The following is a 57,671-nucleotide window of genomic DNA, read 5'->3' as shown; positions in this document are numbered from 1 at the left end:
ATTTTTTATTCCCGCATATTTGCCTTAACATAGACAGCTTAACCGATTCCTTTACAAGTGACCTCTATTCACCAAAAAAAGCCATCCAATTCATCGCCTCATCCAAATAGCGTGTAACATCAGTCACAACAGCAAAATACGTTCCTTTTATTTATGGCTTAAAAATATAGATTTTATTTACTTTTTTGTCTATGATCCCAAAACTAAAGTATTTTCAGCATCAGCCTTTCCGTTGCCGTTGCTCAACATACTTTTGGATATTCTTATCTTAATTTATTCCTTTGACCTCGATAAGTCCCGTGCATTTTCAGCCATACGGATAAATTCAGCACGATAACCTTCTTCATCTTTTCCTTTGGAAGCTTTTGCACGCAAGATCAGCTGCTCAAAATTGGCCTTTTGCTTAAAATCAGAGTCCCGAAGTAGTAAACCAAGTTCCGCTACCGCTGTTACAAAACGAAAATCTTCACTCACCTTATTCAACTCCGTTACCGTAGTTCCTACCACCTTTTGCTGCAACTTACTTTTCTCCCCTTCAGGCTCCTTATACCGAAATTTAACTGTGGCCAGTTCTGCATTTCTCTGTCCAGCTGCCTGATGTGCACGCTGCTGATATTTTAATGGATCTACCGTTCCGACCATTCCCGACTCAACACCAACAGGTACGATTTCATACAAGGCTGTCACCACATGGCCTACCCCCATATCACCGCCCATCTTTTGATCATTATTGAAATCCTCGGCCTCCAGCAAGCGGTTTTCGTATCCCACCAAGCGATAGGCTTGCACATAAGTTGGATTGAATTCGACCTGGATCTTTACATCTTTAGCAACAGTAAACAACGTTCCCCCGAATTCCGTCACCATCGCCTTCCGTGCTTCCGAAATATTATCGATATAAGCGTAATTTCCATGACCTTTGTCCGCAAGGATTTCCATCTTACTGTCCTTAAGATTCCCCATACCATAACCAAGTACCGTAAGGAAAACGCCTGATTTACTTTCTTTGGCAATCAGTTCTTCCATTGATTCGTCACTGCTCTCCCCAACATTGAAATCGCCGTCACTAGCCAAAATAATCCGGTTGTTTCCACCTTTGATAAATTGTTGCTTCGCAATTTCGTAAGCCTTCTTAATTCCTGCAGCACCAGCAGTACTTCCACCGGCTTCGAGCTCTTCAATAGCCGATTTTATTTTCATCTTTTCATCACCGGGCGTACTCTCCAGTTTTACCCCTGCCGATCCGGCATAAGTCACAATAGCTACATGGTCTATGTCACGAAGCTGATCAACCAACATCTTCAACGAAGCTTTCACTAAAGGTAGACGACCCGGTCCCATCATCGACCCGGAAACATCAATCAAAAACACGAGATTAGAAGCTTTAAGCTTTTCCGTAGGCATATCTTTCGCTTTTAACGTTACACGCATCAGCTGATTCGCGGTATTCCAAGGCGCCTTCGTCAATTCGGTGACGATATTTACAGGTTCTCCATTTTTAGGTCCAGCCACCTCATACTGAAAATAATTGATCATCTCTTCAACGCGTACCGCATCTTTTTCAGGCAAACTTCCCGAATTGATAAAACGACGTACATTACTATAAGAGGCGGCATCAACATCTGCCGCAAACGTCGATAAAGGTTCTTTAAGGGGATTGATAAACTTGTTTTCCTTTACCTTCTGATAAGATTCCTGGTTTTGATTAGGCATATACGCCGTTCCTCTGATATACAAACTTGATACTTGCCCCGACAAAGTTGTATTAACATTCATCATCGGTGCCGTCTGGCGCTTTGCTTTTCGCTCATATCCGGTCACCACAACTTCATCCAGTGTATTGTTTTGCTGCACCAAGGCCACATCAACCTTCGACCGATGGTTGACCGCTACCCGTTGCTCGAGATACCCGAGGTAACTAAAAACCAAGGTATTTTTACCATCACGGACCTGGATGCGATAATTTCCTTTGTCATCGGTCAGGCTTCGCGCTTTGGTTACGGCATTGCTTACCTGCACACCAGCTAGAGCAATGCCCGTATTTGCATCCACCACCTGACCGCTGACTTCATATCCCTGCTTGGCATATCCACCTATGGATAGCAACAAGCCCATCACAAAAAGTATTGTTCTCATATTGTTCACATTTTTGCCAAGGGATGCCGTAAATATTAAATTTCCATAAACCAGAAAAAAAAAATATTTTTAACCAATAAATGTTTGCATTCAAGTCGTCAAAAATAGATACACCACAAGACCATGAGCTCTTGTTGCACTATCAGGAGTCCATGAATCTCCAGGTATTGGGCGATCTATTCCAGCGACATACAGAGATGGTATACTACGTTTGCTTACGGTATCTCCAAGATTCCGAACTGAGCAAAGACGCTGTCATGAATATCTTTGAAGAATTAATATATAAGGTCAATAAACAAGAAATCAAGGACTTTCCGAGATGGCTCTATGTATTAAGCAAGAATCATTGCCTGATGTATTTAAGGTCTCAAAAGAACAAATCTCAAATTTCTTTGGATGAATTTGTGAAATTTCCCGGAGACATGCATCAGTATGAACAATATGATGAAAAAGAAGAACAGTTAACGGCTATGGAAGGCTGTCTGGGCAAATTGCCAGAAAAACAGCAACAGTCGGTCAGACTCTTCTTTTTAGAGGAAAAATGTTACAAAGAGATTAGTGAATCTACCGGTTATAGCTTGAACGAAGTAAAGAGTTATATCCAAAATGGGAAACGGAATTTAAAAAATTGCATGGAGGCTTGGAATGAGCAACAGTAATTACGACATAGCATACTTAAAGAAATACGTCAACGGTGAACTATCTCCTACGGAGATGTACGCTCTTGAGCGTGAGGCACAGCGCGACCCCATGTTGGCGGATGTTCTGATGGGTATAGAGATGGATCAAAATAAAACCGTAATTGCCGCAATCAATCAACAGATTAGCCAACGTGCAAAAAGAGATAAGGCTACTACAATTAAAATATTTGACTGGAAAAGACTGGCCATCGCCGCCTCTACAGTAATCGTTTTGGGTGTAGGTCTTGTACTTTTCTGGCAGCAGAAAAAAAATACATCTGAGGCAAAACGTACTGCTGACGTAGACGTTACCCGGGACAAGCCAAAAACAAAGGTTATAGGAAAGGATTCTATCACGACCACAGATGATATCACGTCAAAAATCGAACAGCAAGATCGTTCGCCACAATTGGCAGATAACAACAGCCCCCGTTTTCGTGAACAACATCCACATGAGGAGGTCACGATTTTATCGCAGGAACCCTCCCTACGTGTAAAATCATTGGAAGAAATGGAAGGTCGCCTTAATAGTGATCGTCCTGTATTTGGATTAAGACCTACAGACAGTGCAATTGTTATCGGTTATGCGCCAATGGCAAAGAAAAAAGATGCCCCCCAAACGATTATGATTCGGGGAACCTCGAGTTTCAACAATACTTTGGCAGGTAAAGCTGCAGGCATCTCGGCCATCCAACAATCGGGAACGCCACTACAACTCACCATTCGGGACAAAGAGACAGGCTTACCGATTTCGGGAGTGACAATCATTCAGCCCAATAGCAAGTTGGCAACTAATACCGACGCACAGGGACAAGCGACCGTTCAGCCTAGTACAATGGATTCACTTGTCGACATTATGGCGTTGGGTTATAATCCTATAGCATTAAATATGCGCCGCAGTAAAAACACAACGATCAAACTGCAGCCTTCCAGCAACTCACTTGAAGAAGTCGTCGTCACAACCATGTCTTCACGCAAATCAAAAAGTGCTGAACCTATCTGGGGCTGGAAATCGTTCAATAACTATATCAAGAAAAAAACTGCCAACAGCCGCTACGAAGGTACCGTTCGTCTAAGCTTCTATATCGATAAAGATGGATTGCCAACCCATATCAGTATTCTACAGAGTGCCAATGACTACCTTGACACCAAGGCGAAAGAAATCTTACTTTCAGGTCCAAAATGGAAAGGCGAAGACTACCGTTATGTTACTTTAACGTTCGAATTCACCTTGTAAATTAATTTTTCTCACCATTTTAATTTCTAGGAGTTTTGATTTAAAATTATTTCATACTTTAGTGTTATAATTCTTAACCATACAGTCATTTTTTATGAAAAGTTTTTTCACTGGCCTCCTCCTGCTTAGTGGTATATCCCTACAAGCACAAGATTTTTCGTTCGGTAAACTAAAAAAGGAAGATTTTGCCATTAATGTCGATAAAATAGATACGGCAGCAAATGCCTTTGTCTTACGTGAGTATGGCTCGGCCGAAGTCAGCTATAATAAAAACAAAGGTTTAGTTGTTGAATTTTTTAAACATGTTCGTATTAAAATTTTAAATAAAGAGGCCTACAATTATGCGAACTTCAGCATTCCACTCTATAAAAATGGAAACGATCGGGAAGTTCTTATGGACATCAAGGGAGCATCCTATCACCTCGTGGGTGATAAGGTCGAGGAAACAGAGATGACCAAAGCGAATATTTTTAACGAAAACTCCTCAGAAAACTATGCAATAACGAAAGCGGCCATTCCGCAGGTCCAAGAAGGTACAATTATTGAATACCGTTACCGTACAGAATCTCCATTTATCTTTAACCTAAATGCTTGGGAATTTCAGGAAGATCTTCCGAAACTTTATAGCCAATACGTCACTCGCATTCCCGAGATCTGCCACTATAAAGCCAATTTAAAAGGTGGATTAGCCGTCAGTGATCGGAAAGTAGAAAATTACAACACTGGCTTAAATTCTGAAGTCGGAGAAGTCCTAGGTAGCAAAACCACCTATACCATGGAAAATATACCAGCTTTCCATACCGAAGATTACATGACTTCTTCCAAAAATTTCAGATCAATTATCTTCTTCGAACTCGGCAGGTATAGCGTTCCAATGGGACCGACAAAAGACTTCTCGCTCACGTGGGAAAATGTCAGAGATAAACTCGTACAGGACGAAAGTTTTGGTGGACAAGTAAAGCGAAAAACGGCATTGAAGGAGTTCATTGAACCTGTATTGCAGGATTCAAAAGACGACCTACAAAAAGCGGTCAGGCTCTATACTTATTTTCAGAAACAAATAAAATGGAATAACCGCCATTCGATCTACGCAAAAAATATCAAAGAAGCCATCGAAAAAAGAACCGGCAATAGCGCCGATATTAACCTTGGACTGGTCAATGCCCTACGTTATGCGAAGCTAGATGCCATCCCTGTTATTTTATCGACACGTGAAAATGGCTATGCCGGACTTTATGCACCGGCCATATCCGAATTCAACCATGTGATTGCACGGGTAAAAATAGGTGAAAACTATTATCTGCTGGATGCGACCTCTCCCTATGAGCTGTTCGGAAATATTCCGATGAAATGTGTTAATTATCAGGGAAGATCAATCCCCTTAGAAGGTGAATCCGACTGGGTAAAACTCGATGCGAATCTTCCTTCGACTTATAGTAATTTCTTCTATGGTGAATTATCGGAAAATGGAGAATTAAAAGGAAAATGGATTACCTCGCGTAATGGTTATGGAGCATCCAAAATGCGTGAACGCCTGCAAGGAAGCAACTCTGAAGAAGAATACTACGAAAAAATAGACGAAGAAAACAATCGCATCAAAATCAACAGTTTTAAAGTATCGAATCGGGAATCCCTTGATAAACCACTAACCGAGGAATTTGAAATTGAGATTAAAAATTTTGCAACGCTACAAAATGACCAACTTCTATTCAATCCTTATATTGATACCAAAATGTCCAAAAACCCTTTCAATCTAACAGAAAGGAATTATCCAATCGACTTTGGTTCTTTAGTTCAGGAAGAAAGCTACATGGAAATCAAATTGCCTAAAGGCTATTCCTACCCAACAGAAGGTAAGTTAAAAAATATCAGTATGGCTCTGCCTGAGCGTGCCGCCCGATATATTTTCAAAATCAATAATACGACGCCGGACGTTCTGATTATCGAATCGGCAACACAGTTAAACAAACCCTTATTTATGCCGGAAGAGTATTTTGATTTAAAAGAGTTTTTCAGCAGAATCATCCAAGCAGAAAAATTGGATGTCGTACTCAAAAAAATATAATAATTATCCTTAACACAAACTTCATTTTATATTGATGTTTATCTTAAATAAGGGTGATAACTTTGAATATCAAAAAAAAAGTAAAATGATTAAAGATTCAGATTTATTCGAACTAGAGAATACCTTCCTTGGAGAAGGTTTCGAATTGGATGGTGATGATATTATCACCGATGAAGACTAGGTCTTCACTTTTTAAGCAAGTATTATTCCCCTTATATAATCTCAAAGCCCAGACATTCTTTGCTGGGCTTTTTCTTTGCTATGCTATTTCTCCAATTTCCCCAAAAGTTATTATTCCCATATCTTTATACCAAGTTGACGATCCGATGCTCAGCTACCCCGGCTCAAAAACAAATTGAACCATATCCTACAAAATCAGCTAGTGGAGCCGTCTACCAAGTCGCCATAGGCCGCCCTTAACAAATAAATTGCATCTGCCATACTTTGCTCTTCAAGATGTGCAAAGCCCAATCGTAATGCAGTAACGGTTTTATTTTGATAAAGGCAATTGCTCGGGATCAACAATCCCCTTTCCCGTGCCTTTTCCTGTAAAACAGTCAAGGAAAAAACAGCCTTAAACTGCACCCAAAAGGCCAGTCCAGACCCTGGAACGATGAAAGTAACTTCTTCTTCGAAATAACGTCGTAACAATATGGAAAACAACCCTTTGCGCTCTGCAATTATTTTCTGAAATTTTCGCTGATAGCGAAAGATATCACCCTGATGGATAATTTCACCCAATGTTTTCTCAATCATAAAATTCGGCTTTCCGAAGATATTCAGATATTTCTTACCTTCATCCAGCAGATCCTGAGGCGCGATCAAAAAATTCATTTGGAAGCCGGGGTCTAAGAAACTTCCGAATGCACCTGTATAAATTACCCGGTTACCTGCATTTTTCCGAAAAAGCGATTCCCCTTTTGTTTTAATAAAAGAAGACTCAAAGTCAGCATCATCCTCAATAATGATAAAGTCGTAATGCTCGGCCAGCTGTAACAGTTGCATTTTCCGCTTTTCCGAAAGGTTAACCGTCGTTGGATACTGACATCGGGTGTTGAGATAAACACACCTGATCTCTCCGGGCTTAAATTGATCTCCGATCCGATCTACGATCATCCCATCCGCATCGACCGGAACGGTTTTTAGTTTGGCTCCTGCCTGACTAAATATCATATTGGGTAGAAAATAACTTAAGTCCTCAACCAGCACAATATCGTCACGTCGAATTAATAATCGGGATAAGATTGAAAATATCTGTTCGCGGCTGGCAATTGGCAACAGGAAGTTCCGGGAAAGATGAAATCCCCTAGTTAGGTTCAGATAATAGCTTAACTGGTCCCGAAAAAACAAATTGCCCTCCGTTGTCGTCGGCAAATCATCACTTTTCTTTTTCCTTTTCACCATCGATGCGTAAAAGCGTACAAGCTCTTCAGCCGGAATGACACTATAATCAGGTGTTCCATCCGTAAAATAATACTTTTCTGGAGCTTCTAACATAGGCATATCCAATATCAGCTCCTTCCGGAAAGAATAAGGCGCAAGATGCGGTGGTTGTTTAAATGCCTCAGTCGTCGACATCGAAGTACCATTAGATTCGGGGTTTTTCACAAAAGTCCCTCGATTCGGTAAAATTTCCACCCAGCCCTGCTCTTGCAATTCTGATAAAGCTGCTACGACGGTTTTTCGGTGTACTTTTAATTCATCTGCAATCTTCCGGCTTCCGGGCAACAAATCCCCTTCTTCCAATAAATTACGTTTGACCGCATGGATAAATTGATAAACAATCTGTAAATAGATAGCATCTTCCTTACGGCGATCTATTTTAATCATAGAATGAAAACCTATACCAACCGGACTACTCATTATGTTTATTTCGGACTACCAAAGTTATCATTTAAACTATAATCTTTGCAATCATAAGGAAAATAATGGTATTGAAATGCTAAACCGGAACAGTCATTAGGCAATATCAAGCTAATTTTAGAACGAAAACTTATAAGTAAAATGGAGACAAAACCAAAATGGACACAAGAAGAAGTTGTTGCTTTGTACAACAAACCGATGATGGAACTTCTTTATGAAGCGGCATCGGTCCATAGAAAATACCACGACCCAAATAAAGTACAAGTATCTACATTGATCTCAATTAAAACAGGTGGCTGTCCAGAAGATTGTGCCTACTGCCCACAGGCAGCACGTTACCATACCCATGTCAAAGCCGAAGGATTGATGAGCATAGATCAGGTAAAAGAGCAAGCCTTGGCTGCTAAAGCTGGTGGTAGCTCACGGATCTGCATGGGTGCCGCCTGGCGCAATGTGAAGGATGGTCCAGAGTTTGACCATGTGCTTGATATGGTGCGTACACTGAATAGACTTGACATGGAAGTCTGCTGTACGCTTGGAATGCTGACAGAAAACCAGGCGCAACGTCTTTCAGAGGCCGGATTATACGCCTACAATCATAACCTCGATTCATCTGCCGAATACTATCGGGAAATTATCTCGACCAGAAGCTATGACGATCGTCTGCAGACAATCGAAAACGTACGTAAAACAAACATAACGGTATGCAGTGGTGGCATAATTGGAATGGGCGAAAGTGTTTCGGATCGGGCTGCCATGTTGATTACCCTTGCTTCACTCATCCCACAGCCCGAATCGGTACCGATCAATGCGCTGGTCCCTGTAGCAGGTACGCCAATGGAGACGATGGAAACCGCATCCATCTGGGAAATGGTACGTATGGTCGCTACGGCTAGAATTCTATTACCTTCCACACAAGTCCGTTTATCTGCCGGCCGTACCAACATGAGTACAGAAGGACAAGCTTTGTGCTTTTTTGCAGGGGCCAACTCGATTTTCTCAGGCGATAAACTCCTCACCACACCCAATCCCGATGTCAACGAAGATATGGACATGTTTAAAATATTAGGTCTGGTCGCACAACAGCCTTTTGAGAAAAAAAATCAACCCGAAACCATATCCACTGAGATAGCACATTATCATGATCATGGTGAAAGACCCAAATGGTCAAGACCGGGACATAAAATCCAGCGCAACATCGCCAAGCAGAAGCAAGACAAATAACGACTGTACAATCAGTGCTGACACGAAGTTGTATCCTCGTCATTATATATAAACACGCGATCCGGAGACCTTATTTATTAGGGTGTAAATAAATAAGGTCTCCGGATTCCATTTATATGCATTTACAACAACAGAAGATAACACGTTCAATAATGAGCTTCATAAGAAATGACAATTATTCTTACTGAAACAGCCGTGATTATGCTAATAAGGGATCGGTTGTACTCTCTACCCCTGTTTCCAATCGCCCGGCGAGCTGAATAACTGGGCTGCTGTCTCCCTTAAGCTTTACTGCAATATCATACCAATTTCCTTGTTTCTCAATATCCAGGATCAATATAACTTCCTCGGCAGGGGCGATGTCTCTTGTTGTGTCATATTTTTCATAGTTGAGGCTCTCAACCGATACGGTTACCCGCTGATCACTATTGTTCTTTATTTTCAGCTGTAATTTTCCTGTAGCTGCCTGAGTCAGTGCCCTAAGCTCTGGACCTACCGCGGCTTGTATTGCTGCAGTCCCCTTTTCCCCGGAAAATTTACGATAAAAACCATTCGGCCCATGCAGCTCGAAAGTGTAACGATCTCCTTCAAACTTAGCTAGGTCCCACTGGTATTCCAAACGGTCACCGGCCTTAACCGCAAAATTCCAGTTACGATAGGTTTCGCTTTGTCCTTGTTCATCACGATACGCCAGCGGACTATACACATTGAAAGCCGTGCCGGCAGTTTTTTTTCCAAAAAGCTTGGTATCTACAGTCATTGCTAGATGAAACCGTCCGTCTCGCACATAGCCCACTGCATCATGCGCATAAGGTAACTGCGATGATCTTCGAATCCCCCGTTCCTGTACTCGGTCAAATGCCGCAATCCATACATTTTTCTTCGCAAGCTCAGAATCATTGACCTCGACAAAACCTTGGGGATCATCCTTGAACTGCGCATTGTATATGGTTTCGATATAGGCATCCCGATCTAGGAAGGGAAGTTGTTCTTTTTCCTGTGTAAAAGGAGTAAAAGCTGCTGTCAAATCGCCACAGATTGTCCGACGCCATGCACTGATGTTGTCCAGATGAATATTCTTCTTGAGCTTATTGTTAAAGAAATATTCCAAAAATTGCAATGTAGAAGTATGATCAAATACCTGAGAGCATACCTTGCCACCTCGTGACCAAGGTGATGCAATATACATGGGAACACGGAAACCTAAGCCCACTGCACCCTCACGTGCTTGTTTTTTAGGAATTCCCTGTTTTAGCTCATTTTCCAAACGTACCATTTCCACCTCTGTATCGATCCCCGGCGAGCATGCTCCCGTATCTTTCTTCTTTAAATCGGGAACAAGAAAAGGTTTCACATGGTCGTAATAACCATCGTTTTCATCATAGGTGATGATAAAAATTGTTTTTTTCCAGACCTCAGGGTTTTTCGTTAGGATATCCAAAACTTCGGATACGTACCAAGCGCCATACCAAGGGGCACTCGGATGATCTGAGAAATTTTGCGGACCGGCCAACCAGGATACAGCTGGCAATTTACCGCTGTCTACGTCTTTCCTGAATTGATAAAGAACATCTCCTTTCGGGACCTCAAGTGATCTTTTTTTCCCCTGCTCTTTAAAACGCAAGGTATCCAGTGACCGGTAATTATTGTCGCCCTTATTTACCGTAAATGCCCGTTCATTTATTGATTTAGTAAAATCGCTTAGCTTTTTATAGTTTTCTGGATTGAATTCCTTAAGCTCAGTCTCAGCGCGCTCGAGTACCTCACTTTTTTTACGGATATCGGTGCGTATTTTTTCAGCCTGTTCCTCAGAGGCAGGAGACTTCTCCTCCAGCTTGGAAATCTGTACAGGCAAATCGCGCACCTGTGCTTCCAAATTTTTGATATAGTTATCCTTGAATTTAACCTGATAAGCCTGAAAAAACTCCAATAAGTTACAGCCAAAATTAGACAGCCAAGCGCGCTCTTGTCCGGAAAACCCACCCCCGCAACTTGTTTCATTTTGATAGAAACGCCAGTTTATCCCATTCTTCTCAAGTAGTTCTGGAAAAGTTTCCCAAGTCATTTTACCATAGCCAAAGTCATCGTTCCGAATATTAGCTTTTTGCAACCCCTCTTTCATCTCCGTAATCTTACCGGTCCAGAAAAACGAACGGTTAGGTGTAGTACTTGTCATACCCGAACAGAAATTCTGATCACATACCGTGAAAGCATCCGCTAACGCATAATGAAAAGGTAGATCTTCCCGTGTAAAATACCCCAATGTTAAAGGCATCCCCGCATATTGTTTATTACCTGATTGTTTTGATAACAACCAATGATCATAGCGCCCCTGGTTAAAAGCGTCTACCTGACTTGCGCGGCTATGCGGAAGAGATCCTATCCAGGTTACCTTGCTCTCCTTCAGATTTAATCGAAAAGGAGCGTAAACTCTTCCTTCTTTATCGGTTTGATACCATACAGGCAGGCCGTTCGGTAAACGTACTGCACGCGGATCATTAAAGCCCCGAACACCAGAAAGACTACCTAGCGTATGATCGAAAGATCGGTTCTCCTGCATTAGGATGACGATATGTTCGGCATCCAAAAAACTACTTCCCGGATCAGGATTAATCGCAAAGGCTTTCTGTATTGACGCAGGCATAAAACTGGCAATACCTGCTGCTCCCGAAAATAGTAGGGTCTTTCTTAGGAATTCTCTTCTGCTTTCCATAATGCTTTTTATAATTTCGATTTGAATCTACTTAGATTTCTTTTTGTTTCATATTTCTTCATGTAAATCTTATGTTACTAAATTATGTCCTAAGAAAATATCTCATTGATAGGATGACAAAAATTTGTTTAATTTTACGAAAAGACAATACAAACAACTATGGTGGATATTTTGCTGCTCGAAGACGACAAGGTGCTCTCTAAGGAGATCCGGTCTTTTTTATTAAGCCAGGGATTTTCTTGTGACCAGGCATTTGATGGTATTGAGTTTTTGGCCAAAACACACCAAAAAAAATACAGCTTCTATCTACTGGACATCAATGTACCCAAAATCAATGGACTGGAGATCTGTAAAAAGATAAGAAGTCACGATGCATTTACCCCCATTATTATTCTTTCTGCTTATGATGACATAGACGACAAAAAAGAAGCTTTTCTTCGGGCTGCCGACGATTATCTCGTCAAACCTTTCGTCTTAGATGAATTGCTGATGCGGATCTATTCCTTGTTACGTAGACAACAACATAGTGAAAGTAATGATCCAACAACACTCGTGATTGATGATCTGATCATTTATCCGGAAGAAGCCCGTGTGCTGCGCGCCAATGAAGAAATAAACCTTACTCAAAAAGAATTTCAGTTGCTGCTTATCTTAGCACAGGCTAAAGGACGAACTTTATCCAAACAGCATATTTCAGAGGAAGTATGGCAAAATCAATTTCAAACCACACAGAATACCATTGAAGTTTATATCAACTTTTTGCGAAAGAAAATTGACAAAAACTTTGACAATAAACTTATTCATACCAGGCCCGGATTTGGTTATTATTTATCGGCAGAAAAATGAATTTAAAGAAGAAAATAGCGATTAGCTTTAGCATTGCATTCTCCGTTCTTTTCGGCATTGCGATGTTAATCATCTATTATGCTAGTTTCGATTTTCGCAAAGATCAGTTCCGCCAGCGGCTGATTGATAAATTAGACAATATTTCTCATTATATTGCCAGTAATCCTTATTTCAACCGGCAATCTTACAAGAACTATTTTCATGATGACGAAGATGGCCTTTTCTATGAAGATGTCATCATTCTCGACAAAAATAAGCAGCTAGTCTTCAGTACCGTAAAAGATCAGACCATTACCTGGAATGCAGCGATTGTCAACCGGCTTAATCAGGAAAGACAGATCTTCTACAATCAGGACCAATATGAAACACTCGCTAAATATTACCGCATCAATGGCTCACCTTATTATATTATCGTAAAAGCGCAGGATTATTCTGGAAATGAAAAAATGGACCATCTAGCGCTCGTCCTAACGATATTATTTGTCCTAAGTGCTATTTTGGTCTGGATATTCAGTTATAAACTCATTCAGCGCCTGTTGATCCCACTTGATAAATTAAAAGACAATATCACGCAGATTAATGCCAGCAAACTGACCAAACCGGTTGAATATACGGGTCATACCGACGAAATTGCTGTACTAACGCGCGCATTTAACACCATGTTATTGCGACTTTCGACTGCTTTCGAATCACAGAAGGAATTTAATTCCAGCGCTTCACACGAATTACGGACGCCACTTGCCCGAATGTCCTTCCAATTGGAAAACCTCTATCATCAAAATCAGCTGAGTGAAGAAGTAAAGCAGGTACTCCGTAATATATCCAAGGAAACCTTGCATCTTGCGGAGGTAACCGATTCGCTGATGTTACTATCAAAATTCGACTCAGAACGTTTGAAAATGACTTATAAGGAGGAGAGGATCGATGAAATCATCTTTATGGCTTATGAAAAAGTAGCAAAGGTGTTCCCTGACCTGCAATTGGATTTTTCAATTGGCGGAATCGAAGACCCAAAGCTCAGTATTTTCTGCTCCTCACAACTGATCGAAATCGCTTTTGTAAACTTATTTAAAAATGCGGCACTCTATTCTTATACTAGAGAGGTTAAAGTGATAATCCTGGAATCCGGACGTGAGTTGAAAGTACTGGTCAGCAATTCCGGTCCAGCACTGAGCACAATTGATCAAAAGCGAATTTTCGATGCATTTAGCCGCGGTGAAAATGCAAACGAAACGACAGGATCAGGATTGGGACTACGGATCGTCCAGCGCATCATGCAATCCCATCAAGCAACAATTGAATACCAAGCTGATGTAAAACAATCTACTCATACTTTTGTATTACTATTTAAATTATTTCCAAGCCAGGAAGCATAGTAGCAAAATTGCAACAATCAGTCTCAAATCTCTTTGTGACAATCACATATCGCTAGTAAACCTATCCATCAGATGCATTACCTATTGGCATAACATGCGTTTTTAAGCTTTTTTTAAGCATTTATTAAGGGGCTTTTAATATTCGACCAGTTATTTTGTCATATAAGTTTTGATAGACATGGCAAAGAAACCTTTAATATTTTTATTGCTTTTCAATAGTATGGCTTTTGCGCAACAAAAACCGCCAGAAACAGATTATGCGATTATTCATGAAAGTACACTTGGAAAAAAGCAAAGTGAGATCTCTGGACAGCAGATGACCCTTCAAGAATGCGAAGAAGCATTTATAAAGAGTAACCTCTCTTTACTCGCCCAGCAATATGATATCAGTCAAGTTCAGGCAGATGTGATACAAGCCCGGATCTGGGATCTTCCACAGCTGGAAATGTCTGTCAACGCTTATGATCCACAGAACAAAAAAGCATTTCATGTTGGTCCGTCCAAAGAAGCGAGCATATCCCAATTGATTTATCTCGGTGGAAAAAAGAAAAATGAAGTAGAATTTGCCAAATCAAATGTTGAATTGGCTAAGCTGCAATTTAGCCAGTTGCTTGCAAGTCTTCGTGCGCAGCTCCGTACAACCTTTTACTCCCTTTACTTTGAACAGCATAAGTTGGCCGACATTAAAATTCAGCTGGATTATCTCAACAGTCTCCTGGTGGCTTATAAAGAGCAAGGAAAAAAAGGGAATGTTTCTTTGAAAGATCAGGTCCGTCTGCAGACAATGGCCATCGATCTCAACAATGAAAAAACGACGGCGATCAATAATAGCATCAATCTACAACAGCAATTACGTGTGCTTATTTCCAGCCAGGAAGATGTGCTCCCCAAATTAACGGACCAACAAGCAGATCAGGAACTCGCTATAAAACCGACTATGCCTTTCGACAAAATTTACCAATTGGCCCTGGAAAACAATGCCGATTATCAATTTGCCTTGAAGACCTCAGAAAGCTCGCAGTTATTTACTAAATGGCAACAGTCTTTAAATACACCCGATATTAATCTTGGACTTGCATACAGTCAAAATTCTGGCGCATTCCGAAATGAAATCAACTTGACAGCTGCAATTCCGCTTCCACTATGGAAACAAAACAAAGGAAATGTGATCAAAGCGAAATACGCCGAAGAAGAAGCAAAGAAAAATATTGAAGTGCAGCGGCAGCTGCTTGAATCAAAGTTACGTTCAAACTATCTGTCCTGGGAAAATCAATATAACCAGTATTTTACGATTACACCGGACGACCTACGCGACATTGCCGTGGTCTATGATGGTATTTTCAACAATTTCAAAAAAGGTAATATTTCCTTAGTTGAATTCACCGATTTTATGGACAGCTACCGCATATCTATTCTGAAGCTTTATGATATGAAAAAGGAAATTATTCTCAACGCCGAACAATTAAACTATCTGGCTCAAACTTCTATATTCAATTCAACTTATGCCAACTAAAAAACTTATCATAGCCACTGTGGTAGCAGTTTTACTCTACTCTTGCCAAAATCATAAAGAAGCAGACAATGCAGCTATTGTCAAAGGTTTCGAAATTAGTGAGACGATGCTTAAGTCGACCAGTTTTGCAACGGTAAAAAAAGAAAATGTGACCGAAGAACTCAACTTCTTCGGCAAAATATCTGCCGATCAAAACAATTACATCGATATTTTTCCACTTGTTGGGGGTAATGTCGTATCCGTTAATGTTTCCTTGGGCGACTACGTACATAAAGGTCAAGTATTGGCCACAATCAGGAGTACGGAAGTTGCGGGTATCCAAAAAGATCTTTCGGATGCCAAAACCGATGTATTACTTGCTGAAAAAAACTACCGGGTAGCTGAAGACATGTACAATGGTAAACTGAGCACAGATAAAGACATGCTCGAAGCAAAAGGACAGTTAACCAAAGCCAAAGAACAGCTTCGCCGCTCGGAAGCCGTAAGTCAGATTTACAATGTCCGTACGGGCAATATTTATTCGGTCGTATCTCCAATCGATGGCTACATCGTCCAAAAAAATATCAACAAGGACATGCAGCTGCGCAGCGACCGCAGCGACAACATCTTTGATGTGGCCAATACAAAAGATGTATGGGCGATTCTTAACGTTAACGAAACGGATATTGACAAGATCAGCATGGGCATGCCAGCTGTCGTATCAACGCTAAGCTACCCGGATAAAAAATTCCAGGGCAGTATCGACAAAATCTTTAAGATCATCGATCCGCAGACCAATTCAATGCAGGCCCGTGTGGTGCTCGATAATAAGGATGGTTTGCTCATTCCCGATAGCAAGGCGACCATTAAAGTGTTGCACCAATCCAATACGCAGGCTCTGGCAGTACCTTCGGATGCAGTCATATTCGATCAAAACAAATATTTTGTATTGATCTATAAATCGCAAAATGATATTAAGATCCGCGAAATACAGCCGATCAAGCAAAACGAAGGGACAACCTATATGGCTACGGGACTGCAGGAAGGTGAAAAAGTTGTTGTCAACAATAAGCTTTTGATCTATAGAGCACTGAATAATTAATCCGTCTTAGCATTTACACGAATGAACAAATTCATTAAAAATATCATTGCCTTTTCCATTAAAAATAAAGCATTTACCTTTATTTGGGTCGGTATTTTGGCTATTGTCGGATTCATTAGCTTTAAAAGCATGCCCATTGAGGCATTTCCCGATGTGACCAATACACAAATAACCATCATTACCCAATGGAATGGAAGGAGTGCGGAGGAAGTCGAACGTTTTGTAACGACACCAATCGAACTCGGCATGAGTCCGGTCCAAAAGAGAACGAGTATACGGAGCACCACGATGTTTGGCCTCTCCATTGTCAAAATCATCTTTGATGATGGTGTCGACGATACGTTTGCCCGCAACCAGGTCAATAACCTTTTGCGGTCCGTGAGCCTGCCAGACGATGTCGACCCCGAAGTACAGCCCCCTTATGGTCCTACAGGAGAGATCTTCCGTTATACACTACACAGTGATCAGCGCAATTCACGCGATCTCCTTACTTTGCAGACTTGGGTCATTGACCGGGCGCTTCGTGGTGTCCCAGGTGTGGCCGATATCAATGTTTTTGGTGGGCAGGATTTAGTCTATGAAATAAGTACTGACCCTATAAAACTCGACAAATTCAACCTCACTCCTCTGCAGGTATTTGATGCAGTCAGCAAAAGTAACCTGAATGTCGGTGGCGATGTCATCGAAAAAAGTGGCCAGTCTTACGTCGTGCGTGGCATTGGTTTGGTCAACTCGATCAATGATATCGAAAACATCACTGTAATCAATCAAAAGGGAAATCCTGTATTTGTCAAAAATGTAGCCGAAGTTAGAGAAAGTGCGATGCCCCGTGTGGGTCAAGCCGGTTTTGGCAAGAATGATGATGTGGTAGCAGGAACCATTGTGATGCGTAAAGGTGAAAATCCAAGAGAAGTATTGACTGCTGTAAAAGCGAAAATAGACGAGCTTAACAACAAAATCCTCCCCAAAGACGTCAAGATGCAAACCTTCTATGACCGTGACAACCTCATGGATTTCACAACACATACCGTTATGCATAACTTGATCGAAGGTATCGTGCTTGTTACCTTGATGGTACTGCTCTTTATGGCAGACTGGCGCACCACGGTTATTGTTTCCATTATCATACCGCTCGCCTTACTTTTTGCCTTTTTATGCCTTAAACTGGCGGGCATGAGTGCCAACCTGCTTTCTTTAGGCGCAGTAGACTTTGGTATTATCATCGACGGTGCCGTGGTTATGGTTGAAGGGATATTCGTCATGCTGGACCATCAGGCCCACAAACTTGGCATGGAGAAATTCAATAAAATGGCCAAAGCAGGCTGGATCAAACAGACAGGAACCGGATTGGGAAAAGCCATCTTTTTTTCCAAACTGATTATCATCACCTCGTTGATTCCTATCTTCTCCTTCCAGAAGGTAGAAGGTAAAATGTTTTCGCCGCTCGCCTTTACCCTGGGGTTTGCCTTATTGGGAGCTTTACTGTTCACCTTGACGCTAGTTCCGGCTCTTTCACATATTCTGCTCAATAAAAATGTAAAAGAACGGCACAATCCATTTGTTGAATTCTGGAATCGAATTGTCGCCAAGGGTTTTGGATTTACATTCAGAAACAAGCGTCTGAGTATGATCGTCGCAATTGCTTTATTGGCGGCAGTCTTGTTTTCTGCAAAATTTTTGGGAACAGAATTTTTACCAACACTAAACGAAGGATCCCTTTGGGTTACTGCCGAGATGCCTACGAGTACGTCTTTACGTGAATCGATCAAAACAACCAAGCTGTTAAAAAGTACATTGGAAACCTTCCCTGAGGTCACCGGTGTGCTCTCCCAGACTGGACGGAGCAACGATGGGACCGACCCCAATGGCTTTGGTTTTGTTCAGTTTGCCGTAGCCCTAAAACCTAAAGAGGAATGGACGCGCAAAATTACCATGGATCAGCTGATCGAAGAGATGGACCATAAACTCAAGCAATTTCAGGGTATCACTTATAATTATTCACAGCCTATTTCAGATAACGTTGCCGAAGCGGTTGCAGGATTCAAAGCCGAAAACGGCATCAAGATTTTTGGAGACAACCTTGCAACCTTAGACCGTCTCGCAAAAGAAGTATATGCACAGGTCAAAGGCATCCAAGGCATTAAAGAACCTGGTATTATCTTAAATATCGGCCAGCCTGAAGTTAGTGTAGTATTGGATCGGACCCGTATGGCTGCATTCAACGTGCTGCCAGCTGATGCGCAAGCGGTATTGGAAATGGCCTTTGGCGGAAAGACAGCTTCGATTTTATACGATGGAGAACGCAAATTCAATATTCGTCTGCGCTATGCACCGGAGTATCGGAAAACAGAAAAAGATATTGCACAGCTGATGGTTCCTTGTGGTGATGGCACCTTAATTCCACTAAAAAGTATCGCAACGATCGAAAAAGACAATGGCGCTGCTTTTATCTACCGCGACAACATCAAACGCTATATCGGTATCAAATTTTCCATCCGTGACCGCGACCTGGGAAGCACCATTGCAGAAGCGCAACAAAAAGTCAGCAAAATCAAGCTCCCGGAAGGATATTCCATTGGCTGGACCGGTCAATTCGAAAATCAACAACGTGCTACACATCGTTTAGCACAAGTTGTACCGATCAGTTTGATTGTCATCTTTTTCCTGTTGTTTATTCTGTTCGGAAATATCAAGGATTCGCTACTTGTATTGGCCAACGTGCCTTTTGCCTTGATCGGTGGTATTATTGCCTTACACGTAACTGGTATGAATTTCGGTATTTCGGCAGGGGTAGGCATGATCGCATTATTCGGGATATGTATACAGAATGGGGTTATCCTAATCTCAGAATTCCATCAGAACAAAAAAGAGGGCCTGCCGAATGACCAGTCAATCTACAAAGGTGTAAAATCGCGGACACGCCCTGTCGTTATGACGGCTTTGATGGCTTCCATAGGTCTATTGCCGGCTGCATTATCTACGGGAATAGGCTCGGAATCACAAAAACCTTTGGCAATCGTCATCATTGGCGGGCTTATTTCAGCAACGATACTGACACTGCTGGTGTTCCCGATAATCTATGATATCTTCAACAGAAAAGAAAAGGTAAAGCAAACAATCGCTAAATAATGTTGTCCATATTTTATATACTATATACTTTGGCCGATAAAGGCCGACGGTACTGCCCCCGCGCTGTGAAGCGACTGGGCAGTATCATTTTTTTGATGATACTTTTGATGTAACATTTGTATCAATTCCGGCTTAAAAATTTCAAAAACAAATAAAAAGCCCTTAAGTTTACAACAAATTACCTTCCATTAAGCAGCTGCTGTTTTTTGGATCACACAAACAAACACATATTTATGACTATTCTCACCTTTACAATCATCCTTCTCCTGGGTGCTTTTGTAGCAGGGCTCTTAGGATCCCTAACGGGCTTAGGCGGAGGGGTCGTTGTCATCCCCTTATTGACACTTCTGTTTCATGTAGATATCCGTTATGCCATTGGAGCGGCCTTATTGGCTTCCATAGCGACTTCATCCGGTGCGGCTACAGCTTACGTCAAGGAAGGCATCACCAACATCCGGCTCGGGATGTTTCTAGAAATCGCAACCACCATCGGTGCCGTTATCGGTGCTATTATCGCCATTTACATGCCGACGAATACCATCGCAATCATCTTTGGTGTTGTTCTTATCTTCTCTGCTGCAATGACGGTCCGCAAGAAAAACGAACATGCACTTTCCGGTGGCTCGGCCCTGGCCGAAAAATTGAAACTGAACAGTACTTATCCTGCCGATGGGAAATTAGTTCCCTACAAATTGACCAACATAGTTGGAGGATTCTCTTTGATGGGAGTTGCAGGAATTCTTTCTGGCCTACTAGGAATCGGTTCGGGTTCCCTCAAAGTACTCGCGATGGACAGCATGATGAAAATTCCCTTTAAAGTCAGTACCACAACGAGCAACTTTATGATCGGTGTCACCGCAGCGGCTTCTGCTGTCGTGTATTTACAAAGAGGGTATATGGATCCAGGTATTGCTTTTCCGGTTATCCTGGGTGTATTATGTGGAGCCATTACAGGATCCAAGCTCCTAAAACGAATGAATCCAAAGACTTTACGCATTATTTTCGCCGTCGCTATTACACTGGTGGCATTAGAAATGATCTTTAACGGGTTCCAGCATAAATTCTAAAACTTCAGTTTACACGATTTAGGATTTCAGTTTCACAACGTCCTTCCTCTATACGATGAAGGAAACAATTAATCAAAATGAAACAAGTATTTTCGAAACACTATTGGGGAGACAAGGACATCTCGCTTCTAGTAGGACAAATTTTACGTATAGGTGTTATATTAGCTTCCACCATTCTTATCCTAGGTGGCATCCTCTATCTCATTGTTCATGGACAGGACGCCGTACCAAACTATAGAGATTTTGTCGGTGAGGGAAATTCCAACACAACAATTACCGGAATTATTACAGGTGCATTTAGCCAAAACATTCCACAGATTATACAACTAGGTGTGCTGCTATTGATCTGTACCCCTATCGTACGCGTGATCGGTTCACTATTTGGATTTGTAATCGAAAAGGACAGACTTTACATTGTCATTACACTGATTGTATTGACAGTCATCATAGGCAGTATACTCAGCGGCGTCAAGGGATAATAACTTATCTCTTGGCCCGCAACCAAGTGGATTTTTCCAATGCATATTCGACGTTTTTCCGTTCAGGCTCATTTACGTAGCTGACCATCTTTTCAGCTACTTTAACGGCCCCCAGACGCTCTACGGCCTTTTGGGAACGATAATTTTCCGCACCGACGTGCAGATAAATTCTGTCGACAAAATTGAATGCAAAATCAAACATCATCTCTTTCACCAGGGGATTGATCCCTGCTCCCCAATAAGCACGCGCATAAAAAGTATACCCAACAAAAATAGATTTTTGGGTTTCATCAAGCCCATAATACCGCGTACTTCCGATACAAGTACCACTTTTCTTATCCAAGATTAAATAGGCAGATCTACTCGCCAAAGCGCCTTCAAAAAATCCACGAAAAACATCTTCTTTCCATCGGTCTCTATTGGGATGCTGCTCCCAGATCAGCGGATCTTTAGCAACCTGGTAAAGCGTATCAAAATCCGCTGGTTCAATAATTCTTAATACGACCTGATCGTTTTCAAGTGTGTTGGGTGCGACAAACTTCATGAGACACATTTATAGTTTTAGCGATTCAAAATATTCTAATTCCTACAGAAGATACCAATTATTGATGAAACAATCTGAATTAAGGTAATATTCAGTCAAATATTACACCAAAATGTCGATTCCAAAGCGCTTATGATAAAATTACAAGCTAAGCAATTATCAGCTACTGAATGATTTACATCAGAATTGACTGGAATATGTGAGCTTGTTAAATTTGCATTGCAAAATTTCGTATTTTACAGCCAAATGGAACAATTTAAGGAATTTGTAAAACAGCGTATTGATGTCACCGAAGAAGAGCTGGATGACATTGTTTCACGTTATCAGGTAAGGAAAATAAAGAAAAAAGAATATTTTCTCCGGGCGGGGGAAGTCTGTCACTACGAAGCCTACGTGATCAGTGGTTTATTTAAATCATTCTATGTCACTGCTGATGGCATTGAACATATCCTACAGTTTGCAATTGAAGATTGGTGGATTGGTGATATTGCCAGCTTTAATTATCAGGAGCCGGCACTGCAAAATATTCAGGCGCTAGAGAATTCAGTGGTACTTACGCTTTCTAAAAAAAATAAAGACAAACTTTATGAAGACCATCCAATCTTCGAGAAGCTCTCCAGAATAATGGCCCAACGCGCTCAGATTGCATCTCAGCACCGCATTATCTCAAGCATAGGTTTTACAGCGCAAGAGCGCTACCTGGATTTCATCAAAAGGTATCCAAAAATCTATCCGAGGATTTCCAACATGCAACTCGCATCCTATCTTGGTGTCACTCAAGAATTTCTGAGCCGCCTCAAAAGACAAATATTGAAGCCTAGCCGAAATTCTTGACCTACATCAATTTTTTCCTTGTCAGTTTATCCCACCTTTGCAAAAGCTTGTTCAAACAAACATTTTGAGCATTTGAAGGTTAGATAAATAAAAAAGAAAACAACATGAATAAATTTATCCAAATTTTGGCTGTAGCAGTATTAATGGTTAATATTGCTGTAGCACAAGTAAAATGGTCTGCAGACCCTGCGCACACAAATGCAAGATTTGATGTAAAACACTTGGGGATCAGTTTTGTCGACGGTGAATTCACCAAGGTGGAAGGTACAGTTGAAACCGCAACAGGAACAAGTTTCAATAATGCCAAAGTTAATTTCTCCATCGACGTCAACAGCATTGATACACGAATCGCTGCCCGTGATAACCATTTGAAGACAGATGATTTCTTTGCTGCGGATAAATTCCCTAAAATGACATTGAAATCTATCAGTTTTAAAAATGCGAAATTAAAAGGAAAATATATTATGGTAGCAGATTTAACCATCCGTGATGTAACGAAAAAAGTAACTTTCGACGTAACTCAAAATGGTGGAATCATTACTGATCCTTGGGGAAAAACACGTGCTGGTTTTACCGCTAAAACAAAAATCAACCGTCAGGATTTTGGCATGAAATACAATGACAAATTACCTTCTGGTGTAGAAGCCGTTGCTTCTGATGTGGATATCATTGTCAACACCGAATTGGTTTTAAATTAATTGAAAATAATAAATCACACTAACTTAGTGGCTATCCTGTTTGATATAGGATAGCCACTTTTTTATAAGCCTTTTAACATACCGCCATCAAGGGGAATAGTTGTACCCGTTAGATAACTAGCATATTCCGAACAGAGAAAAGCAACGAGATATCCATATTCTTCGGGTCTACCCAAACGTTGTGCAGGCACCTGTTTTAATCGTAATTGCAATGCTTCTTCGTAGGATATTCCCAAACGTTGCGAATCTAGCTTAGTTAACGACTGAATGCGATCCGTATCAAACAAACCTGTTAAGATACTGTTGACAGTGATGCCGTCTTTGGCAACATCCTCAGCCAGCGATTTGCTCCAGCTAATTAATGCTGTACGAATCGTATTGGACAACACCAAATTGGACACAGGTTCTTTCACAGTAGAAGATGAAACATTAATTATACGACCATATCCGTTTGTCCGCATATAAGGAAGCGCACAGGAGGTGGTATAACAGTGGTTTTGAAACAACAATTCAAAAGCGTGCTGGTAATCCGCTAGATTTTTTTGGTCTATGGTACCCGCTTGAGGGCCATTTGAATTGTTGATCAGTATATCAATCTTATTTGATTGAAAATAATGTTCGATCTGTTTTTTATAGGCTTCGTGATCGTTATAATCCACCAGAATATATTGGTGAACCTGTCCCTTTGACCTGTCAAGACTTTCACAGGTACGCTGCAAATTTTCCTCATGACGGGAAGCCAGCGTTACCGATGCACCGCAAGAAGCTAGCACCTGGGCAATCCCCGCACCTATACCTGCAGAACTCGCTCCGATTAATGCTTTTTTCCCATGTAGATTGATTTCCATATTTTCTTATTTTCCGTTTGTAGTTGATATTCAATCGAACCAATAGGTTACGCTCAACCTAATATAGGTATGTGGGTTAGTCATTATCTTTGGCACGGATCATGGCAATAAATAAATAGACAGCGAAGACCCATGCCGACCCCAGACATATCCAGGCAAATACGGGGATCCCCAACCACTGTGGTTCTACCCTTGCCACGATCACCATTCCGCCCAATAGATTGAGCGACATAAACATAATACCGATAACGATGCGATTGACACCTTTGCGCAGGATTGTATTAAAGGATCTTGCACTGATCAGGCGATGGTTTAGTGTAAAATTTCCAGTCCGAAATAAGCGCACAAGCGCGCGCATATCCTCCGGAAGTTTTTCAACATCTCGTGCAAAAGATTCAATTTTATGTTTTCCTTTTTTGAATATAGCCTCCGGAGAGAGCCGCTCCATCATTATTCTGCGGGCAAAAGGTTTGATGCTCTCCATGATATTGAGGTCGGGATATAATTGGCGCCCGATGCCTTCCATCAGGGAAATACCCCGCATCAGTTGATAAATATACTCCGGAAAATACAAGCGATTATCACCAATGATTTTCCACAATTTATTAAACAATAAATCTAAGCTCAGATCGCCGAGCGATACATTATCAATCATATCAAAGATCTCGTAGAGAGACCGTTCAAATTGATTACGATCTGGAATATGGCTAACCACAGCAACATCTTCGATCACGTCTGCAAGTCGCACAGCATCTTCAGAAATCGCCGATTGAATAAATTCTTCCAGCTGCCTACGGTCTATGCCTAATAATTTACCCATATTTCCAAAATCCAAAAAAGCGATGCGCCCATCTGGCATCACCATCATATTTCCAGGATGGGGATCGCCATGGAAGAAACCATGAATAATCACTTGCTCCAGGTACAAATTGATTCCATTTTTTACCAGAGTCTGGACATCCATTCCCCGGCGCTTAATTTCGACGGCATCGGTTACCTTGAAACCATCAAGATATTCCATGCATAGAACACGATCCGAGGAGAGTTCAGGATAAACTCGAGGCACTTTAATCAGCTTATTTCCTTTAAAGTTTTTTGCGAAGCGCTCAATATTATGCCGCTCGATCACCAAAGACATCTCTTCCTGCAAAGTCATCGCGAAAGACTCAACAATCAGTGAAAGATTCAGGTTTTCCAATGCATCATTGTACATGGTCAGAATTTTGGCAATATCACGCATGAGGGCCAGATCAACGCGCATAACCTCATCAATGCCAGGACGACGGACTTTCAAAACCGTTGGAGTTCCATCTTTTAAGGTGGCACGATACACCTGTGCAATAGAGGCGGCAGCGAAGGGTTCAGGAGCAATCTCTTGGAAATGCGCTTCAACATCCAGCTCAAGTTCCTCTGTCAGATAAGTTCTAATATCAACTTCAAAAGGCGGAACATTATCCTCTAGGCGCTTAAGTTCATCGACGAGATCTTTGGGTAATAATCCTTCCCGCGTCGACGCAGATTGGCCAAGCTTGATAAAAGCTGGACCGAGCTCCTCAAGCGCCATGCGAATACGGGCATACACACTGATATTATCGACGTCAATAGCGTTCTCTACGGCTGATCTCGATCCTTTCCAAGGCAATCGGGCGATCGCATCTTTAAAACCATACTTGGCCAATATACTTAAGATCTGGGAACTGCGCTGTAACTTCTTCGTCGGATTATACATAACGGACAATGGTTTTCGATAACAATATACGAAATATCCCTGCCCCAAAATACAAACACTTATAAAAACGAAGCGGATATTCCATATGGACTAAAAAAAATATGAATAAGCATATGAAACAAAAACCTTACCTATTTTGGATTTAGGCATCTTGACTAAAAAATCAAGTCTTCAACAGCATAGTAGACATCAGAGGAGACAGTAAATTATTCCGTCTCCATTTGATCCAATTTCTCCTTGATCTGTATGATATACCTACCGTAATAACATCGAATCATAATTTCTGTCAGACCAAAAACAAGGACGATAGAGATAATTGCCGAAAGAATCATCCAAACAATAAAGTTGGGTTCTTTTTCAAAAGTTTCCTTGAAATGGTACAGCCTATCAAACCAGACAGTAGTCCTGTTCTGTGCAATCATTATAAGATAAAGAAATAAAGCTTGGGGAATCATCACATAGGCCGCAATACGATAGGTCTCTACGGCATACTTCAAATCATAATACAGCTTGAGCAAGTACTCTTTAGAAGCCAATAATTCGATCTTTTTGGTGCTCTTTACGAGGTAAAAGAACCTGCGGTAATATAAAAGACTTGATAATGATATCTGTACGATAAAAAAGTAATACGCAAATGCTGCATAACCTTCAATCCTATACATCGGCAAGAGAGGTACCAAAAACAGAAAGCCCATACAGAGAGCCCAGGAGATAAACTCGCGCTTGATATTCTTGCGCAACTTGCCCATGATATTGCCGACTTCCTTATAGTATTTGAGATTTGGATTCTGTAAATCTTCATCTGTAGGCTGTTCCTGCCAAGATTTTTTTAACTCATCAAAATTCATAATTGTATTTTTTAATGATTTGTTGAATTCGCTCTTTTGTGCGGTTTAATTTTACACGGGCATTGACTTCCGATATACCCAGATTTTGTGCAATCTCGCGATGACTCTGACCTTCCAAAAACAAAAAGATAAGTGCCTTTTCGATTGCATTGAGTTCTTGAACCGCCTGATAAAAGACTTTTAATTGCTCGTCTTTATCGCTGTCATACGTTTCTTCTGCAAAATCATGCCTTTCCTCCAGCGCATCATAAATCTGATGTTTCTTTTCCTTTTTTAAGAATACCATTGCGGTATTGAGGGCAACACGGTACATCCATGTTGAAAATTTACTCTGTTGTTTAAATGTTGCATAGGATTTCCAAAGCTGATAGACGATTTCCTGATAAAGATCCTGCCTCCCCTCGTGATCATCCATATACATACGGCTCACCTTAACGAGAATACCTTTATTCTCGTCTATCAATCTAAGAAATTCTATTTCCGATGGGTTCACCTGGCAATTTTTCTTTAAGTATATTTAGGTAATAAGTATAGCAAACAAACAAAGTGTTACAGCTTTATTTAAAAATATGTAAATTGTTATTAAAAAAGAGGCTAATCTCAGTAGATTATGGAAAATATATTTTATCAAGGTCAGATTATATGGGCACAGATCGATGCAAATAGACATATGCGACACTCTGCTTACGCTGATATCTGTGCACAGGCCCGTAGTAATATGTTGAACAAAATGGGTTTTTCACTGGATAAATTTGCCGAATATCATATCGGTCCGATTTTATTCAGGGAGGAACTGATCTATTTTAAAGAAGTACATTTGGATGAATATGTGCAGGTAAAAGTAGAACTGACAAAGTACAACAAAACCAATAGCCGTTTTTCATTTGTTCATCAGGTTTTTCGTCATGACGGTGTATTGTGCTGCACAGTTAATGTCGATGGCGCATGGCTGGACCTCCAAAAACGGAAATTAACGAAATTGCCAGAAGAGATGGAGCCTCATCTTGCCAGAATTCCTCGCGCAGCAAATTATGAGGAAACCGAATAATCTATTCAAGGCAACAAGACCATCATTTTGAATAAAAAATCCCTCGGAACATAAACGGGCTCCGAGGGATTAAAACATAAACTAAACCTAAAAACTATTTTCTTTTAGTCACCTTTGGTCATTTCCAAAATGAACTATTTCTTGTATGCTGCTGGATTATTTAACTTCAATCAAACGCTTTGCAATGATAGCATCTTCTTTCTTGCCAACAGTCAAAACCAATATCCCACCTTCATAGGCAGCTTCGATATTGCTATAATCTACCGTCTCTGGTAACGTAAATGACCTAGAGAACGAAGAGTAATTGAATTCTTTTTTGCTGTATAATTTTTCTTCACTAACAGTTTCCTCTTTTTTCTCAGCTGAAATCGTAATTAGATTTTTATCTACATTAATCTTAAAGTCGGATTTGTCTAATCCTGGCGCAGCCATCTCAATTTTAAATGATTTTTCGGATTCTGATATATTTACCGCAGGTACACGGGATACCAAACGATCTGAGATAAAGTTATCATTGAATAAATTGTCGAATACAGTGTTTACGAATGGATTTACTGCATCAGTGTTTAAACTTTTTGTAGGGAATTTAATTAATGCCATTTTTTGTCCTCCTAATTTTTTGTTTTATTGTTAAGCTTTTTGTTCTAACTATTTGAAAGGTGATATTCAATTAGCGTACCACCCCTATTTAAAAGACAAAATGTCACTATAAAATAAAAATAAATGCCATTTTGACTTAAAGATAAGCTATTTCACACCGTCCAGATGACCTATTTATCATCATTCAGCCGCTATTACTAGTACAAAAACAGCCCTTAAATTGATTAACGTGTAAGAGGCAAAACGGTTTATCAAAAACTGTTAAATTTTTATGAAGAGCTTTACAATAGCTGTAAAAAGAATATCTTTCATAGACCATAGGAAACCAAGTCCTCATCTAAAGATATTGCGCCCTGTAGTTTTATAACAATGGTTCAAAAAAATCGCTAAGATTGATGTTGTTCCAGCGTAGCAATCAATAAGGATTTGACTGCATCATAAATATAGTCCTTGGCTTCCGCATAGGATATCCCATAGCGTCGTGGGACACCATCTGAATAATGCGGAAACGGTTTAAATAGTTTATCATAGTAAACATCCAGCTGTATAGCTGTCGGCAACTCAAAAGCTAGGCGAAGCTGAAAACGCCGGATAACAGCTGTATCCAATATTTCTGGATGATTCGTTGCAGCTATCAACACCGCTTCAGCCGGAAAATAATCGATCAGCTGTATAATGGTGTTCACGAGTCGGCGCATCTCCCCGACATCCTTCTCCTCACTGATCCGCGCCTTTCCGATCTGATCGAATTCGTCTAAAAATAAAACCGCTTTTTCACGCCCCGCCTTATCAAAAACCTGTTTAATATGTTGTGAAGTTTCTCCAATACGCGAAGAAATGAGATTGCTCAAATTCAATACATAAATTGGTTTCTGTAGTGCTGTTGCCAAGGCTTTTGCTGTGGTTGTCTTTCCGCAGCCCGAATAACCATGCAGTAAAATCTTATTACTAACCGGCAGACCGTATTGTGAAAGCTCTTTTATATAACGATGTTCTTTAATCAGCTGCTGGAGTTTCAGACGGCTTTCTTCTTCTAAGAAAACGTCTTCCAAGGCTATCTTTTCCTTATCAGTAATGACAAGATCATAAATATTCATAATGTTCATTTAAGACTATCCGGTAACCGGCTGCAAACCTAGATCTTCGGTTCGATATACAACTGGTCCAGTTTAGTTTTAATCCTTAAAATATTTGAGGCTAACCTGGGAACAAGAAAGATCCCCTCCGAAAGGCGGATTCGATTTACGTATCACCACCTCAATTGTTACCGCATGTGTAACCTTTTCCCTAATCTGATCCAGTATTTCTGATGCTGCAGATTCCAGCAGCTTGCGTTTAGGCAGCATGACGCCGGCGGTAATCTGGTAAAGCTCCTCGTAATTGAGTGTATTTTTCAAATTTTCCGTTTCTGCATTCAAAAATGGAAAACATACGTCAATAGAAACAAAAAACTCATTGCCAAGTACCTGTTCTTCTTCATAGTAACCTATAGGTGCATAGAACCTTGCTTCTTTCAGCGATACTGTCTGTAAAATGGTTGCCATGCACAAACCTAAGGAAATTGTTCCAAACATTGGGATTATTTGTATATTTAGGCATACCAAAACCCCAACAGATGAACTTTTCTTTATCATCAGCGATAGCGACAACGCTTTTATTTGGTGCCACTGCATTACAGGCCCAAACAAATATGAAACCCAGCGACACCGAATATTATAGCCCGGTGCCACCGACATTAACGATCAATCATGGTATTCCAAGCGATGCTATTGTCCTTTTTGACGGCAAGGATCTCAGCAGATGGAAAAGCGAAAAAGGGAAAGCAAACTGGACTGTCGCCAACAACGTCCTCGAAGTGAAACCCGGCGCGGGAGCTATTGAAACCACCGAAAATTTTACAGATTTCCAGTTACATGTGGAGTGGAAAAGCCCCGAAGTAATCAAAGGGGAAGGCCAGGGCCGTGGCAATAGCGGTATTTTCTTGCAGGGACTTTATGAAATTCAAGTACTGGACAACAATAACAACCCAACCTATGTCAATGGCGGCGCAGGCAGTCTTTACAAACAACGTCCACCGCTGGCACAAGTAATTGCTCCGGACAAATGGCATGTCTATGATATCATTTACAAGGCTCCCCAATTCAATAAAGATGGAATATTAACCAGCAAAGGAACGGTAACGGTCTTACATAATGGAGTCGTTGTACAAAACAACACCCAAATCGACGGTACAACAGAATATATCGGACTGCCAAAGCAAATAAGCCATGGCCCAGGTCCAATTATATTGCAAGATCACGGTGATCTGGTGCAGTTCAGAAATATCTGGCTACGTAAACTATAGGTTTGCAGCAAACAATTTTAGTTAGAAAAGCAACAATTCTGTACTAGGTTTTATAGGGCTATTTCCCTAATTTAGCCCTATAAAATTAAAAACAAACGGAATGTAATGAGCTCTTTGTGCCCATAATTTTCTACCGCAGCAGGCTGCTAAGCCCAAGCTGTGTAGATCTATGAAGCGCAAATAACCACAGATAACAAGCTCAATTATGCCGTTGAGTATAAACATTCACACAATATTAAAGTTTAATGAAAAGAATTGCGCTATTCTTCTTGTTGGCAAGCTCCATCAGCAGCTATGCACAACGTAACCTTAATTTAGAAGAAACCGTCTTTGGCCCCCGCACCTATGCACCTACATCAATTGCTGGAGCATCGTGGATCCCAAAATCCAACAGCTTCTCCTATCTCGATAAATCGTATCAGAATCTGCTATCCAAAAGTGCCGCTGGCAACTGGAATGAAACGAACCTGGTCACTAAAACAGATCTCGAAGCAGCATTAAAAGCGGCCATCCCGAATGAAAATTTCAATCTGCGTCAATTTCCTTATGACTACAAATGGCGTGACGGCAACTCCTTATTACTCCAAATCGATGGAAAAGATAAAACCTATTCTGTAGCTTACAACATTAAATCAAAAAATATTGAAAGCTTTATTGGCAATGACAACAAAGGAGCTAACCGCGAGTTAAACGCTGATTTTTCAAAAATCGCCTATTTAGTCGACAATAACATTGTAATTGTTGACAAGGGTGGCAAAATTACTCCTGTCACGAACGACACCGACAAAGGGATTGTCAATGGAAGCGATTATACACACCGCCAGGAATTTGGTATCAAGAAAGGTATGTGGTGGAACAATCAAAATGACAAACTACTTTACTATCGTAAAGATGAGACAATGGTTGCCAATTATCCCTTACCGCAATGGAGCACTAAAATTGCGGAGATCAAATGGATAAAATACCCCATGACAGGCCAAAAGTCAGAAGAAGTTTCTTTGGTCGTATATAATACCACGACCGGACAAAAAGTAACCCTTCAAACCGGCGAGCATGCAGAGCAATACTTAACCATGGTTACCTGGGACCCATCTGGAAAATACATTTACGTCGGACTCCTTAACCGTGGCCAAAATGACCTTAAAGTCAACAAATACAATGCTGAAAACGGATCCTTGGTCAAAACCCTATTTGAAGAAACCGCAACAACCTGGGTGGAGCCAGAAAATCCGTTGACATTTCTACCAAACAAACCTGATCAATTCCTTTATCAATCCGATAAGGACGGCTACAATCAGCTTTACCTTTACAATACCGAGGGCAATCTGATTAAAAAATTAGGCTATAAAGATATCGTCATGGAAACATTGCTCGACTTCTCGGCTGATGGCAACAAAGTAAGTTATACCGGCGTAACCAATAATGGTTTGGATCGCCAGTTATTCGAAGTCGATTTAAAATCAGGAAAAACGACTCAATTAACAAATGAATCAGGTATGCACCATGCATCTTTAAGTGACGATGGCAAATATATCTACGATCAGTATAGCAACTTAAAAACACCGAATAAAATTCAAATCAAGGAAGTTAAATCTGCTAGGGAAACAACTTTAGTTCATGCAGAAAACCCTTTTTCCGGAAAAATTAATAATCCCAAAATCGAATTTGTACAGTTGACATCCGCAGATGGAAAATACCCATTAACAGGACGTATCATTTACCCAAATGATTTTGATCCGGCAAAGAAATATCCGGTCATGTACTACCTATATGGCGGATCACATTCGCAGCTTGTTTCCAATAAATGGCTTGGTGGAGCAGGTTATTTTGATATGTACATGGCTCAACAGGGCTATATTGTCTTTACAATGGACAATCGTGGCACAAACTATAGAGGACGTGATTTCTACACGGCCACACACCGCAACCTCGGTCAAAACGAGATGGCCGATCAGATGAAAGGGATTGAATTCCTTAAATCAAAATCCTTTGTTGACCAACAGCGTATGGGAATTTTCGGATGGAGTTTTGGCGGTTTTATGACCACTTCTTTCATGTTGCACCATAACGACATCTTCAAAGCTGCCGTTGCCGGAGGCCCTGTAATCGACTGGAAATTTTACGAGGTTATGTATGGAGAACGCTACATGGACACGCCGCAGGAAAATCCGGAAGGTTATAAATTAACATCTTTGCTCAATAAAGCCGATCAGCTGAAAGGACGATTATTGATCATCCACGGTGCACAGGACCCTGTCGTTGTACAGCAAAATAGCATGGAATTTTTAGAAGCTTGTATCAAAGCCGGCAAACAGGTGGATTACTTCCTCTATCCTACCCATGAACACAATGTAATGGGTAAAGACCGTATCCACATGTACGAAAAAATTGCTGACTACTTTAATCAGCATCTCAAAAACCCATCCTAAAACTTTGGAAAACAATAAAACCAAAAAGGCATCTTTCAATATGAAAGGTGCCTTTTTGGTTTTATACTGTACAATAAGTATCTTTAATAGCAACGTAAAACCCAATTATCCACATACTTTGAAAAAGAACATTCCTTTTGCCCTGATTATACTCCGCCTTGTCTTAGGACTGCTTCTGTTGTTCTTTTACTGGCTTAAGGTGGATCATTTTAAATGGTATGCTATTTCATTTCTTATGATCGGATTATTGAGCGATGTATTTGACGGCATTATTGCCCGTAGGCTAGCTGTTTCTACCGCACTGTTACGTCGATGGGACTCCAGTGTTGATCTCCTGTTTTTTGCCTGTGTCTCATTAGTAAGTTACCTGAGCTGCCCCCAATTTTTTATGGATAATGCCACATTGATTTTGATCCTGATAGGATCAGAGATACTAACCTACATCATTAGCTTTGTAAAATTTAAAAAAGAAATCGCAACACACTCCTTTGGAGCAAAGATATGGACGTTATTTTTATTCGCCCTTTTAGTTGAATTACTCCTACATTGCCAATCAACAATCTTATTTCAATTAACTATCTGGCTAGGCCTTCTTACACGGCTGGAAATCATTGCTATTATTTTGACGCTCAGAAACTGGTCTAACGATATCCCAAGCATCTATCACGCTATCCAGCTACGCAAAGGAAAGGCGATCCTTAAAAACAAGTTATTCAATAGTTAATACGGCTCCTGATCCAAGCCTTCTTCCGTTCCTGGCCTGCTGCCCTTTAGCCAACCGAGCATCTGAACCAACCGCAATAAGGCCATAAGACAACAATCGTTCAATAATACTCCGATCAGAAACCAAACCCAGACAAGGAAAAAACACCGATTTTACGCCATTTGACGTGAAACTACGTATCCCTACCAAAGACCGGTCATTTTCACGAAAGATCAACCACTCCGTCCTGTAGTTCTCCAATTTGGCAAATGAAGTCTCTCCAAAAGAAAAGAAGCCACATATGAGAAATAGATAAACGAAGAGGAGTTGTTTCATAACTAATTGCCACTGGTTCTTTTTGATTGAAGGTTTGTTGGCCAGATCATCGGCTTGCCTTCTTTATCAATTGGTAACACTATTTTATCCCGTGAAACCAAAGCCGGCTCTTCACAAGCGAGATAAGTCAAAATCGCCACAATAATAGCATTTTGCTTTACCTCGTCAAAGACAATCTTATCATAGGTATCCCGATTGGTGTGCCAGGTTACTTTACCGTAGTCCCAAGAAGTAGAAGAAAGACCAAAAGCAGGGATTCCCTTTTGAACAAAAGAAGAATGATCACTTCCGCCTGTCCCAGGCATCCCCGGAAAACTGGTCTGGATTTCATTGCGAAAATCTTCAGGCAAATATTGCAGCCAACGGCTGATATATTCATACGATTTTTCAAAACCGCTACCCCCTATCCGAACAATACGACCTGTTCCATTATCCTGGTTCCATACCACCTGTATATTTTTGGCAATCTCAGGATGATCTTCCACAAATGCAGAAGAGCCATTCAGTCCCTGTTCTTCACTTCCCCAGTTTCCAACTAAAATGGTTCTTTTATTTTCTGGATAAACCTTTCTTAAAATACGGACGGCCTCCATCATCGTAATCACCCCCGTCGCATTATCCGTAGCACCCGAAGCGCCATCCCAAGAATCCAGATGTGCCGAAAGCACGACATATTCATTTGGTTTCTCCTTGCCTTTGATCTCCGCAATACTGTTATATGTTTTTGATGTCCCTAGTTCTTTTGAATTTCCTTGCAGGGATACGCGTGGTTTGATACCATGCTCCGCCATGCGGTATAACAAACCATAATCTTCCAATCCGACATTAAATACCGGAATCTTTTTGGATTTTGCATCAAATATCCGGGTAATACCCGGCAATTCAGTCCAATACGAATCAATTACGCCAACTGCCCCTGCATTTTCCAGCGCCAATGGCAGTGTCCGGCGGGTACTTCCCGTATAGGACATACTACCTTCCCATTTTTTTAGCTGGTCATTTTTTAAAGATTGATATTTTTCATAACCTTTAACTGATGCAGACTCTTTCCAATTGGCATCTGACCTTCCCGATATGGGGTTCATCCCAATCAGGACAATCTTCCCTTTTACCGTTTTAAGCCAAGACTGAAAATCGGATTGGGAGCTAAACAAGGGCATAGCGACCACTTCTGCCTCGATCCCTTTTTCCTTCGTCATAGGACTAAAAGCCAACTGTGTACCTTCTAAAGACTTTATTCTCGGATAGGTCATCGTCACCTGAGAAGCACCTCGTTCCCATGAACGCCACTCGCCATAGGCTTCATTACGTGCTTCAGCTCCAAGTGCACTATATTTTTTAACCACCCAATCATGCGCCTGCTGCATCTGCGGACTTCCGACAAGACGGGGACCGATCATATCGATCAACTCAAATGCATACTTTTCCAATTGCGAATTTGCATTTGCTTCCTGAACAATCGAGGTGACCATTGCTTCTTTATTTTGAGCAAATACACCTCCCGTACCAAATAATAGCAATGCAAGTCCCAAAGATTTCATCTTACGCTGCTTCATTGAACCTATCTTCATGTATATCATTATTTATTTTATAATTATCCGTTAATAAGCTAACACCACAATCGCGATCTACTTCTTCGCGCATTCAGTTCTTCTTTTAAAAAGAGACTCTGGAATACACGCTATTTTGATCAGCTATAGTTAATTTAGAGACCCAAAGTTCCTTGTGATTGGTTTTCCCGAAAATTACTAAAGAATATTTAAAAAAACACATTCATTTTCATTCTCCTCAAATTAGTTATCCTTGTTTCGCTAAAAAAACACAGAGAAAAACATAAAAAAGCCTGAAAAGAATCTTTCCAGGCTTTACTAAATATAGATATGAGGGTTGATTAGTTACACTGCTTCCACTTTGGATTTTTCGTAGCTCTCTTGGTGGACTGAGGCTACAGCTCTTCCAGATGGATCATTCAGATTCTGGAAAGAAGCATCCCAGGCCAAGGCCTCTGGGGTACTGCATGCAACAGATTTTACCGAAGGAACAGTTTGCGCCGCCGCTGCTGAAGGGAAATGCGATTCAAAAATCGTCCGATATAAAAACTCTTCTTTATTTTTCGGCGTGTTGATCGGGAATCGTATAGCAGCCTCAGCAAATTCCTGATCGGACACTTTGCTTTCCGCCTGCTCTTTTAGCGTATCGATCCAGCTATAGCCCACACCATCAGAAAATTGCTCTTTCTGGCGCCATGCAATACTTTCTGGTAGATAGTCCTCAAAAGCTTTACGTACCACCCATTTTTCCATTCTTCCGTCACGGATCATTTTATCCGAAGGGTTGATACGCATGGCAATATCCATAAATTCTTTGTCCAAGAAAGGCACACGTCCTTCTACTCCCCAGGCTGCAAGTGATTTATTTGCCCGCAGACAATCGTATAGGTAAAGCTTTTTCAGTTTACGTACCGTTTCTTCATGAAATTCCTGTGCATTGGGCGCTTTATGGAAATAAAGATAACCTCCGAAAAGTTCATCTGAACCTTCACCCGACAACACCATTTTGATCCCCATCGATTTGATCACACGTGCTAGTAGATACATCGGTGTTGAAGCACGCACTGTTGTGACATCATAGGTCTCCAAATGATAGATCACATCACGGATCGCATCCAATCCTTCTTGAATGGTAAAGTTGATCTCATGATGTATCGTTCCGATATGATCTGCAGCTTTCTGTGCGGCAATTAAATCCGGCGCACCCTTCAGCCCCACCGCAAAAGAGTGCAACTGGGGATACCATGCTTCTTCTTGATCGTCGCTTTCAATCCGTTTGGAGGCAAACTTCTTCGTTACCGCAGCAATTACGGATGAATCCAATCCTCCAGATAGGAGCACACCATAAGGTACGTCCGACATCAACTGGCGGTGCACAGCATCTTCTAATGCTTTACGTAAAACCGCGATATCGGTCTCCTTATCTTTGACGGCATCATAACTTTCCCAGTCGCGTTGATACCAGCGCTCCGGAACTGTCCCCGTTTTGCTATAAAGATAATGTCCCGGAGGAAATTGTTCGATCGTCTCACAGAAACCCTCCAATGACTTTAATTCAGACGCAACAAATAATTGCCCTTGTTCATCCTTGCCATAATATAAGGGGATAATGCCCATATGGTCACGCGCAACAAAAAAGGAATCGTCACGTGAATCATATAGTGCAAAACCAAAAATGCCATTTAACTCATCAACAAATGAGGGACCCTTCGCCAAATATAAAGCCAACACAACTTCAGAATCACTTTGTGTCGAAAACTCATAATCAGGAAGACTATTTCTTAATTCATGGTGGTTATAGATTTCGCCATTAACAGCTAGTACAACTTTTCCATCCGGACTGTACAAAGGTTGACTTCCCGATTTAGGATCAACGATAGCTAATCTCTCGTGTGCCAATAAGGCTTTGTCACCCGTAAATATGCCCGACCAATCAGGGCCACGGTGACGAATACGTTTTGACATTTCTAATACTTGAGATCTCAATGAGCTTGCAGGTTGCTTTAATTCAAAAGCGCCAATAATTCCACACATATTATGAAAATTTTAAATATTTCGTTTTTACATTATGTTATTGACACAAAGTAAAACAATTAAAAACTAAATTCATAATGATTTTTAATATTTATTGTGTTTTTATTAAAAAACAATTTTAAAACAAACAAAATTGGCAATAAAACACTTATTTGTTTACAATAATCACACAATAGATTAACAATTGGTCTGCGGATTTATCGTTAAATTAACTTCGTAATCAAATAACCAGGACATGGATCTAATTAGAACTTTCTATAGCGAGCTTGCGCTTACGCCACAAGAATTAAATGCCATCACGGAGAAACATGAAGCCATAACAATCAAGAAGGGCGATTTTATATTGACCAAAGGGCAGGTTTCAAATGCTTATTACTTGATAGAGTATGGACTTACACGTTCCTTTTTACATGATTATGAAGGCAATGAAGTAACAATAAGTTTCTGCAGCGACAATGATGTCGTCATTGAAGTAGCTTCTTTTTTTCAGCGCAATCCCACAGTTGAAAATATTCAGGCGCTCATGGAAACCCGTCTTTGGAAAATAAAATTTGAAGATTTTCAGGAGCTCTTTCATCAGATTCCTGAATTTAGAGAGTGGGGGCGCTCCTGGATGGCTAAAGAACTTGTCCATAGCAAAAATAGAGCTATTGCCATGATCACAGAACCCGCCACTTCGCGGTACCTGCGACTGATCAAAGAAAAACCAATATTGATACAACAGGCACCTTTAAAACATATTGCCTCCTATCTGGGTATCACCGACACTTCCTTAAGCCGTATCCGCAAAGAAATTGTCCACGGAAATTAACCCATTTCAATGAATAAAAGACTACTTTCTGAAATCTTGCCTTAAGGCAAGATTTTTAAGAAAACTTCAGCTTAATTTTATAAGAGCATCCTCGGGGCAATTTACCTCGGCCCACTGAGAATGAAAATTTGAGAAAAAGAAGTAATCATTATATTCAAAAATTAGAAATCATGGCAAAATTACACGCTTATTTAAACTTCAACGGAAACTGTGAAGAGGCATTCAACTTTTATGAAAAAGTCTTCAACACAAAAAATCCGGGCTACATGCGCTACGGAGATATTCCTGCTGACCCACAGATGCCACCTGTTCCAGATGAGGCAAAAAACAAAATCTGCCATACTGCAATTTCTATCAATGGAGATAGCATGCTGATGGGGGCTGATGTCATTCCCGCTTTTGGTCAACAATATATTCAAGGAAACAACAGCTACGTCATGCTGATGTGTGAAAGCACAGCAGAGGCAAAAACACTGTATGACGCATTAAGTACCAACGCAAAAGTTGTTGAAATGCCGCTCGGCGAAACATTTTTTGCCGAACTATACAGTGCTTTTCAGGATCAATTCGGCATTTGCTGGATGGTCTATTTTGGCGGAAATAAAGAGCAGGATTGCGAAAGTAAGCCTTAAGCGAACTCAACAGAGATCAAGATATTTGACACAATAGGGGCGGTAACAATAGTGTACCGCCCTTTCCATTTCCTATAACTTCCCTTATTTTGCGTAATTTCAATTGAAAACGCCCTAAAAGGAAACGATCCTTTTCTATCGCAGGCTTTCACCGTGCCCCAGGACTTCTTATTTTTTTGTTAGTACTTCCTGCTCAAATAACACAGCGTCCCAACCATTAGACATAAATTGACGTATATTCTGATGTCCTGCTCCAGCCGGATTGTCAAGCACATTTTGATAATGTTCAGCAAACAGGGCTAAAGTTTCCTCTTGTGAGAGATTATTCAATTTTGCAAAATAGAAAACTTTTGCACTGCCCTGATTTTCTTCCTTCGAATTTTTCAGTGTTCCATTCTGAAAAGCGCTAGCACTATAATTGTACTGATCGGCAATATGCTCCAATACTTCCTGAAACTGCAATTCACCTTCTTTTGATTTATTCAATAATTCTTCTGTTTTCATGATGATGTTCTCTATAAAAATCTATTTTAAATCGATCGGGTCAGATCCTAACCAGAACCGACAAGTATTAATCCGTTCTAAATAATTCCGTACAGCGCACCTCCTTTTGCACCAAGCTGATCTACTCTTCTTTCCACAGCTTCATCTTTAATCAACGCGGGCGCATGGTGAGGTTTAGTTCGGGCATCGATAATAAGCGGCCCCTCACAGCCCCAATGTTTAAAGGCCGTAAAACTATTTATTCCATAAATATCGAACGCAGGATTACTGCGTGTAAACGTTGTCCAGACAAAGTTATTAACCGTTGCAGCGGTGAAATGAGCATCATCACATAAAACGATCAATGGAAAACCTTCCCAGGAACAGCCTGCCGCAGCCTGGCACCATTCCGCTATGATCTTCGATTCATGCGCATAGGTAGAAAACGCCTGACCATCGATCGCAACAACCCCCGGCATAACAAATTTCGCCTGATTGAACGGCCGTGGCAGGTCAAAATTAGCCGGTAATTCACGTCCCAGCGTCCTCTTCTTCGTTCCAGCCGCAGCAAAGACCACCTTTGACCCTGCATTCAGTCCATCGCCAGAATAATCCAAGGTATCTATTGTTGTATTTGTCTGAAAATGGATATCGCGAGTTAGGTCTATCCGCTCAAGGATATGTCCAAAGAATGCTGGAATATTGTAGATATCCAATTGCGGATTATCTTCATGTGCTGAAATAAACAAATATTTAGCAAGACTAAGCTGATTTTTACCGAGTATCTGATTAGCGATCGTTAAAATTTCCTGCGGTCGATCCACACGTTGATACGGCGTATAACGTTCAGAACCTATTGCAAAAAGCAGCGGATGCACACCAGCCGCATCAACAGCATTGACAGCATGAAGTCCAGAAATTTCTTTTGGAATGGCTGCTCCGGTGATTTCATGGATTAAAGCCCCAAAACTGGTATCTTCCTGCGGTGGCCGTCCCACAACTGTAAAAGACCAAATTGGATTTTTCTTATGATACACATTGTGTACTTTCATTAATGGAAACGGATGGGTTAAGCTATAATATCCGATGTGGTCACCAAAAGGGCCTTCCGGTTTATTTTCGTTCGGATAAACAGTTCCGGTAATCACAAAGTCAGCATCTGCCGAAATACAGAACCCTTCATCATCATAGAAATAACGAAATCTCCTATTTCCCAATGCTCCTGCGAAAATCATTTCAGAGAGTCCTTCGGGCAAAGGCATCACAGCGGACAAAGGATGAGCTGGCGGCCCACCAACGAAGATACTTACCTTTAAAGGTTTACCGAGTGCATTGGCTTTTGTTTGATGGATCCCTATCCCACGATGCAACTGATAATGCAAACCAATCTCCTGGTCTTTCACATAATCATTGCCCGATAACTGGATACGATACATGCCTAAGTTGGCCTGCATAATCCCAGGTTTGGCCACATCTTCCGTATAAACCTGCGGCATGGTGACAAATGCGCCACCGTCCATTGGCCAGTTGACAATCTGCGGAAGTTTACTGATCGAGGTTTTACCATGAAGTATCGGGGCACCGGACTTTTTTTTCCAGGGCAGCGCACCAAGAGCGGTCATAGATGAACCGATATATTGAAAAGGGTTTTTTAGCACTGCTGCAGGATTCATCTTCACATCTACCAATTTCTTCAGGTGATCCAGTGAATCCCGAAACATAAATTTCGAACGATCCAGCGTTCCGAACAAATTGGAAACAGCCGGAAATTCCGAACCTTTGATATTTTCAAAATATAGCGCCGGGCCTTCAACATCAAACACCCGCATATGGATTGCGGCCATTTCCAGATAAGGGTCTACTTCTTCTTTGATCCGGATTAAATGACCATGTTTTTCAAGATCGGCAACACACGCTTCTAAACTATTGTATCCCATATATTAAATCTGCTTCAACACGTTAATCCACAAATTTAACAGAATAATTTATTAAACCGACCATAAAGAGAAAACCGCCGCTTAAACTAGGTATCCATGCAGACATAGGCCTTCAGGGGTGTGAATTCAAATGGCTGAACTTTCTGCCAAGTCGAATTATCGACATTCTTTTCATAATAAAGCACTCTTCTGAACTCGTCAATATCTTCTTTATTGATATCATTCAATCTGGTCAGCAAGAGTTTAGCAAAGAATTTATTGACACCTATTTCTCTTTTTTGGCTTTCGGAAGTACAGGTCAAATAGTGATAAAACAAGCCTCTGAATGTCATTTCTTCATTTCCACCAAGGTAAATAACCTCTGATATAAAGTTATTTTCCCAAGGCATTTCCCTTAACCAACGGTATACATCAAGCAAAGGCAGCGGTCGAAACTTTAAAGAAGCCACCCAGTTCCAATAAAATATGGTCTGTCGCTTGGCGAGTTTAGTAAAGATCCGATTTAAAACACTTTCCTTTCCCACCACGCTGCTTTTAATGACAATCGTATATTGAACACGTAAGTTTTCCAGCAGATTGCGCACCGGTTCCAGAAAATGTTCATCCATTAGCCGAGCGACATAAATGACACGGTTATTTCCTGCACGTTTACAGATTTCCACAAAATTGCGCAAACCGAGCAATTCAAGCTGAAGCTGAATATCATTGTCAAGCGAAGGAACCTGCGTAAAATAGATCCCAAAATTGAGATCGGCGATTTGAAATTTCTCAAAAGCCTCCCCTTTTCGTAACAGATCCAGTTCAAAAAGCTTTGCCGTCACCTTTTCCTTTACTATTTTATTAAAAAGGGATAAGTTGCGCACCAATCCCGTCACATCAAAATCTCTGGATTGCAAATAACAGGATGCCCGTCGTCCCAGATAGGTATTTAGCCCGCTGATTAAAACCTTTTTCATTCGAATTCTCTATTTTATGGCTAGTGAAACCACTATGCTTCAATTATTCGCTTTTATTATTACGAACGATCCAACATGACCATTTCTTCCTCGTATTCTGTATCCATTTATTATCATCTCAACCCCTTAAACGAACAAAATTCTTAGGATGGTTTCATCGGTGATGCAGCTATCTTTTCCATGTTTTTCTTGCTCTTTTAATATTTTGCCCTGATTGTATATAGAGCAACAGTAATAACCCACAAATATCATAATTCTCTGATTTTAGAACAGAGAAACATCGAATAAGTTTAACACTATTTTTATTTTTTCCTAACCAAAATGGATCAAAGCAGCGGGACAGGTGCCGTCATTGTCCTTTTTTTGTCAATTCACGCATAAATACTTTCAAGAACACAATATCCTTATATATTTGTAAATCTTCTGAAAATAGGCTGCACTAAAAAGTATTTATCTTCACCTCTATGGACAAAAGGGCTACAATGATCTGGTTTAGAAATGATTTAAGACTTCATGACAATGAGGTATTTTTTCAAGCTTCTGAAAAAAGTTCATTTATCATCCCGGTATACTGTTTTGATCCCCGATATTTCGACCGTAATCAATTTGGCACCTTAAATACAGGTGTCTTGAGGGCGGCTTTTGTTATCGAAGCTGTCACTGCCCTAAAAGAAAAATTAAAAAGCCATGGCAGTGATCTACTGACCTATATCGGCAAACCTGAAGATATCATCCCGCGTATTGCCCAAAAATATCAAGTCAACGAGGTCTATCACCATCGCGAAGTCGCACTACGAGAAACATCTATTTCCGAAAAAGTAGAAAGTGAGCTTTGGAGCAGCAAAATTAATCTGCGCCATTTCATAGGCCATACCCTTTACCATAAAGAAGACCTTCCTTTTCCGATTAAGGATATACCCAATGGCTTTTCGATTTTCAAGAAAAAAGTCGAGCGGGAAAGTTTGGTTCGGCAACCTATTCCATTTCCGACCAATTTCCTTACCCCGCCGCATCTCGAGGACACCAAAATTCCTTCGCTGAAAGATCTAGGTTATTCAGAAGAGGAAATCAAATCTGTTGATGATATTTATATTCTTGGCGGCGAGGATACCGCACTCAGCATTATGCACGCGGTATTGTCAACCTATCCTGAGACAGAACAGGACCCGTTAATTCTAGGTCCTTTTATAGCGTCCGGTGCTTTATCACCCATCCTCTTGTACAACAACATCAAAAAACTTGGGGAAGGCAAAAAGGATAAGCGATTTGAAAAAATCATCGACATTCTTCTCTGGCGCGACTATTTTAGATTTATGCTTAAAAAATATCCAAATATATTTTTTAAGCCCCAGGGTACCAAAAACGGCGCACAACAGGATCATTTGACCTTGGAGGGGAATGATGAATTATTTGAAAGATGGAAATCAGGCCATACGGAACATGATTTTATCAACAGTGTGATGATCCAGTTACAAAAAACGGGCTATATCCCCTATCAGGCGCGCCTGATTGCAGCCAGTTATTTGGTGCATGAATATCAGGTCAACTGGCTTCGTGGCGCTTCCTGGTACGAAGAGCACCTATTGGACTATTCTCCGGCAACTGTATACGGACAGTGGTCTCATGTCGCTGGAGTTGGGACAAGCGAAAAAGACAATAAAGCATTGGACTGGCAAAAATTGATCAAAACACATTTCCCAAATGGACTCCCAAAACTGGATGAAATATTGGCTAAATAAATCTTCGGCAGAAATAAATAATTCCAATAGAAAATAAATTTGTAGTGCGCTGGAAGCCTCTTTTAAATCCTGCTAAAAATGTTAAGAATTGGATAGATTTATTGATTAAATTATTCAATTTCAGTATTAGAAACTCTTTTTTTATTCATAACTTTGACAAATTTCATAGTTTTAATTGTAAATGGACAATCTGACATATTTGAGTAATGCTGATTCGGCTTATGTCGATGGCTTATATCAATCGTACAAGCAAGATCCCCAATCGGTAGATTTCGGATGGCAAAAATTCTTTGAAGGTTTTGATTTCGGTCAAAATGCTGGTGGAACAACAAGTTCAGTAGGCGAAGCTACTCCTGAGCACGTATTGAAAGAAATCAATGTGCTGAACATGATCAATGGCTACCGTGATCGTGGCCACCTATTCACACACACTAACCCTGTTCGTGAAAGACGTAAATACTATCCTGGCAAGGAATTAGAAACGTTTGGTCTTGCTGAAGCAGACATGAACACTGTTTTCAATGCAGGTGTTGAAGTCGGTTTAGGTCCAGCAACATTGAAAGACATCCGTCAGTTGGTAGAGGATACTTACTGCCGTTCTATTGGTGCAGAATTCAAATATATCCGTAACCCAGAGAAAATTAAATGGTTGCAGGACCGCATGGAAGCGGATCGCAACATGCCTAAATTCGCTTTGGACACAAAAAAGAGAATCTTAAACAAATTAAACCACGCCGTAGTCTTCGAAAACTTTTTAGGCACGAAGTTTTTAGGTCAAAAACGTTTCTCATTGGAAGGTGCTGAAAGTTTAATTCCAGCGTTAGATTCTGTCATTGAAAAAGGTGCAGAAATCGGTATCCAGGAATTTGTTATCGGTATGGCTCACCGTGGCCGTCTGAATGTATTGACCAATATCATGGGTAAATCTTACAAATCAGTATTCTCTGAATTTGAAGGTAAAACTTATGCTGATGATCCTGAAGTAAACTTTGGCGGTGACGTAAAATACCATTTAGGCTTTTCATCTGAGGTTAAAACAAACGATGGCAAATCTGTTCACCTAAGTTTGGCACCGAACCCTTCGCATTTGGAAACTGTAGATCCGATCGTTGAAGGTATGGTTCGTTCTAAGATTGACTTCAAATACGAAGGTGACTCTTCTAAAATCGCACCGATCATCATCCATGGTGACGCAGCAATTGCTGGCCAAGGTGTCGTTTATGAGGTAACTCAAATGTCGAAATTAGATGGTTACAAAACTGGTGGTACGGTACATATTGTAATCAACAACCAGATCGGTTTTACAACTAACTACAAGGATGCTCGTTCTGGAACATACTGTACAGACGTAGCAAAAATCACATCTTCACCCGTCTTTCATGTGAACGGTGATGACGCTGAAGCAGTTGTTTATGCGATTAATTTAGCTGTCGAATACCGCCAAAAATATAAAACAGACGTATTTATCGATCTATTATGTTATAGAAGATTTGGACACAATGAAGCCGATGAGCCGAAATTCACGCAGCCATTGTTGTACAAAATCATCGAAAAACATCCAAATCCGAAAGAAGTATATGCTAAAAAATTAATTACTGAAGGAAGTATTGACGAGGCATATTCTAAAAATATCGAGAAGGAATTTAAAGCTGAACTACAGACTAAATTTGAGGAAGCTAAAACAGTTGAGGTATTGACCGAAGAGATTCCGATGTTTAAAGGTGCATGGGAAGGATTGCGTCCTGCTAAAAAAGGTGAAGTATTAACAACCTCGGATAAAACGAAAGTTGCGAAGGATCTATTCTTAAAATTAGCGAAAGAAATCACCACCTTACCAGCAGACAAAAAATTCTTCCGTAAGATTACCCGTTTATTTGAAGACCGTGCCAAAATGATCACGGCTGATTCATATGATTGGGCAATGGGCGAATTGATGGCTTATGCGACATTATTGGATCAAGGTAACCGTGTTCGTATCTCGGGTCAAGATGTCCAACGTGGCACATTCTCACACCGTCATGCCGTATTGACACTGGAAGATTCCGAAGAGAAATATGTTCCTTTAGCCAATATTAAAGGGGGTGATAAATTCTCTATCTATAATTCATTACTTTCAGAATATGCTGTTTTGGGCTTTGAATATGGTTATGCATCTTCTAATCCAAATTCGTTGACAATCTGGGAAGCTCAATTCGGAGATTTCTATAACGGTGCTCAAATCATCGTCGATCAATATTTATCGAGTGCAGAGACAAAATGGAAGCGTTCTAACGGTTTAGTTATGATGCTTCCTCATGGTATGGAAGGTCAAGGTCCTGAGCACTCTTCAGCACGTATCGAAAGATTCTTAGAGTTATGTGCGGATGAGAATATGATCTTAGCAAACTGTACTACTCCGGCTAACTATTTCCACTTGTTGCGTCGTCAACTTGTACGTGAGTTCCGTAAACCATTGGTTGTATTTACGCCAAAATCATTGCTGCGCCACCCTAAAGTGGTATCACCGTTGAAAGATTTTACAGATGCTGCTTTCCAGGAGGTAATTGATGATGCCAATGTTGCAGCGAAAGACGTTAAACGCGTGTTATTCTGTTCGGGTAAAGTTTACTACGACTTATTAGAAAAACAAGAAACGGACAAACGCAAAGATATCGCTATCGTGAGATTGGAACAATTATTCCCAATTCCTACAGAGCAATTGAAAGCAATCCGTAAAAAATACAACAAGGCAAAAGAATTTGTTTGGGTTCAGGAAGAAAATGAGAACATGGGCGCATGGTCTTACTACTGCCGTAAACTAATGGGTACTGAGATTGCATTTACAGGTTTTGTTGCCCGTAAAGAAAGTGGAAGTACAGCTACGGGTTACATGAAACAACACGTTGCACAACAAGCAGAAATCTTAAATAAATCATTCGAATAAAAACAATTTAAAATCAATTGCGTCTTATCTATAGGACGCAATTGTCAATAAAGAACATTATATATGAGCTTAGAAATTAAAGTACCAACCGTAGGTGAATCAATCACGGAGGTAACCTTATCACAATGGTTGAAACAAGATGGCGATTATGTGGAGATGGATGAAAACATCGCCGAACTGGAATCAGACAAAGCAACGTTTGAATTACCAGCTGAAAAAGCGGGTATCTTAAGAATCATTGCACAAGAAGGTGATACTTTAGAAATCGGTGCTGTTGTTTGTACAATTGAAGAAGGTGCTGCTCCTGCCGGTGGTTCAGCGCCAGCTGCTGCCCCTGCTGCAGAAGCGTCAAATGCAGCTCCAGTTGCGGCTGCCGCTGCAAAAGATGAAAATCCAGATAGCTATGCTGCTGGTACAGCTTCTCCTGCTGCTGCAAAAATCTTAAGAGAAAAAGGAATTGATCCTTCGACAATAAAAGGAACAGGTAAAGAAGGTCGTATCACAAAAGAAGATGCCGAAAAAGCTCAACCTGTTGCTAAAGCAGCTGCACCAGCAGCAAAACCTGCCGCTGCTCCTGCTGCGACAGTTGCTCCAGTAGCGGGCTCTAGAAACGAACGTCGTGAGAAATTATCTTCATTACGTAAAACGATCGCAAAACGCCTAGTTGCCGTTAAAAACGAAACAGCCATGTTGACAACATTCAATGAAGTCAATATGCAGCCGATCATGGATCTACGTGCTAAATACAAAGATACCTTTAAAGAGAAATTTGGAATCGGTCTTGGTTTCATGTCGTTCTTTACAAAAGCAGTAACAACTGCATTGGCTGAATGGCCTGCAGTAAATGCTCGTATTGAAGATAACGAAATTGTATATTCTGATTTCGCAGATGTCTCAATCGCAGTTTCTGCACCTAAAGGTTTGGTTGTTCCAGTTATCCGTAACGCTGATGCCATGTCATTGGAACAAATCGAAAAAGCGATCGCCGCATTGGCAGGTAAAGCGCGTGACAACAAATTAACGATCGACGAAATGACTGGTGGTACATTTACAATTACCAACGGTGGTGTATTCGGATCAATGATGTCTACGCCGATCATCAACGCACCACAATCGGCGATCTTGGGTATGCACAACATCATCCAACGTCCTATTGCTGAAAATGGCCAAGTGGTGATCCGTCCAATGATGTACATTGCGCTTTCTTACGATCACCGCATCATTGATGGTCGTGAATCAGTAAGCTTCTTGGTTCGTGTAAAACAATTATTGGAAGATCCAGCTCGTTTATTGTTGGGTGTTTAAACCGCAATAAAGTTTGGAAATATAAAAAAGACCTATGCCTTTGTGGTATTGGTCTTTTTTTTTCTGAAAGTGTCTGATCTTATTGACCAGAAAGAACCTTCAAAAAAGAAACGGCCTACTTAACGAATATAAATCAGAGATAGCCGAATATAAATCGCCTTTTTAATTTCTCCCTTTTAATTTTTACTTTCATCTTGTTAAAGATCAAGCATATCTCTATATACAGCCGGCTTTATAACATAAAAGCTCCTATACGAACGCGAAATTGATTATTAAGCAGACCTTATCAAACAAAATGAAAATTTTATTAACAGCTGCATATCTAATACTCACTGTAACGACCCTGTTTGCCAACATGGCAAACCCAAGAAGTCCGCACAGCATAACAGGACAGCTCGTTCCTGCCGGTAAGGTAAAAGTCACCCATGAGCGTATCGACATCCGCCTTTTATTGGACACCACTGATGATCATTCGGGCTACCGTAGTCACTTCAGCATTGTATACAATATCCATGTTGAAGAAGAAATCGAATTACCGCTCGTATTTCTCGCGCTAAATATGGATGGATTAGATCGGGTACTTGTCAATCAGAAAGAGATCAAAGCAAAGGCGATGGATCAACCCGGTTCAAAATTTCCTTTTTTACGTTTAAAGGATGGCTATTATGAAATCAGTTACGACAGCGATGAATGGAAGCGTATTTCGCTGGATGATGCATTTTATTTTACCGCTAAGCTACACAAAGGTGAAAACAATATTCAGGTTCAATACAGCGCTTATATGGGCTATGACCGGCGCGATATCCGGACCAGATACGAAATTGATTACTTCTTATTTCCTTCCAGATATTGGTCTTCTTTTGGCCGGATTGACTTGTACCTCCACCTAAACGGCGGGATGGAAGTCCTTGAACAGGATTTGGGAACCGCCAAATTACAGACAGATTCAATCGCGCACTGGGTCATTGATCAGGTAGAAAAGAAAGAGAGTTTCCATATAGACGTCGGCTTGAAGACCTCCCTGTTAGCAAAAGCAATTCTTTGGGTACACCCTGAGCTGCTCGCGCTGATCGGATCGCTATTTTTGCTATACCTACATATCCGGTGTATTTATCTAAAATACAAAAGTGGCAGATACCGCTATGCACTGCTACTTGGGAACCTAATTATTCCAAGCTCCTTTTATTTCTTCTGCTGGTTTTGGTCCAGTCTGGCCAACTACCTGATCAAAGGTTCATTTGACGAGAAATCCCGGGGCTTTATACTGCTAGTCATCTTCACCTTACCCTTGATCTACATCATTTACGACCTGATTCTATTTATTATAGACAGAAGCATCCGATCAAGGTTTTCTACCTAGAAAACCAGCAGCCTACTTTTTATAGGTTAGCTTATTTTCAATCATGCGGTTGTTATACTGTTGAATAAATGCTTTCATTTTGGTCTCCATCGTATCCAATACGGTGGGATGCTGTTTCAGCAGATCCTGTTTCATCAAGCGGTCTTTCTTTAAGTCATAAAATGATGTCACTTTCAGTCCATCATAAGACATCATATAATCTTTATAATAGAGGTTATAGCTCCCAGCATTGTTATTGAGCACAAAATTATCCTTACCTGGTTTGAAGGCATCTGAACCAAAGGCAAAATAAGGTTCATCGTAATGCAAATAATTCAAAATGGTAGGCATAATATCTATTTGCTGAACCAGTTTATCCGCTTTGCCAACTAGGTTATCGCCTGGCGCATAAAATATAATAGGAATTTGGAAGCCCCCTGCTGCCGTTTGATATTCCGGCAGGTAGCTTACAGTAGCATGGTCTGCGCAGATAACGAATACTGTATTGTTGTACCAAGGCATTTTGGATGCCGTTGCAAAAAATTCACGCAGCGCATTATCCGTATATCCAATGGGTTCCTGCACGGGCAATGGTCCTTTCGGAAATTTCCCCTGATATTTTTCAGGTACCTTAAATGGATGATGTGAAGATAAAGAGAAGAAACTAGCGAAAAACGGCTGATGAAACGTATTGATCTTATTCGCTACAAATTGCAAAAAGGGTTCATCCCAGATTCCCCATATACCATCAAAGTCAGCGTCATTGTTATATTCATTTTTACCAAAATAATGCTGGATACCTGCCAGTTTCATATAAGCTGAAAAGCCCATGCTGCCATTGGGTGCTCCGTGAAAAAAAGCAGTCTCATAGCCTTTTTTTCCCAAGAGCTTCGCTAAGCTTGTGGTTTCATTTCCAGAATATATCGAAAGCACAAAAGGCTCACCAATGGAAGGAATACCCGTAATAACTGATGGTAGCGCATCAATTGATTTACGACCATTGGCATAGGTATCTGTAAATGTGTAAGCATTGCGGATCAACGAATCTAAAAAAGGCGTATAACCTTTGTATTTTCCTCCTTGGACATCTTTATTCAATTCACCAAAATGCTCCTTTGCAAAACTCTCCAAAATCAGAACAACAACATTTTTCTTTGCAAAAGGCTGGTCTAATTGCGGTATATGAATAGGATTGTATAACTGCTCTAGCTCTTGTTCCGAATAATAATGAACAGGTTTCAGATTTACAGCCTTTAATGTTTTCAATATACTGAATGGTGTGTTCAGTACAATATTCATTTCTTCTGGTGTCTCTACATAATCCCCGGCATTGCTTAATGTTATGGGACGGGTGCTGTGTGCCCAGCCCCCACGTACACCACCGATGAAAAGAAAAGCCGTCAATAAAAATAGAGGCAACTGGATCAAAAATGACTTCCAGCTATATTTCGTAGTCTTTTCAATCTGAATAAGCTGATAGGATTTGATCAAACCATAGACAACCAGTACCAATAATATAATGAGATACCAATAATCCAAACAAAAATCAAAAGCCAATTTCATCAGGTTGGATTCGTTGGAAAATTGGTCAATCACCGTTCCAGTCGTTCTTTTAAGTGTGAATGGATAATAGGCAAAATCAATCAGATTCAAGGCTATACCAAGTGAATTGACCACAATAAAGACCCATTTGGCAACTTGCTGGTAGATTCGGTTACCCTTAAACGGCCCCGGAACAGTCAGCATTACAATATAAAGAATATTTAAATACAGCAAGGCTACAATGTCAAAGCGTACACCACCGGCAAACATCACCAGGAGCTTAGCTGCATCGACATGCGGAAATAAGGAAGCATTGATAGCATAAAAACCCAATCTCAATAATGCATAGATAACCAAAAGAAAGATAAAACGAATTGCGACAGCAAAATAAGGTGCAAATACTCCTTTTAATTTCATAGCCCTAATATTTTAAAAATTCACGATATACGTCTTGATAATACGCTTTGCCAATATTCAATAAGCTGTCTGTTTTACCAGCTGGATATTCTTTATTGGATCTATAATTGATAATCCTTCCTACATTATCGAAAGAAACCGCCTGTTGTGGAGTAATTACACCAAAGGCATCCTTCGAATTATAAAATGCGATCTGAGGAGTCGTGGGGTTAAACAGATCCCGGCTCCAATGATAACGATCGGTGGGAAGATTCAACTGTGTCAATAAGGTAGCTGCTAAATCCGTTTGGTTACCGATTCGATTGAATATTTTTCCACGATATTCAGGTTTGATCACATCACCGAAAAAGATCAGCGGAATATGAAAGCGGTTGGGATGAAATAGCTCCCATTTTTCTGAAGGAAGGCGATGCCCATGGTCGGCCACAATAACGAAAAGTGTATTTTTATACCAAGCTTCCTTTTTAGCTTTACTGATAAAATCAAAAACAGCCGAATCTGTATAATTTGCCGTACTTCTGAATTTATCCGCATTGGTGGCATTACCAAATTTATAGCCGTGTTTTAATTCAAATGGTTCGTGATTAATCAAGGTAAAAATGGTTGAGAAGAACGGTTGCTTTTCCTTTTTGAAATCCTTGATCATCTGATTAAAGACCACATGGTCATATACTCCCCATGAGGCTCGTTCTGCATCTAACCCAAAATTGGCATTATCTACAACCCTCGACATCCCATGCGTCAGCATATACGATTTAAAATTATAAAATTCGCTCTGACCACCATGATAAAATGATGTTTCGTAACCGGCATGGTCGAACTCCTGTCCTATCGCGGGCATATTTTCGTGTTTGTCTATATACTTGATAATGCTCTCGGGCCCCTGCGCCGGAAAACCACTTAGCACCGCCACCATTCCTTTATCGGATCGGTCAGCAGCTGAATAAATATGATCAAATAAAATACCGCCCTTAATCAATTCTTCCATATGAGGCGTAATTCCCTTTTCTCCTCCAAGCGACTGAATGAGATCCCCAACGAAACTTTCCAACATAATAATAACAACATTTGGACGCGTAGTGGACAGCACCTCAACAGCCGAATCAGGCTGACTTTGAAAGGCAGGACGCAACTTTTCCTGAATCTCTTTCTGATTATCATAATAACTATATGGATTCTTCAGTTTCGTACTTTTAGCGAAGAAATCCCGTAAAAAAGACCATTGTGTATTGACTGCAGCATGATTGTAAAATGTCTCTTCGGAATAATAAGCTTTACTAGGGTTTAGCGTCGCTCTGCCATAACCGCCGCGGATAAGAGTGAAAAGCACAAAAACTCCGATTGCTAATTTGATAAAATTGCCTACAGGCGACTTGATATTGAAAAATGATACCTTTTTAAACATCCAGCGGTATAGAAAATAACCACAGAATATGCCGATCAACATGCCAACGATGGGGAGAAATACCGGCGTGGACTCGGCCGAGGCTACAGCTCCCGAGGGTGAAGCAAAAAATGCATCGATAGCACGCTTAGAAATCTTGTCGCCCCATTCACGATAGATATTGACATTGATAAAGCTTGTCACAAAAAACAAAACTAAAACGATCACAGTATAGATATCCAAGATCAGTCTTTTGGGTTTCGGTTTCGGAAAAAAACTTAACACGCAATACACAAGAAACGGTAGAGCGCATATGTAGGAAACAGCCGAAAAATCCAGGTTCAGACCATGGTAATAAATTCTGAAAATCTCCGTAAAATTGGAAAAACCTATTTTCTCAAAAAAAGCAGTAACAAAAATCAATCTATCTATAAAACAGATAATTAACCAAAATAAAAAATACTGTGTTAAGGCTTTAAGCTCATTAGCAAATCGTTGCATCCCTTCGTATAAAAATAAAACAGGCAAATTTACATTAATTTACATGAAATACAGGCTAATTACTTAGTAATATGAAGAAAAGATTAAAAAAGTATAAATCCTACATTATGCTTTGAGTAGCTGCAATAACCTCCAGTACTGCCTAGGACGCCCCCTCATTAAACCGCTAGTTTAGCCTTTGTTCACAGCTTCTTTTTCTTTGAGAACAAGATAAATGGATAACTAAGGAAAATAACATAGAATTCCTTACTTTTGTGTTCCTAAAAAGTTTGAATACAAAAATTTAAAATGAGCATAGCGAAAACTTACAATCCAAAAGAAGCTGAAGAAAAATGGTACAGCTATTGGAAAGCGAATGGATTTTTCCGTTCCACCCCTGACGAACGTGAACCTTACACGATTGTGATGCCTCCTCCGAATGTCACTGGAGTATTGCACATGGGGCATATGCTAAACAATACCATTCAAGACGTTTTGATTCGCCGGGCGCGTATGCAGGGGAAAAACGCCTGCTGGGTACCGGGGACCGACCACGCCTCTATCGCCACTGAAGCTAAAGTCGTCGCTATGTTGAAGGAACAAGGAATTGATAAACGATCTCTATCGCGTGAGGATTTCTTGAAACATGCTTGGGAATGGAAGGAAAAATACGGTGGTATTATTCTAAAACAACTCGAAAAACTTGGCGCTTCCTGTGACTGGGATCGTACACGTTTTACAATGGATCCGGAATTATATCAGTCTGTTATCCGTGTATTTGTCGATCTATATCACAAAGGATTGATCTATCGTGGTTACCGCATGGTTAATTGGGATCCTGAAGCAAAAACAAATATCTCTGACGAAGAAGTTATTTATAAAGAGAAAAACGGCAAATTATATCACCTAAAATATCAGGTTGAAGGAACAGACCAATACATTGTAGTGGCGACAACCCGTCCTGAGACCATCTTTGGTGATACAGCTGTATGTATCAATCCAAACGATGAGCGCTACACATGGCTAAAAGGAAAGCAAGTGATTGTGCCTATCGTTGGAAGAAAAGTCAATATCATTGAAGATGAATATGTCGATCTGGAATTTGGTACGGGATGCCTTAAAGTAACGCCAGCGCATGACGTGAATGACTACGCTTTAGGCAAAAAACACAACCTGGAATTTGTGGATATCTTCACGGACGAAGCAAAGCTAAATGACAATGGCCTGCACTACGCAGGTATGGATCGTTTTAAAGTGCGTAAAGAGATTGAGAAGGAGCTTGAGGAAAAAGGGTTATTGGAAAAAGTTGAAAACTATACCAATAATGTTGGTACTTCGGAGCGAACCGGTGCTGTCATTGAACCTAAAATTTCCAATCAATGGTTCCTTAAAATGGAAGATCTGGCAAAACCAGCATTGGATAATGTCATGGACGATACGATTAAGTTTCATCCGACAAAATTCAAAAATATTTACCGCAACTGGATGGAGAATGTGACAGACTGGAACATCTCAAGACAATTGTGGTGGGGACATCAGATACCAGCTTATTTCTATGGCGATGGTAACGAAGACTTTGTTGTTGCACAAACAATTGAAGAAGCACTTGTATTAGCGCAGCAGAAATCAGGCAATGCAAATCTTCAGGCAGCAGATCTTCGTCAAGATGAAGATGTCCTGGACACCTGGTTCTCGGCATGGTTATGGCCAATTTCCGTATTTAATGGCATCAATGAGCCTGAGAATGCTGAAATCAACTATTACTACCCTACGCAAGATTTGGTGACCGCTCCAGATATTATTTTCTTTTGGGTGGCACGCATGATCGTATCGGGATATGAATTTCGCGGACAATTACCTTTTGAGAATGTTTATTTCACAGGTATTGTACGTGATAAGCTGGGCCGTAAAATGTCCAAATCATTGGGCAACTCACCTGATCCAATTGATCTGATGAACGAATACGGTGCCGATGCCACAAGAATGGGCATGTTGCTAACTGCTCCAGCAGGTAACGACCTTCCTTTTGATGTTGAACTTTGTGTACAGGGCCGTAATTTTGCCAACAAGATCTGGAATGCCTTCCGTTTGGTAAAAGGTTGGGAAATTACTACAGTAGCAGCTTCTGACTCGGATAAAATAGCAGCATCCTGGTTTGAGGCAAGATTAAATCAAGCCCTGGTCGATATCGAGGAAAACTTCAAGCACTATCGTTTATCGGACGCACTCATGACAACCTACAAATTGGTATGGGATGACTTCTGTGCTTGGTACCTTGAATTAGTAAAACCGGCTTATGGATCTCCTATTTCTACAGAAACTTTAGAAACGGTCAAATCTTTCTTCCAACGCATTCTTACACTAGTACACCCTTTTATGCCTTTCTTGACCGAAGAACTGTGGCATGACGAATTGTTTGGCGTAAAAGACGAGAAAGATTGTATTATCGTAGCCGCTTATCCTACGGCGAATGAGTTTGACGAACAGTTAATAAAAGATTTCGCGATCGCTCAACAGATCATTTCGGAAGTTCGCAATATTCGCAATTCTAAAGGTATTTCCCCTAAGGTTGCATTGCCATTGGCGATCAATCAACAGTCGAACATTAATTTAGCACAATATATTGATATCATTACCAAGATTGCAAACTTGGAAGGCGTAACTTTTGTTTCTGAGAAAGTAGCAGGTGCAACAAGCTTCCTTGCCGGTAAAGATGAGTGTTATGTTACGTTAGAAAACAATATTGATGTCGATGCCGAGCGTGAACGTATCGAGAAAGAATTGGAATACTTAAAAGGTTTCCTTGTATCTGTAGACAAAAAGCTTTCCAATGAACGGTTTGTGCAAAACGCTAAACCTGAAATTGTTGAAAACGAAAAAAGTAAAAAAGCAGATGCCGAAGCAAAGATTAAAATTCTTCAAGAAAGTTTAGTAGCATTAGGTTAAGACCTATTCAATAAATTATTAAAAGTCCCGCGCCTTACGTGGGGCTTTTTTTTTCCCTTTAGTAAGCGCTATCCGAAACAACCATACAACCGTTGTATCACCTACGACTATCTTATCAATACTGGAACTATACTTCAACCATACTGGAACCATGCATGAACGACTCATGATATCTGCTTCATGGACATTTAAAACCTAAACTGAAAAACAAGAGAATCATCTGCATCTTCTATCGGTTAAAAGCAGTTTATAACTAATTGATAGACAAACAATGCGGTTACTTTATAAATTCCTGTAAAAAAATGAATAACTTTATAAGAGCGAACTTAAATTATATCATTATGGGATTCAAAGAAACATTTCAGATTAACGGTGAAAACCTTTTACAGAAGATCAAAGAAATCATTGCTGAGGGCAACGTTAGCAAAATCAGCATTTCGGACAAACATGGCAAAGAAATTATGAGCTTTCCCGTCACTATAGGTGCAATAGGCTTGATCTTAGCACCTGTCTTTGCCGCAATTGGCGCTGTGGCAGCATTGCTAACAGAATGCACGATCACCGTAGAGCGAAATACAAACAAAGACGAAGAAGACAAAGATGATAACAGCACTGATCCTCCTACAACAATAACTGTAAAATAATCAATTTAAAATAGACCGTTATGAAGATCTTTAAAAACATACTTTGCATTTTATTTGCCTTGCTATTCATCAATGCAGGGCTGGATAAACTCTTTCATTATATGCCTACCCCACCAATGGATATGGACATGAAAAAAGTATTTGCAGCCTTTGCCACAATAAAATGGCTAATGCCGCTA

The 57,671-nt window shown here is 40.5% G+C and carries 45 protein-coding genes (1 of these 45 only partly in view); 26 read left to right on the top strand and 19 right to left on the bottom strand.

Annotated features, from left to right (window positions below; all coding sequences use genetic code 11):
- Positions 1–273: 273 nt before the first annotated feature.
- A complete protein-coding gene (locus tag B3C94_RS11595; protein WP_293903745.1) occupies positions 274–2,136 on the bottom strand; it encodes a vWA domain-containing protein in 1,863 nt (620 codons plus the stop codon).
- Between the two features lie 80 nt (positions 2,137–2,216).
- Between B3C94_RS11595 and B3C94_RS11590 the strand changes: the two genes are divergently transcribed.
- The 3 genes from B3C94_RS11590 to B3C94_RS11580 all read left to right on the top strand — a co-directional run bounded on the left by B3C94_RS11590 (position 2,217) and on the right by B3C94_RS11580 (position 6,118).
- Positions 2,217–2,795, top strand: coding sequence for an RNA polymerase sigma factor (locus B3C94_RS11590; protein WP_293903743.1), 579 nt, complete (start codon positions 2,217–2,219; stop codon positions 2,793–2,795).
- Positions 2,782–4,053 carry a carboxypeptidase-like regulatory domain-containing protein gene (locus B3C94_RS11585; RefSeq protein ID WP_293903740.1) on the top strand — a complete coding sequence of 424 codons (1,272 nt, stop codon included), beginning with the start codon at positions 2,782–2,784 and terminating at the stop codon, positions 4,051–4,053. The genes B3C94_RS11590 and B3C94_RS11585 overlap by 14 nt, the downstream gene beginning before the upstream one ends.
- Before the next feature lie 94 nt (positions 4,054–4,147).
- The gene (locus B3C94_RS11580) at positions 4,148–6,118 is read left to right on the top strand and encodes a hypothetical protein (protein WP_293903737.1); all 1,971 of its coding nucleotides are present in this window, start codon (positions 4,148–4,150) and stop codon (positions 6,116–6,118) included.
- A 375-nt stretch (positions 6,119–6,493) separates the two neighbouring features.
- Here B3C94_RS11580 and B3C94_RS11575 read toward each other — a convergent pair whose 3' ends face one another.
- Positions 6,494–7,948 (bottom strand): PLP-dependent aminotransferase family protein, encoded by a 1,455-nt coding sequence (locus B3C94_RS11575; RefSeq protein WP_293903734.1) that lies wholly within the window; start codon positions 7,946–7,948, stop codon positions 6,494–6,496.
- A 174-nt stretch (positions 7,949–8,122) separates the two neighbouring features.
- Here B3C94_RS11575 and bioB point away from each other — a divergent pair, with 174 nt between their 5' ends.
- A complete protein-coding gene (bioB, locus tag B3C94_RS11570; RefSeq protein ID WP_293903731.1) occupies positions 8,123–9,205 on the top strand; it encodes a biotin synthase BioB in 1,083 nt (360 codons plus the stop codon).
- A 199-nt stretch (positions 9,206–9,404) separates the two neighbouring features.
- Here the strand turns inward: bioB and B3C94_RS11565 are convergent, their stop codons facing one another.
- A complete protein-coding gene (locus tag B3C94_RS11565; protein WP_293903728.1) occupies positions 9,405–11,918 on the bottom strand; it encodes a phosphocholine-specific phospholipase C in 2,514 nt (837 codons plus the stop codon).
- Between the two features lie 159 nt (positions 11,919–12,077).
- Here B3C94_RS11565 and B3C94_RS11560 point away from each other — a divergent pair, with 159 nt between their 5' ends.
- From B3C94_RS11560 to B3C94_RS11530, 7 genes are all read left to right on the top strand, one after another.
- Positions 12,078–12,764 carry a response regulator transcription factor gene (locus tag B3C94_RS11560; protein ID WP_293903725.1) on the top strand — a complete coding sequence of 229 codons (687 nt, stop codon included), beginning with the start codon at positions 12,078–12,080 and terminating at the stop codon, positions 12,762–12,764.
- A complete protein-coding gene (locus B3C94_RS11555; protein ID WP_293903722.1) occupies positions 12,761–14,140 on the top strand; it encodes a HAMP domain-containing sensor histidine kinase in 1,380 nt (459 codons plus the stop codon). The genes B3C94_RS11560 and B3C94_RS11555 overlap by 4 nt, the downstream gene beginning before the upstream one ends.
- Before the next feature lie 178 nt (positions 14,141–14,318).
- Positions 14,319–15,653 carry a TolC family protein gene (locus tag B3C94_RS11550; RefSeq protein ID WP_293903719.1) on the top strand — a complete coding sequence of 445 codons (1,335 nt, stop codon included), beginning with the start codon at positions 14,319–14,321 and terminating at the stop codon, positions 15,651–15,653.
- Entirely contained in the window at positions 15,643–16,734 is a 1,092-nt protein-coding gene (locus B3C94_RS11545) for an efflux RND transporter periplasmic adaptor subunit (RefSeq protein WP_293903716.1), read from the top strand. The genes B3C94_RS11550 and B3C94_RS11545 overlap by 11 nt, the downstream gene beginning before the upstream one ends.
- 21 nt (positions 16,735–16,755) lie before the next feature.
- On the top strand, positions 16,756–19,863 hold the full coding sequence (locus B3C94_RS11540) for an efflux RND transporter permease subunit (protein WP_293903713.1): 3,108 nt from the start codon (positions 16,756–16,758) through the stop codon (positions 19,861–19,863).
- Positions 19,864–20,096: 233 nt separating this feature from the next.
- Entirely contained in the window at positions 20,097–20,930 is an 834-nt protein-coding gene (locus B3C94_RS11535) for a sulfite exporter TauE/SafE family protein (RefSeq protein WP_293903710.1), read from the top strand.
- 77 nt (positions 20,931–21,007) lie between these two features.
- Positions 21,008–21,409: a DUF1634 domain-containing protein gene (locus B3C94_RS11530; RefSeq protein ID WP_293903707.1), complete on the top strand. Its 402-nt coding sequence runs from the start codon at positions 21,008–21,010 to the stop codon at positions 21,407–21,409.
- Positions 21,410–21,413: 4 nt separating this feature from the next.
- Here the strand turns inward: B3C94_RS11530 and B3C94_RS11525 are convergent, their stop codons facing one another.
- Complete coding sequence (locus B3C94_RS11525; protein WP_293903704.1) at positions 21,414–21,953, bottom strand: GNAT family N-acetyltransferase; 540 nt, start codon at positions 21,951–21,953, stop codon at positions 21,414–21,416.
- 246 nt (positions 21,954–22,199) lie between these two features.
- On the opposite strand from B3C94_RS11525, the gene B3C94_RS11520 reads away from it, so the two are divergent.
- Together B3C94_RS11520 and B3C94_RS11515 are read left to right on the top strand one after the other, a co-directional pair.
- Positions 22,200–22,787, top strand: coding sequence for a Crp/Fnr family transcriptional regulator (locus tag B3C94_RS11520; protein WP_293903701.1), 588 nt, complete (start codon positions 22,200–22,202; stop codon positions 22,785–22,787).
- A 104-nt stretch (positions 22,788–22,891) separates the two neighbouring features.
- Positions 22,892–23,485 (top strand): YceI family protein, encoded by a 594-nt coding sequence (locus B3C94_RS11515; RefSeq protein ID WP_293903698.1) that lies wholly within the window; start codon positions 22,892–22,894, stop codon positions 23,483–23,485.
- A gap of 62 nt (positions 23,486–23,547) precedes the next feature.
- Here B3C94_RS11515 and B3C94_RS11510 read toward each other — a convergent pair whose 3' ends face one another.
- The 4 genes from B3C94_RS11510 to B3C94_RS11495 form a co-directional block, all read right to left on the bottom strand.
- A complete protein-coding gene (locus tag B3C94_RS11510; protein WP_293903695.1) occupies positions 23,548–24,333 on the bottom strand; it encodes an SDR family oxidoreductase in 786 nt (261 codons plus the stop codon).
- A gap of 76 nt (positions 24,334–24,409) precedes the next feature.
- Positions 24,410–26,062, bottom strand: a complete 1,653-nt coding sequence (locus tag B3C94_RS11505; protein ID WP_293903692.1) for an ABC1 kinase family protein — start codon at positions 26,060–26,062, stop codon at positions 24,410–24,412.
- 206 nt (positions 26,063–26,268) lie between these two features.
- A complete protein-coding gene (locus B3C94_RS11500) occupies positions 26,269–26,910 on the bottom strand; it encodes a hypothetical protein (protein ID WP_293903689.1) in 642 nt (213 codons plus the stop codon).
- A complete protein-coding gene (locus B3C94_RS11495) occupies positions 26,900–27,403 on the bottom strand; it encodes an RNA polymerase sigma factor (RefSeq protein ID WP_293903686.1) in 504 nt (167 codons plus the stop codon). The genes B3C94_RS11500 and B3C94_RS11495 overlap by 11 nt, the downstream gene beginning before the upstream one ends.
- 117 nt (positions 27,404–27,520) lie before the next feature.
- Between B3C94_RS11495 and B3C94_RS11490 the strand changes: the two genes are divergently transcribed.
- On the top strand, positions 27,521–27,958 hold the full coding sequence (locus B3C94_RS11490) for an acyl-CoA thioesterase (protein WP_293903683.1): 438 nt from the start codon (positions 27,521–27,523) through the stop codon (positions 27,956–27,958).
- A 156-nt stretch (positions 27,959–28,114) separates the two neighbouring features.
- Here the strand turns inward: B3C94_RS11490 and B3C94_RS11485 are convergent, their stop codons facing one another.
- The 3 genes from B3C94_RS11485 to B3C94_RS11475 form a co-directional block, all read right to left on the bottom strand.
- On the bottom strand, positions 28,115–28,558 hold the full coding sequence (locus tag B3C94_RS11485; RefSeq protein WP_293903680.1) for an Hsp20/alpha crystallin family protein: 444 nt from the start codon (positions 28,556–28,558) through the stop codon (positions 28,115–28,117).
- Positions 28,559–28,944: 386 nt separating this feature from the next.
- Positions 28,945–29,655, bottom strand: a complete 711-nt coding sequence (locus B3C94_RS11480; protein WP_293903678.1) for an AAA family ATPase — start codon at positions 29,653–29,655, stop codon at positions 28,945–28,947.
- 78 nt (positions 29,656–29,733) lie between these two features.
- A complete protein-coding gene (locus tag B3C94_RS11475) occupies positions 29,734–30,132 on the bottom strand; it encodes a dihydroneopterin aldolase (RefSeq protein WP_293903675.1) in 399 nt (132 codons plus the stop codon).
- A gap of 41 nt (positions 30,133–30,173) precedes the next feature.
- Between B3C94_RS11475 and B3C94_RS11470 the strand changes: the two genes are divergently transcribed.
- From B3C94_RS11470 to B3C94_RS11460, 3 genes are all read left to right on the top strand, one after another.
- Positions 30,174–30,902 carry a 3-keto-disaccharide hydrolase gene (locus B3C94_RS11470; RefSeq protein ID WP_293903672.1) on the top strand — a complete coding sequence of 243 codons (729 nt, stop codon included), beginning with the start codon at positions 30,174–30,176 and terminating at the stop codon, positions 30,900–30,902.
- Between the two features lie 245 nt (positions 30,903–31,147).
- Positions 31,148–33,331, top strand: coding sequence for a S9 family peptidase (locus B3C94_RS11465; protein WP_293903669.1), 2,184 nt, complete (start codon positions 31,148–31,150; stop codon positions 33,329–33,331).
- 4 nt (positions 33,332–33,335) lie between these two features.
- Positions 33,336–34,055: a CDP-alcohol phosphatidyltransferase family protein gene (locus tag B3C94_RS11460; protein WP_293903666.1), complete on the top strand. Its 720-nt coding sequence runs from the start codon at positions 33,336–33,338 to the stop codon at positions 34,053–34,055.
- Here B3C94_RS11460 and B3C94_RS11455 read toward each other — a convergent pair.
- The 3 genes from B3C94_RS11455 to asnB form a co-directional block, all read right to left on the bottom strand.
- On the bottom strand, positions 34,041–34,370 hold the full coding sequence (locus B3C94_RS11455; RefSeq protein ID WP_293903663.1) for a hypothetical protein: 330 nt from the start codon (positions 34,368–34,370) through the stop codon (positions 34,041–34,043). The genes B3C94_RS11460 and B3C94_RS11455 overlap by 15 nt on opposite strands.
- Positions 34,371–34,372: 2 nt before the next feature.
- A complete protein-coding gene (locus B3C94_RS11450) occupies positions 34,373–35,941 on the bottom strand; it encodes a M20/M25/M40 family metallo-hydrolase (protein ID WP_293903660.1) in 1,569 nt (522 codons plus the stop codon).
- 324 nt (positions 35,942–36,265) lie between these two features.
- On the bottom strand, positions 36,266–37,954 hold the full coding sequence (gene asnB / locus B3C94_RS11445) for an asparagine synthase B (RefSeq protein ID WP_293903657.1): 1,689 nt from the start codon (positions 37,952–37,954) through the stop codon (positions 36,266–36,268).
- A gap of 235 nt (positions 37,955–38,189) precedes the next feature.
- On the opposite strand from asnB, the gene B3C94_RS11440 reads away from it, so the two are divergent.
- Complete coding sequence (locus B3C94_RS11440; protein WP_293903654.1) at positions 38,190–38,765, top strand: Crp/Fnr family transcriptional regulator; 576 nt, start codon at positions 38,190–38,192, stop codon at positions 38,763–38,765.
- Positions 38,766–38,935: 170 nt separating this feature from the next.
- Positions 38,936–39,397 carry a VOC family protein gene (locus B3C94_RS11435; protein ID WP_293903651.1) on the top strand — a complete coding sequence of 154 codons (462 nt, stop codon included), beginning with the start codon at positions 38,936–38,938 and terminating at the stop codon, positions 39,395–39,397.
- Positions 39,398–39,565: 168 nt separating this feature from the next.
- Here the strand turns inward: B3C94_RS11435 and B3C94_RS11430 are convergent, their stop codons facing one another.
- The 3 genes from B3C94_RS11430 to B3C94_RS11420 all read right to left on the bottom strand — a co-directional run bounded on the left by B3C94_RS11430 (position 39,566) and on the right by B3C94_RS11420 (position 42,773).
- Positions 39,566–39,901 (bottom strand): HopJ type III effector protein, encoded by a 336-nt coding sequence (locus tag B3C94_RS11430; protein ID WP_293903648.1) that lies wholly within the window; start codon positions 39,899–39,901, stop codon positions 39,566–39,568.
- A gap of 77 nt (positions 39,902–39,978) precedes the next feature.
- On the bottom strand, positions 39,979–41,817 hold the full coding sequence (locus B3C94_RS11425; RefSeq protein WP_293903645.1) for a UbiD family decarboxylase: 1,839 nt from the start codon (positions 41,815–41,817) through the stop codon (positions 39,979–39,981).
- Positions 41,818–41,903: 86 nt separating this feature from the next.
- Entirely contained in the window at positions 41,904–42,773 is an 870-nt protein-coding gene (locus B3C94_RS11420) for a hypothetical protein (protein WP_293903642.1), read from the bottom strand.
- 482 nt (positions 42,774–43,255) lie between these two features.
- On the opposite strand from B3C94_RS11420, the gene B3C94_RS11415 reads away from it, so the two are divergent.
- The 4 genes from B3C94_RS11415 to B3C94_RS11400 all read left to right on the top strand — a co-directional run bounded on the left by B3C94_RS11415 (position 43,256) and on the right by B3C94_RS11400 (position 50,100).
- Positions 43,256–44,512 carry a deoxyribodipyrimidine photo-lyase gene (locus tag B3C94_RS11415; protein WP_293903639.1) on the top strand — a complete coding sequence of 419 codons (1,257 nt, stop codon included), beginning with the start codon at positions 43,256–43,258 and terminating at the stop codon, positions 44,510–44,512.
- A gap of 181 nt (positions 44,513–44,693) precedes the next feature.
- Positions 44,694–47,435, top strand: a complete 2,742-nt coding sequence (locus B3C94_RS11410; RefSeq protein ID WP_293903636.1) for a 2-oxoglutarate dehydrogenase E1 component — start codon at positions 44,694–44,696, stop codon at positions 47,433–47,435.
- 63 nt (positions 47,436–47,498) lie between these two features.
- Positions 47,499–48,740, top strand: a complete 1,242-nt coding sequence (gene odhB, locus B3C94_RS11405) for a 2-oxoglutarate dehydrogenase complex dihydrolipoyllysine-residue succinyltransferase (RefSeq protein WP_293903633.1) — start codon at positions 47,499–47,501, stop codon at positions 48,738–48,740.
- 295 nt (positions 48,741–49,035) lie between these two features.
- Positions 49,036–50,100, top strand: coding sequence for a hypothetical protein (locus tag B3C94_RS11400; RefSeq protein WP_293903630.1), 1,065 nt, complete (start codon positions 49,036–49,038; stop codon positions 50,098–50,100).
- Between the two features lie 12 nt (positions 50,101–50,112).
- On the opposite strand, the gene B3C94_RS11395 is transcribed toward B3C94_RS11400, so the two are convergent.
- Together B3C94_RS11395 and B3C94_RS11390 are read right to left on the bottom strand one after the other, a co-directional pair.
- A complete protein-coding gene (locus B3C94_RS11395; protein ID WP_293903627.1) occupies positions 50,113–52,038 on the bottom strand; it encodes an LTA synthase family protein in 1,926 nt (641 codons plus the stop codon).
- Between the two features lie 4 nt (positions 52,039–52,042).
- Entirely contained in the window at positions 52,043–53,665 is a 1,623-nt protein-coding gene (locus tag B3C94_RS11390; protein WP_293903624.1) for an LTA synthase family protein, read from the bottom strand.
- 546 nt (positions 53,666–54,211) lie between these two features.
- On the opposite strand from B3C94_RS11390, the gene B3C94_RS11385 reads away from it, so the two are divergent.
- The 3 genes from B3C94_RS11385 to B3C94_RS11375 all read left to right on the top strand — a co-directional run.
- Positions 54,212–56,848: a valine--tRNA ligase gene (locus B3C94_RS11385; RefSeq protein ID WP_293903621.1), complete on the top strand. Its 2,637-nt coding sequence runs from the start codon at positions 54,212–54,214 to the stop codon at positions 56,846–56,848.
- 302 nt (positions 56,849–57,150) lie between these two features.
- On the top strand, positions 57,151–57,492 hold the full coding sequence (locus tag B3C94_RS11380) for a DUF4342 domain-containing protein (protein WP_293903618.1): 342 nt from the start codon (positions 57,151–57,153) through the stop codon (positions 57,490–57,492).
- Positions 57,493–57,512: 20 nt separating this feature from the next.
- A protein-coding gene (locus B3C94_RS11375) for a DoxX family membrane protein (RefSeq protein ID WP_293903615.1) crosses the window boundary here: on the top strand, positions 57,513–57,671 show its 5' end (the start). 216 nt of this gene lie beyond the right edge of the window; the window shows 159 of its 375 coding nt (coding positions 1–159); the start codon lies at positions 57,513–57,515; its stop codon lies off the right edge, out of view.

Source organism: Sphingobacterium sp. UBA5670 (assembly GCF_002420705.1).
Classification (GTDB): Bacteria; Bacteroidota; Bacteroidia; order Sphingobacteriales; family Sphingobacteriaceae; genus Sphingobacterium.
This window is presented reverse-complemented; position numbering and strand designations above follow the sequence as displayed.

Excerpts from the sequence above, each read along its gene's own strand:
- B3C94_RS11490 (WP_293903683.1), top strand. The coding sequence starts at position 27,521 with ATGGAAAATATATTTTATCAAGGTCAGATTATATGGGCACAGATCGAT.
- B3C94_RS11580 (WP_293903737.1), top strand. The coding sequence starts at position 4,148 with ATGAAAAGTTTTTTCACTGGCCTCCTCCTGCTTAGTGGTATATCCCTA.
- asnB (WP_293903657.1), bottom strand. The coding sequence starts at position 37,954 with ATGTGTGGAATTATTGGCGCTTTTGAATTAAAGCAACCTGCAAGCTCA.
- B3C94_RS11525 (WP_293903704.1), bottom strand. The coding sequence starts at position 21,953 with ATGAAGTTTGTCGCACCCAACACACTTGAAAACGATCAGGTCGTATTA.
- B3C94_RS11415 (WP_293903639.1), top strand. The coding sequence starts at position 43,256 with ATGATCTGGTTTAGAAATGATTTAAGACTTCATGACAATGAGGTATTT.
- bioB (WP_293903731.1), top strand. The coding sequence starts at position 8,123 with ATGGAGACAAAACCAAAATGGACACAAGAAGAAGTTGTTGCTTTGTAC.
- B3C94_RS11485 (WP_293903680.1), bottom strand. The coding sequence starts at position 28,558 with ATGGCATTAATTAAATTCCCTACAAAAAGTTTAAACACTGATGCAGTA.
- B3C94_RS11475 (WP_293903675.1), bottom strand. The coding sequence starts at position 30,132 with ATGTTTGGAACAATTTCCTTAGGTTTGTGCATGGCAACCATTTTACAG.
- B3C94_RS11545 (WP_293903716.1), top strand. The coding sequence starts at position 15,643 with ATGCCAACTAAAAAACTTATCATAGCCACTGTGGTAGCAGTTTTACTC.
- B3C94_RS11510 (WP_293903695.1), bottom strand. The coding sequence starts at position 24,333 with ATGGAAATCAATCTACATGGGAAAAAAGCATTAATCGGAGCGAGTTCT.
- B3C94_RS11440 (WP_293903654.1), top strand. The coding sequence starts at position 38,190 with ATGGATCTAATTAGAACTTTCTATAGCGAGCTTGCGCTTACGCCACAA.
- B3C94_RS11590 (WP_293903743.1), top strand. The coding sequence starts at position 2,217 with ATGTTTGCATTCAAGTCGTCAAAAATAGATACACCACAAGACCATGAG.
- B3C94_RS11595 (WP_293903745.1), bottom strand. The coding sequence starts at position 2,136 with ATGAGAACAATACTTTTTGTGATGGGCTTGTTGCTATCCATAGGTGGA.
- B3C94_RS11380 (WP_293903618.1), top strand. The coding sequence starts at position 57,151 with ATGAATAACTTTATAAGAGCGAACTTAAATTATATCATTATGGGATTC.
- B3C94_RS11420 (WP_293903642.1), bottom strand. The coding sequence starts at position 42,773 with ATGAAAAAGGTTTTAATCAGCGGGCTAAATACCTATCTGGGACGACGG.
- B3C94_RS11455 (WP_293903663.1), bottom strand. The coding sequence starts at position 34,370 with ATGAAACAACTCCTCTTCGTTTATCTATTTCTCATATGTGGCTTCTTT.
- B3C94_RS11395 (WP_293903627.1), bottom strand. The coding sequence starts at position 52,038 with ATGAAATTAAAAGGAGTATTTGCACCTTATTTTGCTGTCGCAATTCGT.
- B3C94_RS11430 (WP_293903648.1), bottom strand. The coding sequence starts at position 39,901 with ATGAAAACAGAAGAATTATTGAATAAATCAAAAGAAGGTGAATTGCAG.
- B3C94_RS11540 (WP_293903713.1), top strand. The coding sequence starts at position 16,756 with ATGAACAAATTCATTAAAAATATCATTGCCTTTTCCATTAAAAATAAA.
- B3C94_RS11505 (WP_293903692.1), bottom strand. The coding sequence starts at position 26,062 with ATGTATAATCCGACGAAGAAGTTACAGCGCAGTTCCCAGATCTTAAGT.
- B3C94_RS11400 (WP_293903630.1), top strand. The coding sequence starts at position 49,036 with ATGAAAATTTTATTAACAGCTGCATATCTAATACTCACTGTAACGACC.
- B3C94_RS11480 (WP_293903678.1), bottom strand. The coding sequence starts at position 29,655 with ATGAATATTTATGATCTTGTCATTACTGATAAGGAAAAGATAGCCTTG.
- B3C94_RS11530 (WP_293903707.1), top strand. The coding sequence starts at position 21,008 with ATGAAACAAGTATTTTCGAAACACTATTGGGGAGACAAGGACATCTCG.
- B3C94_RS11560 (WP_293903725.1), top strand. The coding sequence starts at position 12,078 with ATGGTGGATATTTTGCTGCTCGAAGACGACAAGGTGCTCTCTAAGGAG.
- B3C94_RS11515 (WP_293903698.1), top strand. The coding sequence starts at position 22,892 with ATGAATAAATTTATCCAAATTTTGGCTGTAGCAGTATTAATGGTTAAT.
- B3C94_RS11535 (WP_293903710.1), top strand. The coding sequence starts at position 20,097 with ATGACTATTCTCACCTTTACAATCATCCTTCTCCTGGGTGCTTTTGTA.
- B3C94_RS11520 (WP_293903701.1), top strand. The coding sequence starts at position 22,200 with ATGGAACAATTTAAGGAATTTGTAAAACAGCGTATTGATGTCACCGAA.
- B3C94_RS11450 (WP_293903660.1), bottom strand. The coding sequence starts at position 35,941 with ATGAAGATAGGTTCAATGAAGCAGCGTAAGATGAAATCTTTGGGACTT.
- B3C94_RS11470 (WP_293903672.1), top strand. The coding sequence starts at position 30,174 with ATGAACTTTTCTTTATCATCAGCGATAGCGACAACGCTTTTATTTGGT.
- B3C94_RS11585 (WP_293903740.1), top strand. The coding sequence starts at position 2,782 with ATGAGCAACAGTAATTACGACATAGCATACTTAAAGAAATACGTCAAC.
- B3C94_RS11385 (WP_293903621.1), top strand. The coding sequence starts at position 54,212 with ATGAGCATAGCGAAAACTTACAATCCAAAAGAAGCTGAAGAAAAATGG.
- B3C94_RS11435 (WP_293903651.1), top strand. The coding sequence starts at position 38,936 with ATGGCAAAATTACACGCTTATTTAAACTTCAACGGAAACTGTGAAGAG.
- B3C94_RS11550 (WP_293903719.1), top strand. The coding sequence starts at position 14,319 with ATGGCAAAGAAACCTTTAATATTTTTATTGCTTTTCAATAGTATGGCT.
- B3C94_RS11410 (WP_293903636.1), top strand. The coding sequence starts at position 44,694 with ATGGACAATCTGACATATTTGAGTAATGCTGATTCGGCTTATGTCGAT.
- B3C94_RS11425 (WP_293903645.1), bottom strand. The coding sequence starts at position 41,817 with ATGGGATACAATAGTTTAGAAGCGTGTGTTGCCGATCTTGAAAAACAT.
- B3C94_RS11565 (WP_293903728.1), bottom strand. The coding sequence starts at position 11,918 with ATGGAAAGCAGAAGAGAATTCCTAAGAAAGACCCTACTATTTTCGGGA.
- B3C94_RS11465 (WP_293903669.1), top strand. The coding sequence starts at position 31,148 with ATGAAAAGAATTGCGCTATTCTTCTTGTTGGCAAGCTCCATCAGCAGC.
- B3C94_RS11575 (WP_293903734.1), bottom strand. The coding sequence starts at position 7,948 with ATGATTAAAATAGATCGCCGTAAGGAAGATGCTATCTATTTACAGATT.
- odhB (WP_293903633.1), top strand. The coding sequence starts at position 47,499 with ATGAGCTTAGAAATTAAAGTACCAACCGTAGGTGAATCAATCACGGAG.
- B3C94_RS11500 (WP_293903689.1), bottom strand. The coding sequence starts at position 26,910 with ATGAATTTTGATGAGTTAAAAAAATCTTGGCAGGAACAGCCTACAGAT.
- B3C94_RS11555 (WP_293903722.1), top strand. The coding sequence starts at position 12,761 with ATGAATTTAAAGAAGAAAATAGCGATTAGCTTTAGCATTGCATTCTCC.